The following is a 57,671-nucleotide window of genomic DNA, read 5'->3' on the forward strand; positions in this document are numbered from 1 at the left end:
GTCCAGAGCGGAGGGGTGAGTAGCAGCGTGGGCTCCCACACGTGCTTTAAGCACTCGGGGCATTCAGCTTGCTACTCACCGCTCTCACCCTCAGTCTAATCCTGGCTCAAGACACAAGGGGGCTTGCCCGCGAAGACGTCAGCCCAGCAAACATTGATGTTGGCTGACCCACCGCTATCGGGAGCAAGCTCCCTCCCACATTTGGGTCACCATTGGGTTAAAGTCAGCGCAAGGCTCGGCGTAGTACCTTTCCGACAGTGGTCTTGGGCAATTCCGTCGTGCGGAACTCCACATACTTGGGCAGTTTGTACCCCGTCAGGTATTCCCGGCAATGTGCAAGAATCTGCTCCTGCGTCAGGTTCGGGTCCTTGCGCACCACGATGATCTTGACCTTCTCTCCCGTCACCGCATCTTCCACGCCAATGGCCGCCACTTCACCGACACCCGGGTGCATCGCCACCACATCCTCGATTTCATTGGGGTACACGTTGAAACCCGAGACCAGAATCATGTCCTTCTTGCGGTCCACCAGGCGGATATAGCCGCGGGCGTCCATCACCCCGATATCACCGGTGGACAGCCAGCCCTCGGCGTCCAGCACCTCGGCGGTTTCCTTCGGGCGCTGCCAGTAGCCCTGCATCACTTGCGGGCCGCGTACTTGCAGTTCGCCTTGCTCGCCGATATCCGCCAGCTCGCCATCTTCGCGAACAAAGCGCACCCAGGTCGATGGCAACGGTACGCCGATGCTGCCGGTGAATTCCATCTCGCGCATGCGTGAAATATCGATGGGGCTGATGCTCACCACCGGCGAACATTCGGTCAGCCCGTAACCTTCGACGATCGGCAGCCCAGTGACTTCTTTCCAGCGCTTGGCCACAGCGGTGTGGGTGGCCATGCCACCGGCGATCACCAGGCGCAGGTCAGAAAAGTCCCTAGCGCAGAAGCCCTTGTTCTCCAGCAAGCCGTTGAACAACGTGTTGACCCCGGCAATCCCGTTGAAGCGCTCTTTGCGCAGGATCATCTGCACACGCTTCACGTCCCGCGGGTTGGCGATCAGGATATTGCGCCCGCCCAGGCACATGAACATCAGGCAGTTCACCGTCAGGGAAAAGATGTGATACAGCGGCAGCAGGGTCACGTTGGTTTCCTGCTTGTGCTGGTCCAGTTGGTCGCCGACCCAGGCCTTGGCTTGCAATAGATTGGCGATGATATTGCGATGGCTGAGCATCACCCCCTTGGCATCGCCGGTGGTGCCGCCGGTGTACTGCAGGAAGGCCAGTTCATCGCGGTCCAGGCTGACCGGTAGATGGGTCAGCGCCCTGCCCTGTTTCATCACCTGATTGAAACGCAGCGCGCCGGGCAACTTGAAGGCTGGCACCTGTTTCTGCACACGGCGCAGGATGAAGTTCATCGCCGCGCCCTTCAAGGCGCCCAGCAAGTCGCCAATAGCCGCCACCACCACCCGCTTGACGCTGCTGCCTGCCATGGCTTTTTCCAGGGTATGGGCGAAATTTTCGAAGATCACCACGGTCTCTGCGCCGCTGTCCTTGAGCAGATGCTTGAGTTCATGGGCGGTGTACAACGGGTTGACGTTGACCACCACTGCCCCGGCCAGGATCGTACCCAACAGGCAGATCGGATACTGCAAGCAGTTAGGCATCATCAGCGCCACGCGGTCGCCCTTCTTCACACCCTGGCCCTGCAGCCAGGCCGCAAATGCAATGCCCTGAACCTGCCAGTCGGCGTAAGTCATTTCGGTGCCGATGCTGACGTAGGCGACTCGCTCGCGGAATTTTTCCAGATGCTCCAGGAACACTTCGCGCAATGACGGGTAGTCCTCGATCCCGGTATCGATGTCGGCCGGAACGCCGGGCAGGTAAGCGTTCAACCAGATACGTTCGCTGTGTTCCAGGCTGATAGCGTTCATGGCAGTGTCCTTATTGTTGTTTTTGACAGCATTATTTTTCGACGATGGCGGTGATGCCCAACCCGCCCGCTGCACAGATCGAGATCAGGCCGCGACCACCACCGCGCTCATGGATCGCCTTGGCCAGTGCCGCCAGTTGCCGGCCACCGGTGGCGGCAAAGGGGTGGCCGCAGCCCAGTGAGCCGCCGTTGACGTTCATCTTGCTGCGGTCGATGGCGCCCAGGGGAGCGTCCAAGCCCAGGCGCTCGCGGCAATACTCGGGGTCTTCCCAGGCCTTGAGCGTACACAGCACCTGGGCGGCAAAGGCTTCGTGGATCTCGAATAAATCAAAGTCGGCAAAACTCAAGCCCTCGCGCTCAAGCATGCGCGGTACGGCGTACGCGGGCGCCATCAGCAGGCCCTCGGTGCCGTCGACAAAATTCACCGCCGCCGTCTCACCCGTGCGCAAATAAGCCAGCACCGGCCAGCCGTTGGCGCTGGCCCATTCTTCATTGGCGAGCAGCACCACCGAAGCGCCGTCGGTCAGCGGCGTGGAGTTGCCGGCGGTGAGCGTGCCGTTGTGCCGGTCGAATGCCGGCGACAGGCCCGCGAGTTTTTCCAGGCTGATATCGGCGCGCAGGTTGTTGTCCCGGGCCAGGCCACGATGGGGGCTGATCAGGTCGTCGAAGAAGCCGCGTTTATAGGCCGCATTCAGGCGCTGGTGGCTGGTAAGGGTCAGCTCGTCCTGGGCCAGGCGTTTGATTTGCCAGCGCTTGGCCATTTCCTCGCAGTGCTCGCCCATGGACAAGCCGGTGCGCGGCTCGCCGTTACGCGGCAATAATGGTTTGAAGAACATCGATGGACGCACTTTCAGCAAGGTCTTGAGCTTGTCGCCCATGCCCTTGGCCCGATTGGCAGCAAGCAAGGTATGGCGCAAGGTTTCGTTGATACCGATAGGCGCATCGGAGGTGGTGTCGGCGCCACCGGCAATGCCGACTTCGATCTGGCCGAGGGCGATTTTATTCGCCACCAACAGCGCGGCTTCAAGCCCGGTGCCGCAGGCTTGTTGCACATCATAGGCCGGGGTTTGCGGCGACAGCGTGGTGGACAATAAAGACTCACGGGCCAGGTTGAAATCCCGCGAATGCTTGATCACCGCCCCGGCGGCAAACTCGCCCAGGCGCTGGCCGTGCAGGTTGTAGCGGTCCACCAGGCCTTGCAGGGCGGCAACCAATAAATCCTGGTTGCTGTCATGGGCGTACACCGTGTTGGAGCGGGCAAACGGGATGCGGTTGCCGCCGATGATCGCCACGCGGCGGGTCGGGGCCGGGTTGAAGCTGTAGTCACTCATGCCTGGCTCTCTTTCCAAATGAATAGCCCGCGCATATGGGGTTTGTCCCCAGCAAAATTGCGCACTTCGAACTCACGCCGCGGGCCGGTCACCGGGTGGTTCCACAGGGCGACCTGGCCGGGCAGGAAGATCGGCAACTTGAAGTCGCAATGGGCCTGGGCCTGGTCCAGGCCACCGGGCGGTTGTTGCGCCGCCAATGCGCGGCCCAGGGTCCACATGCCATGGGCGATGGCACGCCGAAAACCGAAGAGCCTGGCGCCGATGACCGAGGTGTGAATCGGATTGAAGTCCCCCGAGACCTTGGCAAAACGTCGCCCCAGGTCGGCCGGCAAGACCCAGCGTTGGGTGCGCAACAAACCGTCTTCCTGCAGCGGCAAAGGATCACTCCAGGGCTCACCCACGGGGTTGTCGACGTCCCGACGCAGGTACAGGCTGTCGCTTTCCCACACCAGGGCGTCAGCACCGTAGGCGCGGGTGGCGATACTCAGCGCCTGCCCCTTTGGATGGGCGACCCAGCGCTCGCAATACACCTCCAGGCGCAGCGCCTGGCCCTCGTGCAGGCGCTGGTGCTGGCGAATGCGATTGGCCAGGTGCACCATGCCGCTGGCCGGGTACGGGAAGCTTGGCCGGGTCAGCAGCATCAAATGCAGTGGGAATGCCAACACATGGGGGTAGGACAGTGGCACGCCCTGTTCACGCCGAAAGCCACAGGCCCGGGCGTAAGCGGCGATGCCCGCGGGCGAAAGCTCTACTGCGCAACGTACCAGCCGCGCCGCGGGCAACGACGGCGCGCCGTCGAGCTTGGGCTTGCGCAAGGCGCGCATGCCATCGAGCAACAGCTGCGCGCGTGATGGCGCTGGGTCGATAATCTGCGTTATGTACTCCATCGGCTCAGGCTCCCAACAGGCTTTGGCCACACACCCGCACCACCTGGCCATTGACCCCGCCGGACGCGGGATGGGCCAGCCAGGCGATGGTCTCGGCCACGTCAATCGGCTGCCCACCCTGGGACAACGAGTTCATGCGTCGCCCCGCTTCGCGGATCATCAGCGGGATTTTTGCGGTCATCTGGGTTTCGATAAACCCGGGGGCCACCGCATTTACCGTGACCTGGCGAGCCGCTGCACGCGGCGCCAGGCCCTGCACCAGGCCGATCACCCCGGCCTTGGAGGTGGCGTAGTTGCTTTGCCCGAGGTTGCCGGCGATACCGGAAATCGACGACACACACACGATGCGCCCACCCGGGTTCAAGCCCTGGCTGTCGAGCAAGGCCTCACTGAGCTGCAACGGTGCCTCGAGGTTGACTGCCAATACACTGCGCCAGGCGGCTTCGGTCATCTTGGCGATGGTCTTGTCACGGGTGATACCGGCATTGTGTACCACCACATCGAAGGCACCGTATTGGCTGACGTGGGCTTGCAACAGCGCGGCGGTGTCGGCGGCAGTGATGTCCAGGGGCAAGGCCGAACCTGCGACACCGGCGGCGGCCTGCTGCAACGCGTCCCGGGCCTGGGGCACATCCACGCACACCACATGGGCGCCGTCCCGCGCCAGCACCTGGGCGATGGCCAGGCCGATGCCCCGGGAGGCGCCGGTGACCAAGGCACGTCGACCGGCGAAGGGTTTGTCCCAATTGACGCCAGTGTTGCCATCGACCGGTGTTTGCAGGCGCACCACCTGCCCCGATACATAGGCCGAACGGCGCGACAGGAAGAAGCGCAGGCTACTGTCCAATGCCTCCTCGGCACCCGGCGCCACATAGAGCAACTGCACGGTGATCGCCCGGCGCAGTTCCTTGGCCAGCGAACGCACCAAGCCTTCAAGAGCGCGCTGGGCGACGGCCTGGGGCAGGTCCTTGCAATGTTCCGGCGCGGTGCCGAGTACCACTACCCGGCCATGTTGGCCGAGGCGCTTGGCGTTGGCATGGAAGAACACGTAGAGCTTATCCAGCTGTTGCAGATCGGCGATGTCACTGGCATCGAACACCGCGCCTTGCACCTTGACGGTGGACGGTGCCTTGAGGGTCGCCGGGGTGGCGGCAACGGTGTCGGTGGCGCTGAAGATGCGCTGCACCGATGCCACCAGGCGCCCTGCCCCGGCGATGATCACCGGGTTGGCCAGCCCGGCCTGGCCGCTGCGATGGCGTTGCAGCGCCAAAGGCTGTGGCAGGCCGACAGCCTGGGCCAGGCGACGGCCCCAGGAGGAATTGACGAATGAAAGGTAGTTGTCACTCATAGAGGGTTCCACTCACAACACGAATCCTGCCTTGTAAACCCGGTCAAACATGTGGGAGGGGGCTTGCCCCCGATGGCGGTCTATCAGGTAAATCTGCTTGGGCTGACACACCGCTATCGGGGGCAAGCCCCCTCCCACATTTGCACCGCGTTTTTCTTAGTTGACCGGGGCGTTTTCGCTTTGATTGCTGCGACGCTTGGCGGTCGGCTCCAACGCCTGCTTGCGCTGCTGCAAGGCCTCCAACAAGCCAAAATCCTGGGGAAAGTCGTCCACCTGGATGCCGTGGTCGGCATATTCCACATAGCGCGCCAGCAAGGTGTCTTCGTCATCGCTGATCAAGTCCAGCGCCCGCGCCTTGACGCGCCAGACGGTGAAAGCCATGGCCGAGATCGGCAGCGGCTCGAGCAGGCCTTGCTTGATGGCGGGCTTGAGCCGGGCCTCGATCAATTCCACTTGGGGCAACAGACGGAAACCCAGTTCGCCATAGGCCAGCTTGTCGATTTCCGGGCGCGGGATGTAGGAATTGGCCAGCAAACGATCGCGGGTTTCCCCTGGGGTCTGCACCACATCCGCCACCTGGGCCAACAGCCGATCCGAGGGTTTGCGCAGTGGAATGCCCAACGGGAAACTCAAGCCCCGCATCACCGCCGCAGCGGGTTTCGAGGGGTAGTTGTCGAGCACTTCGGCCAAGGCTTCATGGGCACGCAGCAATGCATCCTGGGCCGCCCAATGCACCAGCGGCAAGTCGGCCTGGGGCTGGCTATCGTCCTCGAAACGCTTGAGCACGCAGGACAGGATGTACAGCTGCGAGAGGATATCTCCCAGGCGCCCGGTGATACTTTCCTTACGCTTGAGGGCACCGCCCAACACGCCCATGGAAATGTCCGAGATCAATGCCAGCACCACCGACAGCCGATTGGCCTGACGGTAGTAGGACGCCAGCGCCGGGTCGGTCTTGGCCGGTGCCGAAATCAGCCGCCCGCCGGTCAGGGCATGCACCACTGCGCGCACGGTGTTGGCCAGTACAAAACTCACATGGCCAAACATCGCACTGTCGAAGTCTTCCAGCGCCTTGCGCCGGTCCGGGTTGCGCGCCGCTTCCATCTCACGAAACACGTAAGGATGGCAACGGATCAGGCCCTGGCCAAAGATGATCAGGCAGCGGGTCATGATGTTGGCGCCTTCCACCGTAATGGCGATGGGGCTTTGCTGGTAGGCACGGGCAAGGAAGTTATTGGGCCCCATGCAGATGCCTTTGCCGGCGACGATGTCCATGCCGTCGTTGACGATGATCCGCGCACGCTCAGTGACGTGGTACTTGGCGATGGCCGAGATCACCGACGGTTTCTCACCGGCATCCAGGGACGCCACCGACACCTTGCGCACCGCATCGCAGGCATACAAATGCCCGGCCATGCGCGCCAACGGTGCCTGCACCCCTTCGAACTTACCGATGGGCAGGCCGAACTGCTTGCGCATCGCCGCGTAGGCGGTGGTACCACGCACCGCGACTTTACCCAGGCCGACGTTCGCCGATGGCAGGGAAATCGCCCGTCCCGCCGCCAGGCATTCCATCAACATGCGCCAGCCGTTGCCAATTTGCTCGCGGCCGCCGATCACCCATTCCAACGGAATGAAAACGTCCTTACCGGTGGTAGGACCGTTCTGGAACACCGCGTTCAACGGCCAGTGACGACGACCGCTGTTCACACCCGGGTGGGACGTGGGGATCAGCGCGCAGGTAATGCCCAAGGAACCTGGCGCACCGAGCAAGCCGTCCGGGTCTTCGGCGCGGAACGCCAGGCCCAGCACCGTGGCAATCGGGCCGAGAGTGATGTAGCGCTTGTCCCAGGTCACTTTGAAACCCAGCACTTGCTCGCCTTCGTGCAGGCCTTTGCAAACGATGCCAAGGTCTGGGATCGCACCCGCATCGGAGCCGGCATAAGGGCTGGTCAGGGCAAAACACGGAATGTCTTCGCCCCGGGCCAGGCGCGGCAGGTAGTAATTGCGCTGGGCGTCGGTGCCGTAATGCAGCAACAGCTCGGCCGGGCCCAGGGAGTTGGGCACCATCACCGAAATCGCCGCCGCCGAGCAGCGGGTCGACAGCTTCATCACCACCTGGGAGTGGGCGTAGTGGGAGAAACCTTTACCGCCGTACTGCTTGGGAATGATCATGCCGAGGAACCCGGCATCCTTGGTGTACTGCCAGCATTCGGGGGACATGTCTTGCCAGACCTGGGTGGTTTCCCAGTCATTGGCGATGTCGCACAGGTTTTCCACCTCGTTGTCGAGGAAGGCTTGCTCCTCGGCACTCAGGCTGGCCGGCGCAGCTTGCAGCAGGCGCTGCCAGTTGGGTTTGCCGCTGAACAGCTCGGCATCCCACCACACAGTGCCGGACTCGATGGCCGCACGCTCGGTATCAGACATTGCCGGCATGATCGTACGAAACAGGCCCAGAGCCCTGCTGGTCAGCAGGGCGCGGCGCAGGGGCTTGATCGACAGCACCAAGGCCGGCAACACCACCAGCACGGCGGCGACGGTAAGGCCCAGGCCACCCACCGCGTTGAACAGATAACCCAGTGCCAGCCAGATGATGCCGGTGCCCAACCACAGGGCAGCTGCGGCTTGTCGATACGCCAGGGCAATCGCTGCTGCGAAACCCACCAATAACCAGATAAGCATGGGGAGTACCTCTACTTGATTCAGGGCGTAAAGCCACACTACAAACTTCAAATCACAAATTCAAATTTTGTTTTGAAATTTTTATTTAACGCTTTGCCGAAAAAAATCAGGCTGATCGTGTCAGCCTGATAGAAGAGCAAACAACGCAGGTCGCAGAACCGTCTCGGTAGGGCCTTCAGTAGCGCTGAGTGCCTTAAAACTTATAAGTCGCCGACAGGCTGACCACGTCACCTGAAGATTCAGCCTTGCCGTCCAGTTGAGCCGCGCCGAGACGATCGACGTTCTTGGTCTTCAGGTTGACCTTCTGGACGAACTGATGCGAATACGCGGCATCCACTGACAAACCAGGCACAGCTTTGATGTCATAACCAGCACCAAACGCCAGGAAGTAGCGGTCACCGTCGGGGATCCGAGGGTCACGGGTGGAGTTACGCGTAGGGGTCTGGTCATACGCTACACCCGCGCGCAGGGTCAGCTCGTCGGTGGCTTTATAGTCGCCACCGATTGAGGTCATCCAGGCGTTCTTGTAGTTGTAGGGAATGGCAACAATGGTTGAACCTTGCGACTTGAGCGTCAGGTCTTTGAACGAAGACCATTCAGTCCATTGGGCGCTTACACCCAATGTCCAGCGATCATTGAACTGGTGGACCCAGTCAATCGCCGCAGTAGCCGGAATATCCAATTGCGTACTGGCGTGCGCGCCGTCCGGGAAAAGCTTAAGACCTGGATAAGCCATTTCAACCAGCGTTTCGCCGTTCGGACCGATAGGATTGGTCATCGCGTTACGGCCGATAGCATCCGTGTAGACGTCGTATTTACCGGTCATCTTGTTTTTGATTTTGGCGTGATAGTTCAAGCCCAACGTGTCTTGCGCCGTCGGCTTCCATACCACACCGCCAAACCAGCCGACAGAGATGTTGTCGACTTTTACGCGCATCAAAGAATGCCCTACGCCTGTAGGAAAACCGGTGCCTCCTAAGCCTGGAGAGACATCCGCTGCAGCCAACAAGTCAATGTTCTGGCTGACGAAGCCCTGGCTGCGCTGGACGATAGCACCGCCACCGACCGAAAATTCATCATTGACCTTGAACGACAACGAACCTGTCAGGCCAACGGTCTCGATTTTGGTGTCGACCGCAAAATCGCGCAGCTTTGAGTCTTCGTTCCAAGTCGTTTTCATGCCTTGGGGCACGACCTGGCTCAAGCCAAAAGCAAAACGGTCGCCGATTGGAATCACCAGGAAACCGGTTGGCAGCCATGCGGTGAAACCGCCTTGCCCGCCATTATTGGTGTTGAGGGTGGGATCGCCCATACTGCCCTGGTCGTCCAATACCGGCGTATTGGTCACTGGATTACCATTGTGGTCATACGCCTGACCCGAGTATTTGATCTTGACCCGGGCATAATCGACAGTCTGTTGCGCGATGGTCGAGTCAATAAATGCCATGGCTGCCGGATTGTTGTAAGCAGCACTGGGGTCGTTCTTAAACAGTGAGCCGCCACCAAACGCACGACCCCAACCGGGCGCGCCGTAGGTCGGCGTCGAGAAGCCACCTGCCTGTACCGGGCCAGTGCTTATCAGTCCGCCTACCAATGCCAAACCGAGTAAAGTGCGGGTGTGTTGTTTTTTATTATTCATGTATTACCCCTATTATTATCGCAGCGACTTATCCCAGCGAGCCCTGTCATTTCAATTCGCTATCGAGCGCGTCGGAAAAGTGAGTTCCATTCGTTCCAGCGTGCAATTACCTGATAAGGCTTGATTAAACACAGTTAATTGATGGGTCACGTAATTCCAACTTGCGTAAATCTGATTTGGGCCACAACGGGTTACAGGCAGAGCAGCAAGGTACTTGCCACCCGCCGCAACAAACTACCCATAGTCAGTTCCCTCGACCTTCCGCTCCGTCAGCAGGAGCCTCCTTGGAGACCCCTGCCTTTACGGGCGATCAACCCTTACGAAGTGGCGCGACTATTGGACAGTCAACGTTGGCGCGGTCACATCCAGGGAAACAACGGTGCAGTTGCCACTCAGCGACTGATTAGCAGCGGTCAGTTTCTTGGAACCCGCATTCCAGGCCACGGCAATCGTGGTAGGGCCGCAGTTGGTAGCCGGAATCGAAGAGATCTTGTAACCGACATTGGTCACGGTACCGACAGTTGGCGAGCTTGCAGTCAGAACCCACGGGATATTAGTCAGCGTCGGCAGCGCACACAGGCCGCCACCTGTCAGCGTTGCGCCATTGATCGACGCTACACCGCCACTGACATTACCCGTGAAGGTAATGCCGCAGGTCACAGCGGCCCCGAAGGACGACGGCGACTTCACCACGATCGTGCCAGCACTGGTAGAGAACGGACCATCTGGAGTGATGGTGGCCGCACTGGCCATCGAAGCGGCACCCATGCAAACAGCCAGAGCAGTCAACGACACGAGAGTTTTCAAGCTTTTCATTGTTTTTCCTCACATGTTATGGCGATTCATTTCGCCAGGGGTAATGGCCATGATCGAGAGGTCACGGTGAAACTGCAGAACTTCCCTTTCCAGCCAAATTTCAATGCATCTACCGCTGTAACAGTCGAAACGCTTTATTCGACAACTTTGAAGTTGGCCGGCATCTTGATCGACACCGTCTTGATCTTGCAGTCTTCGCCAATAGGAACATCGGCAGCTTCCAACTTGCCGGTGGCGTTATCCCACGTACCGTCGGCCGTCGAAGGCCCACACTTGCCGCCCAGGCCAAAGGCATGCACGTCCACACTGATCTTCGACATCGAGCCACTTTTGGTATCTTTGGCGACCAGCACCCAGGGCAGGTTGATTGCTTCAACGCGGCTGCACTTGAGACCACCGTCGAATTCGACTTGGTCGACATTTACCGATGAACCATCGGCCGCGACCTTGCCTGCCACCTTGATGGTGCAGTCGGCGCTGATCAGCTTGCCTTTGGAAAAACTGATAGGCCCCTGGGCAGTGAAGGCACTGCCGGCGGGTTCGATCCGGGCTGCCTGGGCCTGGTGATAGACAATCAGGCCTATCGCAGCCAACAGGATATGTGTGGTGAACTTGGCAGGGCTTTGCATGGTGTACGTCCTTCCCTTTAAATTATTGTTGTAGGGTCAAACCAGGTTCTTTCGCTAAATATCTGGGCGATAAGAACCTGCGCGATTCACAGATCCCGAGTTCGCCCATACTGTTTAATTCACATCAAAACGGCTTGGCATTGCCGCTGTATTTTTCCAAGTACTTCAAGCGTTGTGACGGTTGAAGATTGGTCAAGGTGATATCCCCGGCATAGTGATTGAGTACACGATGATCCATGCGCCGCCGCCACAAGTACGGCACATAGGCCCAGACAATCATGCTCGCGTAACCATAGGGAAGTTGCGGTGATTCATCGAAGTGGCGCAACGACTGATAACTGCGCGTCGGGTTGGCATGATGATCGGAGTGCCGCTGAAGTTGGAACAGAAAGATATTGGTGACAATCCGATTACTGTTCCACGAGTGGCGCGGCGAGCAGCGTTCATAACGACCGTTGGGCAACTTCTGGCGCTTGAGGCCGTAGTGTTCGACGTAGTTCACCACTTCCAGCAACGAGAATCCGTAGATACCCTGGATGATCAGGAACGGAATCACCGCCGCGCCCAGCCAGGCAATCATCGCGCCCCACAACACCACGCTGTACATCCAGGCGCTGAGTACGGCGTTTTTCCAGTGCAGGGCCGGCAGGCCGAGTTTGCGCAGGCGTTCGCGTTCCAGGTTCCAGGCCGACATGGCGCTGAACCACACCGAGCGCGGCAGGAATGCCCAGAAACTCTCGCCCAACCGCGAGCTGGCCGGGTCTTCCGGGGTGGCCACACGGACGTGATGGCCGCGGTTGTGTTCGGTGTAGAAGTGCCCGTAGAACGTCGGCGCCAGGGTAACCTTGGCCAGGAACACTTCCAGGGGCTTGGGCTTGTGCCCCAGTTCATGGGCGGTGTTGATTGCGATGCCGGTGGCGGCTCCGGTGGACATCGCCATGCCCAGGTAGGTGAACACACTGATGTCACCGTGCAGCTCGGTACGGGCGGTGATGAATGCTGCGGTCCTTGAAAGCCAGCTTGAGGGTTCCAGCGCGGCAGTGGCGTGCAGCAGTCCGCCGTTGATGATCCAGTCGATGCCGCCAGCGGCCAGCCAGCCGGTGATGACCACCGAGGCGATCACAAACAGCACGCCGGTGTAGACGATCCAGCGGTAGTAGCTTTGGGATTCGAGGTTGCTGACGGCCGATTCAGGTGGGTTGCTGACGTCTTCGCCGAGCAGGCCATCGATCAAGGGGATCAAGCCGAAGATCACCAGCACGCCGACCCACCAGAGTTGCTGCACGCCGGTGCCGATCGCCAGGGCGCCGGACAGTAACGGAGTTGCGAGAGGCATGATGCCCAGCCACCACAGGTGGCGCTTGCCGTCGGTCCAGACTTGCGAGGTTGCCAGGGCCTGATTCATGGCAACCACCACACACATGCACTGAACGCTTGGGCAGCTGAGAGGTTCACGGAGCGCTGACAGCTCCGAGACATTGACCATGCGATAAAAGGCGTTTTTTTCATTATTTTATTCGCTCTTAGGCATTTCAAAAATAATTTCAAATTACACATTGAAATAATTTTTTTAAATAAATAGCGCGGAATCGTTAGGTCGTCAACTAGTTTCTCCAGCCCTTTTTTCCGTGACCGTACAGTCTCTTTTCAGCCGCCTGGTCAGGTGTCTAGGGCAGGCATCAACGCCGTCGAACCGCGAGTCGGGTCGCACACTTATTTGCTCGCCAGGGCTACGGGTGGGTGCAGCTGCCTGACGTTTTCGCCGGGCCGAGCACGCTTGGCAACCTGCTCTACCAGCGCCGCCACTCGCTGCGTCGCGGTGATCGGCAACATGTGTCCACGGCCTTCCACCACCTGCATTTTCAACCCTGGCACCTTGCTCGCAAGGGCCTGGCCGTGTTTCTGGAAGTCGAGCACCTTGTCTTGCGCGCCATAGATCAGCCCGATAGGCAGGGTCAGCTGCGGGTAGCGCTTGACCATGTCCGGCAGGTGATCGTTGACGCGGTTGATCTCGGTGGAGGCGGCGTAGAAGTTGTCGGGGCGCATGCCCAGCAACCCGCCGCCACGGGTGGCGAAGTCCGGCGGCGCAGCATCGGGGGCGAATACACCCTTGACCACCGCGTCCTTGGTCAGCAGCCCAACGGGCATGGTCAGGGTGTGAGCCATCCAGCGGCGCAACCAGGCCGGACGGACCGCCAAAGACAGGAACACCAGCGGCAGCATGCGTTGGGGATGGGTCAAGGGCGCCACCAGCACCAACCCGGACACCGCGTGGGGATGGTCAAGGGCCAGCGCCAAGGCAATCGCGCCGCCCAGGGAATGCCCCAGGACCAGCGGCTTACCCAAGTCGAGTGTGTTGATAAAGGCGGCAATTTGTCGGGCCTGGGCCGGCAGGTCTGCCGCCGTGCCACGGTGCCGGGTGGAATAGCCCGACCCTGGGCGGTCGAGAGTAATCACGCGAAAATGTTCACGCAGTTGGCCGGACAAGGCATACGTCAGGTTGCGACTGCTGCCCATCAGCCCGTGGATCATTACCAGCGGCGGGCCCTTGCCCTCTTCGACATAATGAAAGCGCTCGCCCTGTACCTCGACGAAGCGCCCGTTGATCGGAACGGTCGCTTCAATGCGCCGCGTCATCCAGGCACTCAAGCCCCATAACGCCGCGCTGGCGCCCACCAGCACACCCGCAGCCACTACCCATTCGACAGCCATAGCTCGGTCCTCTGCTTCCCTGCGGCTGGCGACCCGACCGGAATTGATCAGGGCCTCAGCCATCGTCCACACCCTGGACCTAAACTTCATGCATGGCGTGCTCGCCCGTCGGACAAATCGCACATGCGGCCTAGCGTAGGCGAATTTTTCAGGTAGATTATTTAAAATCTTTTTTAAAATAAATAATTCAATTTTCCTTTGCAATGGTGTTCTATCTAAAAGACAAAACAAAAACAGGAGCAGATTCGATGCCCAAGTGCGTTCTACGGATGAGGCAGCCTTTATGAATGCCCGCAGTGATTCAATCGACATCGCCATTATCGGCTCGGGTTTCGCGGGCCTGTGCATGGCGATCAAACTTAAGGAAGCCGGGCTCACCGACTTCTTTATCGCTGAGCAGGCCGAGACCCTCGGCGGTACGTGGCGCGATAACCATTACCCAGGGTGCGCCTGTGATGTGCAGTCCCATGTGTATTCGTTTTCCTTTGCGCCCAACCCGGACTGGACGCGGCAGTTCGCGGCGCAGCCTGAGATCCGCGCCTACCTGGAACAATGCGCCACGCGCTTCGAGCTGGCGCCCTACCTGCGTTTCGGCATGGGCCTGCAACGTGCGGTGTTCGATGAGCAGCAGCAACGCTGGCATCTGACGTTCAGCAATGGCCGCCAGGTCAGTGCACGGGTGCTGGTATCGGGAATGGGCGGCTTGTCGCGCCCGGCAATGCCGGACATCCCGGGCCTGGAAAGCTTCAAGGGCAAGCGCTTCCACTCCCAGCACTGGGACCACGACTACGCCTTGAAAGGCAAACGCGTGGCGGTGATCGGCACCGGCGCCAGCGCCATTCAGTTCGTGCCGCAGATCGCGCCGCAAGTGGCGCACCTGGACCTGTTCCAGCGCACACCGCCGTGGATCATGCCCAAGCCCGACCGACCGATTTCAACCTTCGAGCGCTGGCTGTTCAAGCACCTGCCGTTCACCCAAAAGCTGGTGCGCGGCGCTCTCTACTGGGCGCTGGAAGGCCGGGTGGTGGGTTTTGCCTTGCACCCACGGCTGATGAAGATGGTGCAGAAAATCGCCCTGCGTCACCTGCGCAGACAAGTGGCGCGCCCTTCCCTGCGCAAGACGCTGACGCCGGACTACACCATTGGCTGCAAGCGCGTGTTGATCTCCAACGACTACTACCCGGCCCTTTCGCGCAGCAATGTCGAGGTGGTCACCGATAGCGTGCTGCGCATCGAAGCCGACGGCGTGATCACCGCCGACGGCATCAAGCATCCCGCTGACTGCCTGATCTTCGGCACAGGTTTCCAGGCCAGCGACCCCTTGCCCCGCGGCTGCATCATCGGCCGCGACGGCATCGACCTGATGGACGCCTGGGGCGACGGCGCCCATGCCTACAAAGGCACCACCGTGCCGGGCTATCCCAACCTGTTCCTGATCGTCGGGCCCAACACCGGCCTGGGGCACAACTCGATGATCCTGATGATCGAGGCCCAGGTCAGCTACATCCTCGATGCATTGCGACAAATGCAGCGCCAGCGCATCGCCACGCTAGAGGTCAAGCCCGCCGTGGAGCAGGCCTACAACCGTCAGTTGCAGGACAAGCTCAAGCGCACGATCTGGAACACCGGCGGCTGCCAGAGCTGGTACCTGGACCCACGCACCGGCAAGAACACCACGCTGTGGCCCGGCTCGACCTGGCGCTTCAAGCAGGTCACCCGGCATTTTGCGCTCAAGGACTACCTCGCCAGCCCGCTGCCGACGCCCGCCGCACCGCGCCAGCTACCCGCGTCCCACTCCGCCACAGAAGGCAGCCTGTCATGAAGTCATTCAATGGCCGCGTCGCGGCGATCACCGGTGCGGCCTCCGGCATGGGCCGCGCACTGGCCTTGGCCCTGGCACGGGAAGGTTGCCACTTGGCCTTGGCAGACAAGAACAGCCAGGGGCTGGAGCAGACCCTGGCACTGGTCCGGACTTCGACCTTGGCGCCCGTGGCCGTCACCACCGAGGTGCTGGACGTCTCCGACCGCCAAGCCATGCAAGATTGGGCGGCCCGTTGTGCCGCCGAACATGGCCAGGTCAACCTGGTTTTCAATAATGCCGGGGTGGCACTGTCGAGCACCGTGGAAGGCGTGGATTACGCCGACCTGGAATGGATCGTCGGCATCAATTTCTGGGGCGTAGTGCATGGCACCAAGGCATTCCTGCCCTACCTCAAGGCCAGCGGAGACGGGCATGTGGTTAACACCTCCAGCGTGTTCGGCCTGTTTGCCCAGCCCGGCATGAGCGGCTACAACGCCACCAAGTTTGCCGTGCGCGGCTTTACCGAAGCCCTGCGCCAGGAACTCGACCTGCAACGCTGCGGCGTCTCGGCCACCTGTGTGCACCCCGGCGGCATTCGCACCGATATCTGCCGCAGCAGCCGCATCGACGCGAACATGACCGGGTTCCTCATCCACAGCGAGCAACAAGCCCGCGCCGATTTTGAAAAGCTGTTCATTACCGATGCCGACCAGGCCGCCAAGGTGATCCTGCAAGGCGTGCGCAAAAACAAGCGCCGCGTGCTGATCGGCCGCGACGCCTATTTTCTCGACTTGCTCGCCCGGTGCCTGCCGTCGGCCTATCAAGCGCTGGTGGTGCTGGCCAGCAAGCGCATGGCGCCCAAGCCACGCAGGCCGGTATTTGAAACCAACGACGAGCCTCGTCTCTGAACAGGAGGACGCACCATGTTGCCGATCCGTCGCGATATTCGTTTTGCCTTGCCTGCCGAGCGCATCAAGGACTGGCATGAACAAGGTCCGGTCATCAGCCATTTCTTCAATGCCCTGTCGCTGTTGTTTCCCCAGGGCGAGCTGTTTTTCATGGACAGCGTGCGCCACTACCGTGGGCAGATCGACGATCCAGAACTGAAAAAGGAAATCCAGGGTTTTATCGGCCAAGAGGCCATGCACAGCCGCGAACATGTGGCCTACAACGACCTGCTGCAAGCGGCCGGTCTGCCGGCGCACACCCTCGACCGGCGCCTGAAATTCTTCCTCGACCTGCAGAAAAAGCACCTGCCGCCAGCGTTCAACCTGGCAGTGACCATTGCCCTTGAGCATTACACCGCGATGCTCGCGGAAATCCTGCTGAGCGACCCGTCGCGCTTTGGCGACTCGCTCAAGGGCTACCAGCAGATGTGGTACTGGCATGCCCTGGAAGAAACCGAACATAAAGCCGTGGCGTTCGATGTCTGGAACCGCGTCATCACGCCCGGCCCTGCACGCTATCTGCTGCGCACCGGGACCATGCTGACCACCACCCTGATGTTCTGGCTGGTGGTACTGGATTTCCACGTACGCCTGCTGATTGCCGACCGCACCTCGGGTGGCAAGCTCAAGGGGCTGTGGCGCATGGTCAAGTATTTGTATGGGCCCAAGGGCGTGTTCCCGCGGATGCTGCGGCCGTGGCTGCATTATTTCAAACCGGGGTTTCATCCTTGGGATCATGACAACCGGGCACGCCTGGCAGGGATAGACGGGTTGGTGGAAGAGATTGAGCGGACGCGGCGCGGGTATGAGTCGGCGTAGGAGCCGAACGTAACCACGATGGTAACCACGATGCGCAGCGAGCCGCTCTTGATCTTGATCTGCTTTTGATCTTGATCTTAGGCGCCCCGTCAAACCACGCTGGCCGGAATTCGACAGGGATTTGGGGGGTAAACCGGCAGGGATGCCGGTTTAGCCGCCCCGCGCCATGGATGGCGCGTGGCGGCGGCCCCCCAAATCCCTGTCGGATTACGGGCACACCGAGCCTGAGCGAGGTGCCGAGTGGTGGGGCAAGAGCCCTTTGGTTACTTTGGGGCTCTTTTCCAAAGTGACCCGCTGTAAAAGCGGAACCCTAAGTGGCCGTTGCCCAAATAACGGATATGTACTTAATCCAACACTCTGGTCGGCTGTCAGGCCGCCATTGGGGGCAAGCCCATCCCACATATGGATCAAGCCAACGCCGCCCGCTCACGCACAAACCCCGGCAATTGATCCCCCGGCAGAGCCTTGCTGAAATACCACCCTTGGATAAACATCTCGGGCCCCGTACTCAGAAAGCCCAACTGCTCGGCAGTTTCCACCCCCTCCACCACCACCCCCAGCTTCAAGGCCTCGCAAAAACGCAACATGCCGGTCAGCACCTGGGCGCCCTTGGGGTCGCGCTGGGCAATCACAAAACTGCGGTCAATCTTGATGAAGTCCACGGGAAACTGGTGCAGGTAACTCAATGCAGAAAATCCAGTGCCAAAATCATCGAGGTACACCTTGGCACCCATGGCCTGCAATTTCTCGATGGTCTGGCGCGTAGCCGGGATATCACTGACCAGCGCGTCCTCAGTGATCTCCACCGAGACCCAGCCATGGGCCTGGGCAAGAATATCCACCAGCCGATCGCCATAGGCTGCGTCCTTCAGGGTGGCGCTGGAAATATTAATGGTCATCGGCAAGTGAAAACCGCCCTTCTGCCACTTCTGATACTGGCGCACAGCCTGGGACGCCACCCACACGTCCACATCCGGCATCAGCCTGGCCTGCGCCAGCCATTGCAGGAACTCCCAGGGAGAATGCACCGTGCCTTGGCTGTCCCGGGCACGCATCAACGCCTCGCACCCGGTGCACAGGCCAGTAAGGGTGGATACCTGGGGTTGGAACTCAAGGTAGAACTCGTAATCGCTGATTTGCTGAATGCGGCTCAACTCAACGGCCTGTCGTGCCGAAGTCCTGTGGGAGGCCAGCACCGGGTCGAACTCCAACAGGCGGCCTTTTTCTTCGAGACCGCGAAAGGTCATGTCCAGGGACTTCAAGTAAACCGTGCCACCCTCGGCGGTTTGGCGATGAATTGCCCGCACGTAGGGCGCATACACCAGCGTGCCCACACCTAGCAGCGCCAGCTGCAGCAGCACCGCCGCCAGATCACCATGGGTGCTGAGGTAGGCATTGAGCAGTACCGGCGCGGTAAATGGCACGCTGGCCACCGCCGGTGAGACCCAGCCCAACTGCACTGCCGCCAGCGCCACCACCGTATTGAACGCCGGCACCAGCAAAAAGGGGATGAACAAACGCGGGTTGAGAATGATCGGCAAACCGAACAACAGCACCTCGCTGACGTTGAATAACGACAGCGGCAAACTGGCAATAGCCAGCAACCGCATGGACTGGCTCCTGGAAAACAACAGGATCGCCAGCAGCAGGCACAATGTGGCGCCGGAACCGCCGATAAACGCAAAACTACCCAGCAGGCCGCTGTTGAGCAGGTACAGGACTGGCTCCCCCGCGGCCTGCGCCGCGCCGTTGAGCACCACGGCCTTGTCCAGCACGTCGAACAGCGGCTGCATGGCATACACGCCGTGGATGCCGAAGAACCACAGCAGCGAATTCATCAGCGTTACAAACAGCCCACTGCCGTAGGGCGCTTGCAATGCATCGAGCACCTGGGGCCCCTGCAATTGCGCCACATAAGGGATCAGCAGCAACAACGACAGCAGCACCACCAACGACAGCGCCGTGATCGCACCGGGGAGCACCATATTGATGGTGCCCTTGAGGTTATGCCCGACCAGGTCTTCGTTGACCAATCGCGTCCAACGAAAGCGGTGCAGCCAGGCGATGGCGGGCACATTGATCAAGGGTGAGGCGATAGCTATAAACAGTAAGAAAGTGGCCGAAGCCCTGGGGTATTCGCGCAGCACAAAGGTGGCGACCACCACATGGGCGAGGCACAGGAACGCGACCGGTAGCTGTGGCAGGCGATGCTGGATCGCCAACATGTAACCGATGGAGGCCGCGACCAGCAGGGGAATCACCGAATTGATCTGGTTATGCAGCCCTGCCAGGAACCCTACCACCTGCTGGCTGAATCCCAGCACCCGGGCGCATTCGGACAGGATCAGGAAACCGGCGGATACCAGCAGGCAAGGCAGGATCCATAGCAGTCCTTCACGAATCGCACGCAACGATTCGGCGCTGGCCAAGACTGCCAGGCGCTGGGTAAGGAAAAGTCTGAACAGCGTTTGTGCCATGAGCCATCCTCTGCCCGTCACCTTACTGCCGCTGAAAACCAGGGCCGGAAACCCTCGCTAACGCTACACGTCCTGACGGTGGGAGTGAAAGCCTTTTGCCCACGGCTCTCAGGCTTTTTCGGCACTATCTGCTGGGTTACTACACGAATTCTCTGATGAATTATCGAACTTTCTGACTTAAGTCATCCCCTAAGGCTGTCTGAGTCGGTATCATCCGCGCCTTTCTGCGTGTCAAAGGATGTTACAACCTGCGTAACAGCGGAGTGCGCTCAGGGAATCTAGCCTGGAACGACAACAGGCACAAAGGAGCCTTACTATGCAAGACAAGCGACCAAGCACCATGCGTCCCTTATTTGTCACCATCCTGCTGTGGTTGTGCAGCGTGGTGCTGCTGTTCGTGATCAAAAACGTCATCGAATTGTTTACCGGACCCGTTGCCGAGACCTGGGTAGACTTGGCATTGGTGCTGGTCGCCTACCTGACGTTCTTTCTGCTCACGCCGTTGCAGAACTGGATGCAGCGCAGGGCGCGCAAACGTGCTCGGCGCCAGATCAGCAGCCATACGTCCGATGCCGAGACCCGGCCTTCCAATCAAGGTGCATAGCGTTGTCAACACCCAGTGATACTTACCAGCTTGCACTGGACAGATTCCTGCGCGAACACCCCCACATCGCCAGTGAGCTGGACAACCTCAATCCCCTGGCGGCCCAGGCCAGGGGCGAGACCCTGGCGCAATATCGCGCCGAACGCCTGCACGCAGCCTTCGAAGCACACGCTGAACAACAGCATCTGTTCGCCTGGGAACTGACGCTCAAGCTGACGGCCGAGTCCAGCGAAGCCTTCGAGGCGCAACGCCGCGAGGTGCATAAAGAAGTCGCACAAATGGCTGGCATGGACTGGGTCGAATACTGCCAGTTGCATGACTTGATGGTTTGACCCCCGCCCTACAGATACCAACGCGGCTGTTTGCAACCCATCACCTTGCCTAATTCGGCGACCGTGATAGTTCGCTGTTGCGGGTCTGTTGCCAGCGCCACACGCAACGCCGACCAGCAGCGCCTGGGCAGTTGCCTCGGGCAGGTCAACCTATCCATCGGCGCGTGCTTGCCAAGACGCTTGCCATGGGCCAATTCGTAGATGATGCAGGCCACGCCATACACGTCGGCGGCAGCGCTCAACGCACCGCCCTCGCGCAACTCCGGCGCTGCATAAGCGGGCGTCCAGGCATTGAACCGGCTGCGGCTCAGGCTCGACAGGCTCGCCACCTGCGCTTGTGCGTACCCCAGGCCAAAATCGAACAAGCACACCCCCTCCTGTCCCACCATGACATTGGCCGGCTTCACATCGCCGTGCAGCACATTCTGTTGATGGGTGTAGGCCAGGGCATCCAGCAACTGCAGGGCCATGGGTTGCAGCTCCCGCCAGGGCAAGCCATCGGGGCACTCCAGGAGCAGCCGGTCCAGGGTCACGCCTTGCAGCCACTCCATGGTGAAAAACGCGATCTGGCTCTGGGTATCGACCTCGAACGAAAACATCCGCACCACACGCGGGTGCCGCAGGCTGCGCGCCAATGCGAATTCACTGAACAACAATACATGTGCATCCGGGCACTGGGCAAAAGGCTCGCCCAATAGCTTGAGTGCCACAGGCGAACACGCCTCGCCTAATTGTTCGTGCAACAGGTCACGAGCACGATACACCACACCCATCCCCCCTTTGCCCAGTACGTACTCAAGGTGATAGCGCCCGCCCAGCAAACGAGGCGGCTCGCCCGCCGGGTTCAAGGCTGCACCACTACAGCGGTCAGGTCATCCCGTGCCGCCCCACGCAACGCCCCGGCAAACAGCCGTTCCACCGCCTGTTGCGGCGCGCCCAGGCGCAACGCTCGGCCCAGGTCTGCATGGCTGAGCGCCTGGTAGAGGCCATCACTGCACAGCAAAAACACATCGCCTGGACGGGTACTGAGCTCCAGTACCTCCAGATGCAGTGGCGAACGTGCACCAATGGCCCGGGTCAGGGCCCGGGCGCCAGGGTAAGCCCGGGCTTGGGTCGCACTGACTTGCCCCTCGTTCATGAGGCCTTGCAGCAGCGAATGGTCCCTCGACAACTGGTAAAGGCGCTGGCCACGCCATAGATAGCAGCGACTATCCCCCGCCCAGAGACAGGCCGCACGCCCGTTCTCAAGCAACAAGGCCACCACCGTACTGCCCATGGTGACATCAGCGCTTGCGTCAGGCCCGGCTCGGCAACTTCTCAAGCGCTGATTGACGCTTTGCAAGCTCTTGCGGACCGCGTCGATGCGTTGATCGAGGTTGCCCCGGGCCGACACTGAAGCGAGGCTGCTGACTACCCAGCGGCTGGCGACATCTCCATGTCGATGCCCGCCCATCCCGTCGGCCACTGCCCAGCAGCCATGTTGCGGGCAGTCCAGGAACGCGTCCTCGTTGCGCAACCGCGCCTGCCCGCGCTGGGTGCGCCCGGCACTGCGCCACCGACCAGGCCCCTGGCTCACAGTTGCTGCGCCAGTCGGAAAGTGCGCCAGGTGCCGATGTCAAACGGGCCAGGTGTACGCTGGCTTGCCAGCAGGTAATTGGCACGCAGGCCGGCGAGGTCCGCCTTGAAAATCTGTGTGTTTCGCCCGTTGGCGGGCTCTTTTTGCAGCAGATCCAAAAAGCGGAACAACGACCATGCGCCTGCGTTCTTCTCGATTCCCAGTGGCCGCTGGTCCACCCCTCTCTCCAGGACAAGGCTGCTGCGCCCATTGTCTGCATCGGTTGGCCAATGGAACGCCATGGGTACGATCGGGCCGTGGCGATACTCCAACTGCTGGTCGCCAAACCGCAGGATCGCCCGGCTGACTGACTGATCCAGGCTGTAGGGCGCCAAGGTAAACCGAACCGACAGTTCACCTTGGTCCGGGGTGAAGAAGCTACGGCGGATAACCTGGGCCTTCATCAGTTGATCCAGCAGCGAGTGCGACACCGGCAAGCTCTGACCATCCAGGCCACGCAACCGATAGCGGGCACCGTCGACACTGACGAATGGCCGCAGATACCCGTCGTAAAAGCGTGCCATGACCCCATTCGGTTTGAAAAACTCCTGAAAGTCTTCAAGGGCAACTTCGCTGGCCGCATGGGCATTGAATGGGTATCGCTGGCGAATCGCCTTGGCGTACAGGCTATAAACCTCGCTCTGGTAACGCTGGTTGACGTGCATATAAGCCTGCTCCAACAAATGCCGCCAACTGACATCGGCCACCCCTTCAAACCATCCCGCAAGTGGCAACGGCAAGCGCGCGGCAGCATCACGCAGGTTCCCTATCACATCCTGCTGCCCCTCCATACGCCCCTTCACCCTCAGGAACGCTGCCTGCTCCGGTGCGCTATCGCGGTTCAATGCCGTCAGTTGCAGGTGTAGCTCATCCAGCAGCCGCAACGCCTGGGACAGCGCCGCACCGGGGTCCTGCTGCTCGTCCAGCAACTGGTGCAAGGGTTCAAAACGCCGTTGCAACGCTCGTCGCCCGGCGTCGGGAAGACCCGCCTGCCCCAGCGCCGCCTTGGCTATCACCCCAAGCTCACCCGAGCGCTGGGCCACCTGATCCAACAGTTCGTGACCCGGCAGCAGACGAGTGTTTTCACGCAGTTGCTGCAATAGCAGGATCAGGGGTGATTGGGCCGATGTCAGGGCCGTGAGTTGTTCGGCATCTTCGCGCAGGTTGTCGGTTTGCCGCAGCCTGACGCGGCCGAGCGCTGCACTCCAGGCATCGGCATATTCACCGAAGTAACGCTGCTGCAATTGGATCATCAGCCGGCGCAAATCCTCGGAGCCCAAATCGGTGGCCTCCCCCAGCACCCAGTTGTCCTGGGCAATGGCATTCACCAGCCTCGGACCTTGAGCATCAAGGAACTGCACATAGCGCCTGGTATAGAACCCGGGAATCGGTGGGTCGAGCGCAGCAAATACCTTGCCTTCGGCCAGGCGCAAGGGCTCCAGGTCGCGTGCCTGCTCGCGCAGCACCCGATACACCACATCGGCCAATGACTCCCCCCTCAGGGCTTCCCGCGCCTGGGCAACAAGGTTGTCATCAAGGGGGGTTACGAATGGCCGTTCAAGCAATCGCGCCAAGTGTTGGCCCAGGCGTTTGCGGGTCGACATGTCTGCGGCAAAACGTACTGCCCAATGGTTCGTCAGGTGTTGCGCCAACCAACCGTTATCGCGACGCTCACGCGCATTGAGCATCAGGTATGCGCGCAGGTGATCCAACAACTGCTCGCGGTCTCCAAGGCTGGCATGCACCTGCTCTTCGAGCTGGGCCGTTATCCACGCCAGCATGTGCTGTCGCAGCGCCTGATCATAAGCCTGGGCGACCCATGGGCGGCTCGGTTCACCTTGGTACAAGCCGGCGCGATCAATCAGGCGTACCTCTGCCGACGCAGGAAAAACCTGGGTTGCCGCCAGGCGCGCATCCAACAGTTGCAATAGCGACGACGCATCATCATGACCCTGCGGGACGGGCAAGACGGCGGTTGTCAGCGCCGCCATTTGCGCCAGTCGTTGATGATTGCTGGAATAACTGTGCATCCACAGCGCTGCGGCACTGCCGAGTACCAGCGCCACAGCCATTGCCAGCAGCCCCTGGCGTCGCCGGACACGCTGCTGCTCCGGGGCCTGCAAACCTGCAAGGTCGGCCTCGGCAAAGATCACCCGGCTGAACAGGCCTTGGACGAAACGAGCGTGCTTGTCGCCGGCGCAGGTCAGGTAGAAACCGCGCAGACCGTTGATGCGCTGGTAGCGATGTGCCGAAAAAGCCGACTCAATGAACAGGCAAATACGCTCGCCTATCTGCGCAGCCTGTTGCGGGAATTCAAGCATCAAGCCGCGGCGCTCGACATTGCGCTCCTGGTGCAGGCGACTGATCAGTTCAGCGTTCAAACGCCGCAAAAATTGCTCGACGGCTTGGCGAACCTGCGTGACGTCAGTCGCGCAGCTGCCATCGAGGGGTTGGCCCAGCACATCGTCGGGTGCTTCCCTGAGCGGCACGTCGAAAAACTCGGTGAAGCCCGGCAGTCGGTCAGCCTGAGTCAGCACCAGGTAGATCGGTACGTCCACATGCAATGACTGCTGGATATCCTGCATGCGCGACTGTACATGCCGCGCATGCTGATCCAAGTCGTACTCGGTGGTGGCCAGCAAGGCGTCCACCGAAAGCGTCACGACCACGCCACTGAGCGGGCGCACGCTGCGCCGCCACCGGAGCCTGTCCAGCAACGTCGCCCACCCTGCTGCATCCACGGCACTGTCGGGTTGGCTCAGGTAGCGTCCAGGGGCATCGATCAGCACGCCGGCATCGGCGAAGTACCAGTCACAGTGGTTGCCCTGTGCCCGCGTGTCGGCGTGATCGAGCGGCCACTGCAAGCCGCCTGCTGCCAGCAGCTGCGTCTTGCCACTGCCCTGGTGGCCGATCATCAGGTACCAGGGCAGATCATGGCGCCAGCGCGCGTTATGCATCCCGTAACGGGGAGAAGTCTTGAGCACCTGGAGCGCGTCCTTGAACCGACTGCGCAGGTGTTTCTGCTCGTTCTCCACCCATTTCAAGGCTTGAGGGGGCGCCAGGCGTTCAGGTCGTTCGCGCCCACCGGCCCGTCGTCCGCCGACCACCACCATCGCCAACCCCCACAGCAGGAATAACGCGCTGATGCTGGCCAGGCGGGCAGTCGGTCCTTGCCAGAAGCGGTGGTCGGCCACCGCCAGCAGCGGCCCGAAACACCACACCGATACAGCGCTGCAAAGCACCAACAGAAGGCTCCAGACCCAAACCCGACCCAGCGCGGCGCCAACGCCCTTGAAAAATGCGCTCATTGATTGCTCCAGCGTTTACAAGGGCGTGCGGATCAGGTCCGACGCCAGAAATTGAAGGGGTTGCAACGCATCAGCGCGCTCCTGGCTCAGCAGCCAGGCGAACCCCGTATACATCGCCAGCAGACAGGCCAAAGTGGAGGCCACCCACCAGGCGGTCGGAATCACCCACAACCGCCTGCGCCTCGCCTGCCCAAGGGGGGTCGGTAATACGGGCCCTGTCGGCGCATCCCCACGCACATGTCTGATCTGCCGATACAATGCATCGCGAACGGCTTCGACTTGCAACACACCTCTCTCCATGACCCGGTATTTCCCTTCGAAACCCAAGGACAGGCACAGGTACATCAGCTCGAGCATGGCCAGGTGCTTGAGCGGATCACGGGACAGTCGCTCCAGCAGTTGGAAAACCTTCTCGCCCCCGAAGGTCTCGTTATGGAAGCGGCTCAACAAGCTCATCTTCGACCAGTCGCTCTGCGCGCCCCACGGGGTGGTGACGACCGCCTCATCAAGCACGCTGCACAACACATAGCGCGCGGACATGAGCTGGTTGTTTTCAACACCACCCTGCAAGGCACGGGTTTCGAATTGAGTCACAGCCAATGACAACCGATCGTTGAGCATGCCCAGGTCTTCACGCTCGGCGCTGACTTTGAGCCGCACAATTTCTGACAATAACTCTCCGGCTGCGGCGACCACCGGGTTGAGCCCCGCGTCGAAACTCTGCGCGTCAAGCAGATGGCCCGCGTAGATCATGCGGTCCTCAAGTTGCTCGTAGCGTGGCGGCGACGGGAAGTCCGTCAGCGGACCCTGTACAGGCCCATGGCTCTCGCGGTCGAGCAGGACGGTTTTTTCATCTTGTGAGTAGTCGCTGTCCATGGCATTCAGTTCCTGATGGCCCAAAAATCGAGTTCAAGCCCGACGAACTCACCTCCCACATGGAAAGCGAAACCACCGGACTGCTCCAGCTGCGCGATATCGCGGGCACTCATGTCGAGCATGAAATAGGTCTTGGCGGCATGAAACGGAATCTGCCGCGGCGCCACCGGCAGCGGTTTGACCTTGATCCCGGCAAGGTGCAGGTTGACCAACTCCCGTATGCGCTCTACCGGCCCAATCTTCAGATGAGCCGGCAGGCGCTGGCGCAGTTCCTCTGCGTCACACTGCGCCGTGGCGGCCAGGATGAATGTGGCCGCACCGAGCAATTTCAAATCGCTCACCGGGCACACCAGCACGCCGTACTGGCGTTGCTGCAGGGTCAATTCGACAGCATGCTGTTCCAGCACCATCGACAACACCGCTCGCACGGGCTCCATCAGCCCGCGAAAACTCGCGCCCTGGTCACCATGCCGGTATTGCACATCCAGTTGCGCACGCTTGCTGTCGTTGGCGAAGGTTGATAACTCGCCAAGCATCGACACCAACGCGCGGAACACCGCCTCAGGACGCACCTGGGGCTGGCTCAGGCGGTGACGCAGTTCCAGCTCTGTGCGATTGATCACTTGCAGCATCAACAAGTCACCGATTTGCGCGCCAGCGCCGGTGCCTCCGGCGCGGATCCGCGCCGCAATGGCGTCGCCTCGGCTGGCAAGCAGGCCGATCACTTCCTTGAGACACGACGCCACATAGCCATGTGCCTGCACAAAAATGAACGACGGGAGGAAGTCCGTATCCAGGCTCAGGCCTCCCTCAGCGCTGGAATTGAGCACCTGCGCAATCTTGAGTTTGACAAAGCGCTGGTCGCTCTGGCGCTCGCCCAGCAGCAGACGCAAATCGGGGCGTGCGCAGTGCACCTGGCAACGCGAATCCACCCCCACGTTGCTATCCCCCACTTCCACTTCACAGCTCAGGTAACGCGCCAGGACATCGCTGTGCTGCGGTTGGCGCACTTCGACCTGATTGCCGGTCGCCAGGGGCAGCGCCAAGTAAATCCCTTGCTGTTCCGTATTCGGCGGCACCTGCAATACCAAGGGTTCCATGGCTGCGCTCAACTCAAACAGGCTGCCGTCCGGCAAGACGCCGCTGGCCTGGTTGACCACCAGCTTGCCCAGGTTCAGGTACTGCACGTTGAGGTCCAGCGTCAGGAAACCCCAGGCGTCACTGCCCAGCAGGCGCGTCTGGTCAAGTTGCTGGTGGTAATAACGGTCGTTGTGCTGCAAGTGCTGTGGGCGCAACAACATGCCTTCCTGCCAGACGATTTTATGAATAGGCATATCAGCGCATCTCCAGGTCAGGCAAATGGCCGGCCACCCGAATGCCGGCCTGGTCCAGCACCAGCTCGGCCCGTGTCACTTTCTGGGCGGTGACAGGCACCAGCATCCGCCAGCGTACATGGGGCAAGTCTCGATAAGCCGCGAGCACCCCCACGAAGCGACTGTCAGGCCCGACCCTGAGTTTGAGCGCCAGGCGGTCACCGGGGCGCAGTTCAACTTCCTCACTGCTCACCCAGTCTTTCGCCAGCACCTGCTCAGCATGGCCATACAGGCTGAAGAAGTCGGCATTCTCGAAGGCCACGCCATGGCGCAATTCAATCAGGTGGACCACCACTGGAGACGGTCGACCGTGCAAGTCAGGGTTGACCTGTTCGCTGGCGGTCAGCACCAGGTCCAACTTGGTCAACGTCGAAAAAGGCGAAATCGCGCTGCAGCCAGCCAACAGACCGGGCAGGAGCAGCAGGGCTGCAAGGGTAATTCGATACATGACTCTCATCCTGGGAAATCCATGTGCAAGGCGCCGATCAAGCGAACCTGCTCTTCGTAGGCCTTGGCAAAATCACCTTCCAGCGCACGCCGACTCAACTGCTCATCCGCCGCCAACCACTGGTAGTAACGCTGGTAAGCCCGCCAGTGCCACGCATCCGCGAAAAACCTGGGCGGCCTGCCCTGGGACTCAAAGCGCCCCAGCAGGTAGCTGGGCTCGAAGGCGGCCCTGGCGTTACGCAGCGCGCTTCGGCATGCGGCCAGCAGCGCGGCTTGACGCACTTGCAGGTCCCGATGGGCCTGGATGACCGCCCGTTCAGCGGACAGCTGGCCCAGTACCTGCGAACCCAGCATTGCGGCTATCGCAGCCCCCGTATCGGGACACATCTTCAAAGGGTTCCGGGCCAGGTCCAGGCTGGCACCTGGTGCCGAGGCCAACTCGCTGTTCAGGTCGTCAAAGGTGCGCAGCGTTTGTTGCAGGCCGTTCACCCCCAGGTGGAACAGGCGCGCCACCTTGACTGCCAGGGCTTCGCGGCCGGACCTCTCGAGGGTATTCAGGTCGATGCCCAACGCTGTTGCAAACTGCCCCCAGAACAGCTCGTCGGAGGGCGCCGCCACCGCTATCGGCTCCACCGCGCCAGGCGCCACCACGGGATCGACCGGGCCAGGCATTATCAGGTGTTCCCGCTCGGCACCCTGGCTGTCAACCCACGTACCGGGCTCATCGACGAACTCGCTCAATGCCTCCAGGTCCGCCGAGCGGGCCTGTCGCGGGTGATCATGGTCCAGCGCATGCAGAGGATCCGAAGACAGGAATGCGTCATCTGGAATCGGCACCCCCGTGATAACCCGCTGCTCGCTGCCGTGGCGCGGCGCTTCCAGCAATTGTGCCCGTATCGTCACTGGCCCAAGGTCAAATACATCGCCATCACTGATCAAGCGCGCCTGCCCTTTGCGCAGGCGTTCGGCACTGCCCGATACCCCGGTCCCATTGCGGCTGATATCCGTCAGGAAATAGCGGCCTTCACGATAGCCCACCAAGCCGTGATGGCTGGAGAGCACGCGGCTCGGATCGGGTATTACCCAGTCACACCCGGAACCGCGGCCGATCACACCGCCTGTGCCGTCAAATACTTTGCGGGCCAAGGGTATGTTTTTCGCGCGTTCGACCTCACAGACCTCAAACACCAGTTGCATCCTCTGGCCCCCTCCACTCATTGGCCACGGGTGATCGCCTGAGGGTCGCCCAACGGACGGTACTCGGCATCATCAAAGACGGTGTTGGCGCTACAGCCGCCCAACAAACACAGCACCAGCAAAACGGCTTGCAACGGACGATCAGGCATCCGGTTTCTCCCTCAGTGAAAATCAAGTACGCCATTCAGCGCTCTTCCCTGGCCTTGCCAACGGGAATGTTCAAGCGCGCCAGCCGGTAAAGCAGCGTGCGTCGCGCGACCCCCAACTCCCGTGCGGTACGGGTGCGGTTACCCTGGTTCTTGTGCAGGCAATCAAGCAGGAATACCCGCTCTACCCGTTCCATACGCTGGCGTAGCGTCACGTCGTCAGCAGTCGGTGCCGGCGCCAGTGGCATCGACAGGTGCACCGGTAGAATCAGATTGTCGTCACACAGCAGCACGGCGCGTTCGACCAGGCATTTGAGCTCGCGCACATTGCCGGGAAAGCTGTGGCTCGACAGCTGATCGAGGGCCGTGTTCGACCACTCAACCGGCGCCCTGCCCAACTGCGCGCAGGCCTGATCGGTGAAATGCCGGGCCAGTTGCAGCACATCGCCGTCGCGCTCACGCAGGGCGGGCAATTGGAGGGGAAACTGCGCAAGCCGGTAATACAGGTCTTCGCGAAAACGCCCCTCGGCGACCATGGCCGCCAGGTCGCGATGAGTCGCGGCGATGATGCGCACATCGACCTTGTGCGCCGCACTGGCGCCCAGCGGACGAATCTCGCCTTCCTGCAGAACCCGCAACAACTTGGCTTGCAATAGCAGCGGCATGTCACCGATTTCATCGAGCAACAACGTACCGCCGTCGGCAGCGTCAAACAGCCCCGCATGATTGCGGTCTGCACCGGTAAACGCACCTTTGCGATAGCCGAACAGCTCGCTCTCCAGCAACCCTTCGGCAAATGCCGCACAGTTCTGCACGACAAAGGCCTTGGCACTGCGCGGGCCCGCTGCGTGAATGGCCCGGGCCACCACCTCCTTGCCAGTGCCGGTCTCGCCGAACAGCAGGACGGTGTAAGGGGTATGCAGGACTTTGCTGATCAACTGGCGCGTCTGTGCCATGGCTGCACTGTTGCCGATCAAGCCGCATGCCCCGGCCAACGGCGCAGCCTGCCTCGGCGGCGCGCCAACCCTGGTGCGCCCGCCGCGCAGCACGTGCAGCCGGTGCACGGCAAAACTGCCCAGTTGGCCAAGGGATACTGCATAGCTGTACAACTGGATCGGACGTTGACTGGCACACAACAACACGCCGGTAAGCCGTTCAGATCCACTGAACAGCGGCACGCTCAGCAGTGCACGCCACGGTGCCGGCGACACAGGCAGGAAGCGGGTGTCATAGCAACTGCCTTGTACCTCATCGAGACTGAGGGCGGCGCGTTGGTTCAAGGTGTAGTGCAGCAGTTGTTGATTGCGCAGGTCGGCGCACGAGCCTGCCAAGTCCAGTGAAGGCCCGTCGGGAAAATGTTGGGCGACAAGCTCCAGTCGGTCCGTGGTTTCATCGAACAGATACAACTGGCTGAGCTCGCACTGAGCCAGTTGCGCGACGTGCGCAACGCATTTCCCAGGCAGCACGTGTTCATCATGTTCAAACCCCAGGCGGGTGAAGCAGGCGGACAGCGCATCGACAGTGAATGCACATGTGCCGGTCAGCGCTTGCGCGTCCTCATTAAGCATGGTCATCAGCTCCTAATAAAGATTGCCGGCGAGCGTCACCACGCCATCGGCGCGCTCATGTTCCAGCCAACTGGTCCAACCCAGGCGGCAAGCGTTGTCCTGGCCAATGTGCAGCGCCTTGATTTCGCTGCGTGCCATCACCAGGCGCAGGTCATAGTCCAAAGGACTGCCAGTAGCCAGGCGCACCAGTGCACACAGCGGCTGATGGGCCTTTCCAGTCGGCAGGAAGTCGTGAAACCGTTGCCAGCCCAGCGCCTGCAACTGCACCCTGAACTTGCCGCAGCGGTCCGCAACCTGCTGCCCCAGGACCAGGTCCTCACCGAGTGCACAATTGGCGCGCCCCAGGCCGTTGCGCTGCACAGGGTTGATATCAACCCGGCGCTCGACCCATGGCTCGATGAACAACGCGTCGTGCTTGAAGTAGTGGCGCAGCACGGACTCGATCACGGCAGCCGAGCGCGCCCGCAGGCTCAACAGCCCCAGGTAAGGCAGAAGGTGTTTGCAGTCCAACTGGGATGCCCGTCGTATCGCGTCGCCGCCCAGGCCGATCAGCGCAAACATCTGTGCGGAGAACGCATCGTTGGCACCCGTCTGGAAACACGCCCGATAGCGATACTTACGCCAGATCGGCAGCATCAGACGGTGCAGGCGGTGGTGAAACATATCCAGGAAGTCGCGGGTAGGATTACCTCCTGGCTGTTCGGCAAGCGCCTGCTCGGCATAAAACGCCGGCAGTGGCGACCCTGCACCAAATAGCCCCAGCACGTTGAGGCGCAGGCGGGCACGCAAACCCCCGTGGTCCATGAAGAACTCCACCCGGTCAATATCATGTGCCGCAAACCCCAGGCTCGGGTTGGCCTGGAATTCCAGTTGGTCGTACAACGCATCTTCGTCCAGCAGTGGATGCGCTTCGCGCAACCGTTCGGTCACCTGCAAGACCGCCTGGAACAGCGTGTACTCGCGGATAACACGGCAAAGCCGGGTCAGAGCAGGGGTTGCTGGCCCGTCCGGGATGGCCATAGATACACATCTCCTTGTGTGCTGAGGACCCGCAACTCGTGATACGAATTGAGGTTGGCATAGAGTGCAAAGAACTGGTTGATGACAGAGGCGAACAGAAACAGATCGCCCTGGCCGACGAAGCCTTGGGGATCGACGGTCAGGTCGATGCGCAGCCCCCGGATGGGCAGCCCACGGTGCAGCCGGTCCACCGCCTCGTGGCGTATGGAACGCAACGCGCCCAGCCTTTTCTGGCTGACCTTGAGTGCCTGTCGATCGTGATAGCGCGGCAGGTCGTAGGTTTCGAGAACCACTTTCAAGGCATTGATATCGGTCAACGACAGGTAGTTGAGCGACATGTTGCTGATCAGCCTCCACAGGAAATCCTGTTCCAGGGGCGGCGTGAAGCTCGCGGTAGGCGTCGTGATGTTGTGAAACGTCAACGACTCCGGTGCCTGCTCGCCCGGCTGGTTGATTTCGCCTGGACGGACCTGTTGCGCCAGGTTGCTATTGGTACAGGTCAGTTCGACCGACAACGTTTCCTGGCCCTGTGCGCGCCGAGTGCCAAAGCCCATCCAGGTGTCCAGCCCGCCATGCTGCACCGACGAGCGTTGGCGAATGCTGTAGCTGGGAGGCGCAGCCAGCGATTCGTGGCGTGCATCATGTTCAAAGGACTCGAACGGCACGTAGGTTTGGTGACCCAACCCACCAGGGCGCCACCCGGTGACCCGGTCCACGGAGAACACACTGGCGTGCCCCGGCGCATATCCACCGGGCATCAGGAGGTACTCATCCTGCTTGGCGTCCAGGCGAATGGGAATCGCGTCTTGATTGAACAGGTTGACGATAGGCGTGCAGTACAGCTTCACGTTATCCAGGCTCGGGCGCAGGTCATCGCGCCCCTGCGTGTGCAATTGAAAGCGCACGACCATCCCCTGCGCCTGCTTGAGCAGCTCGCAAGGCAGTGTGTGCAGTACATTAAGTCCTTCAACATCGACAAACAGGTACTTCTCGGGAAAGGCAAAGTACTCCTGCAGGTGGCGGTAACCACCGAACGTATTTTGCGGGTAAGGCATCAGCGCCTGTTCCGGGGCAAAACCCACGGGCTGAACCTGGTCGGCACTGAGGCGTAGCGTCACGGGATGTCCATCGGCGGTGTTGAGCGGCAAGCCGTCGTGGCCCGACAGCAACACCTGGATACCATCAAGATGGCGCAGCAGGCCAAGGTACAAGCCCTGGCTGACGTAGTGGTCGCCGGCCAGGTGCAACCGCAACGAATCAAACGCCAGGTCATTGAAGCTGCCTTCGGCGCTCATGGTCAGGCACAGGTCCAGCCACGCGCCTTCGCCTTGGCACCGGTACTCCAGGCCGCTCAGTTGCAGGGGCATTACGTCGGTGTCATAGCAGGTGCGAAAGCGGCAACGCTCACCCTCGATCGGCGTACTTTCCACCGCAGTGTCCCGCGCCACTCGGACGCTGGGGCCTGCACGCTTCAAGGGGTCAAACTGCAGGATGCTGAAGGCCGGGATTGGCCGCATATAATTGGGCCACAGCAAGTGCATCAACGAATGCGTCAACTCCGGCAGTTCGTCATCGAGCTTCTGGCGCAGGCGCCCGGTCAGAAACGCAAAGCCCTCCAGCAATCGCTCGACGTCCGGGTCCTGGCCGGCCTCTGCGAGAAACGGCGCCAGGGCAGGATTGCGCTCGGCAAATCGCCGCCCGAGTTGGCGCAGGGCACTGAGCTCGTGTTGAAAATAACGGTTAATGGTCATCGACACAGACCTTGATGCGTCCGGCATCCGTCAGGCGCGCCTGGAACACGACGGGCTGGGTGGTACCGTCGATGACCATCCCGGCATCGATGGCAAATGCCAAGGCCAAAGGCTCGCTGGCGACGGGCAACAGCCTCACACGTACATTCGCCAGCCGCGGCTCGTAGGCCTGGATGAACCGTTCGATCAGCAGGCGTGACTGGGTCAAGGACTCATGCAGGCTCAGCTGCATATCATTGAAGTCAGGCAAACCATAATCTGGCAGCGCCTGGACGCTGCCTGCGCGTGTGCTGAGCATCCTGCCCAAATGTGCGGCGACGGACGCAACGGGGCACGCGTGGGTCGACGCATCGCCGTCAAGGCGTTCGAACAGGCTGTTGTGGTGGGGCATCCCCTGGCCTCTGCTCATGCTTTATCGAGCTTACCGACCAGGGACAAGGTGAAGTCCGCCCCCATGTACTTGAAATGCGGGCGCACGCTCAGGTTGACCCGATACCAGCCAGGCTCGCCCTCGACATCGCTGACGACGATACGCGCTGCACGCAATGGGCGCCGCCCGCGCACTTCGGCACTGGGGTTTTCCTGGTCCGCCACGTACTGGCGAATCCATTTATTGAGCTCCAGTTCCAGGTCCGTGCGCTCCTTCCACGCACCCAATTGCTCGCGTTGCAGCACCTTGAGGTAATGGGTCAGGCGATTGACCACCATCATGTAGGGCAACTGGGTACCCAGCCGATAATTCAACTCTGCAGCCCTGCCCTCTTCACTGGTACCAAAGAACTTGGGTTTCTGCACCGAGCTGGCGGAGAAGAACGCGGCGTTATCGCTACCCTTGCGCATGGTCAGGGCGATGAAGCCTTCTTGTGCCAACTCATACTCGCGCCGGTCCGACACCAGTACCTCGGTAGGAATCTTGGTTTCTATCTCTCCCATGCTCTGGAAATGGTGCAGCGGAAGATCCTCGACGGCGCCTCCGCTTTGCGGACCGATGACATTCGGGCACCAGCGAAAACGCGCAAAGCTGTCGGTCAGGCGCGTAGCAAAGGCATAGGCGGTATTGCCCCACAGATAGTGCTCGTGGCTGTTGACCACGTTCTCCTGATAGGTAAAGGTCTTGACCGGACACTCAAGGGGGTCGTACGGGGTGCGTAGCAGAAAGCGCGGTACGGTGAGACCGATGTAGCGGGCGTCTTCGCTCTGGCGAAAACTTTGCCACTTGGCAAACTGCGGCCCTTCGAAATGATCCCGCAGGTCTTTCAGGTCCGGCAGCCCAGTAAAGCTTTCAAGGCCAAAGAAACTCGGCCCCGCGGCAGCGATAAAGGGCGCGTGGGCCATGCTGGCGACACTGGATGCGTATCGCATCAGCTTCACATCAGGAGCACCGGGAGAAAGAAAGTAGTCGGCAATGATCGCGCCCACCGGCTGGCCGCCGAACTGTCCGTATTCGGCACTGTACACATGCTTGTAGAGCCCGGATTGAGTGACTTCCGAGGAGTCCTCGAAATCGTCCAGCAGGTCCTGGCGCGAGACATTCAGCAGCTCGATCTTGATGTTTTCGCGAAAGTTCGTGCGCTCGACCAGCAACTGCAGCCCTCGCCAGGAAGCCTCCAGCGCCTGGAAGTCGGGGTGGTGCAGGATCTCATCCATTTGCTGGCTAAGCTTGGTATCGATCTCGGCAATCATCCGGTCAACCAGGCGTTTCTTCACCGGTTCTTCGCGGTTATGCGGCTTGAGCAGCTCTGCGATAAACGCTGACACGCCGCGCTTGGCAATGCCATAGGCCTCGTCGTCAGCGCTCAGCAATGTCTGGGCAATGATGTTATCGAGGATGCTGCCGGCTTCTGGGGTCTGTACCGTTTGCAGTTCGTGTTGGATCGTGGTCATGCTCTCAGTGTCCTTTTACTGAATATGTTCGGCGTGAGGACTGGGTAACCCCAGCTCGGCCAGGACCCGGGCGCGGCAATCGCCGTTGGCCAAGGCCTGTTCAATGGCTTTGCGAAAGTTCGGCGTGTTGCCCAGCGGGCCCTTGAGGGCCACCAGTGCTTCACGCAACGCCATCAGTTTTTGCAACTCGGGGATCTGCTCGACCAGGTTCGCGGGATTGAAGTCCTTCATCGCGTTGATCCGAACCTGGATCGCCAACTCCTCCACGCTGGCTTGCTCCTGGAGGCGATTGGGCACGCTCAGCGTCAAGCCGAGCGCTTGTTTGGCCAGCACGTCGTCGAAGGTGTGCTTGTCGATGCCAATGGGCTTGCGATCCTCGAGCTTGCGCAGGTCTTCGCGCCGAGTGAAATCACCCAGCACCAGCAACTTCAACGGCAGTTCAACATCCTCTTGTGCGCCGCCGATGGCCGGTTTGAAGGTGATATTGATCCGTTCCTTGGGGGCTACCGAACCGTCTTTGGCCATGGTGCTACTCCTTTTGATAGGGCTTTATTCAAGTACTGCTTCGAGATCGAGTTGGCATAACCGTCGATGGAGAGACTCCTTGCACTCGCGTATGCCGTGGCCTTGTGGCAACAGGTCATAACATCGGTACAGGCGCTGGCCCACTTGCACGGCCAGTTCCGGCTCCCAGCGCTCCAGGCCGTTACGCTGCAATTGCTCCTGCAGTTGCTCCAGCTGGACCCTGGCCAGGTCGTGCTTGCCCGCTTTCGCACACAACCTGGCCAGTGCCAGGCGCCAGTGAAAACGCGCCCGCTCGCCGGGCGCGGCGTGCAAGCCCTGCTTGAGCACTGCGACCGCAGCCTTGAGCCCCTTCTTTCGCAGGCAAGGCAGCACCGCTTCCAACGCGACCTCCCAGGGTTCGCAGGGGGTGTCTGCCACGACGACCAAAGACTCGCTCCGTTGCAAATGAGGCCTGACATGGAGCGCAATCCACTCACAGGTGGCAGGGTCGGCAAAGGGTGCGCCATCGTCGAACCGGTACTCCGGCAGGTCCGGCAGGCGTTGCAGCAGCAGCGCGAAATGCATTTGCAGCTCGGTCATGGCCAGGTCTGCGTGCAAGGCCTCAAGGCATTCCCAGGCCATGCGTAAACCGTCGAACCAGAACATTGCGCCCGTCAGGCTGGCTTCAAGCTCAAGCAACAGCTCGGCATATTGGCCTTGGCCCAGGCGTTCCTGGTAGCGTTTGAGCTTGTCGGCGGCCAGTGGACGCAGCGCCGTGACCCGTTCACCGTCGGCATCGGGGTAATGGATAAGCGTCATCCACGCCAAGGTCCGGCCCAGGCGCAAGGCACGCGGATCCCTGGTGTCCTGGCGCAACCACCAGGCACACAAAGGGCGGGCCTGCTCCTGCAATGAACGCAGCAGCCTGTGCGCGTCCTTTTCGTTGTCAATGGGTTGCCCGGGTTGGGGCAATTGGGTGGTTGCCGGCTTGACGGGAGCGATGCCCACGACGACCTCAGGTTTGGCACCCTCTTGTTCGGTGCGGGCCAGGCGTTCCGACAGTTGCCTGCGGACCGGCAACAACTGGGGCGCCTCATTGCCAAGCTTTTGACCCCACAGCTGATCAAGCCGCACGAGGTGCTCAAGCAGGGCCTGGAACACAGGCAACTGCCCGGCAACACAGAGGTTCTGCGCGAACAGTGGCTCAATGCGCAACACCAGCCAACCCAATGCGGCCACGCGTGTACGCAACTTGCTGGGGTAGACCTGTGCCCAATGACGCTCACAAAGATCGCGCAGCAACCCGAGACCGGCCAGTAACCCAGTGAATGAATGACATTGATACAGAGCCCAGGCCAACCAGACAGCAACCCGCAGATCCTTGGAATGCCCGCGCAATAGAGACTCGCTTAGCTGGCAGACCTTCTGCCAGTCCGGTGGCCCTTCCGTATGAATCGACCGGGTCTTGCCCAGCTCGTCCTCGAGGGCTTCAAACTCCCCGGAGAAACGCATGTCGCTGCCGGCAAAACTTTCAGGACGACAAGGTACTGTTGCAACTTCCTGATAATAATCGAACAGCCTTTCTGAATATTCCATTTTGTCGAACACATCACCTTCCAGGGCAAGACAAGTAATTTTTAACATTATTAAAAATATATAAGGGCGACTTTAACCTTCATCGAAGTCACCGAAGCGTGTGAACTTTAGTCATGAAAAAAGCGATCAGCAAGCGACTGAATGCTACTTAAGAATAGTCCTACGCCCGCTATAAAACAGCGGACTGCGCAGTTAGTTGCGCAGTGCAGCCGAGGAAAACCTGCTCGCCCCCTGGACTTACTGGTCCATTGGCGCGAGCAAATAACTGCGCACTCCTGCGCAACTACCTTCACAAATAAACCTATCACTTGCGGATAACTTCCCGAGCGGGTCACTTATTATTATTGCAGCCTGCGGTTTCATTGAGCCTCACACTTTCAGGCACGCTTCTTGTACTTGTAATAGGGCAGCTGCCGATTCGGCAACTTGACCGTTCGGCAGTACCTACTCAACCAGGCAAGGAAACCAATCATGCCAACACCCGCGTACCTCTCCATTACCGGCGTCAAACAAGGTTTGATCACGGCAGGTACATTCACCCAGGACTCGGTAGGCAACATTTATCAGGAAGGTCACGAGGACCAGATACTGGTACAGGCATTCGCCCACCAAGTGATCATTCCACGCGACCCGCAATCGGGCCAGCCAACCGGCCAACGCGTGCATAAACCCATGATGATCAGCAAGGTCTTCGACAAATCATCACCGTTGCTGTTCAGCGCGCTGACCACCGGTGAAGAAGTGTCATGCCGCCTGGAATGGCTGCGCACCTCTTCGGCCGGTACCCAGGAGCACTACTTCACCATTGAACTGGAAGGCGCGACCATCGTGGACATCCAGTCGCGTATGCCCAGTTGCCAGGACCCGGACAACGCCCATTTCACCCATCTGGAGGAGGTGTATTTCACCTATCGCAAGATCACCTGGACCCACGAAGTGGCTGGTACGTCGGGCTCGGACGACTGGCGTAGCCCGGTAGCCGGCTAACGGCGCTTGAAACAGGAACGCTGCCAGGGACGGCGCCGTTCCTGCTGACGACCTAGACCATCGCCAGCGGGTGCTTACGCTTGGGCGCGCCAAACACACGATCAATCGCGTCAAGGTCATGCTCATCCAGCACCAGGGCGGCCGCCCTGGCATTGAGTCGTATGTGTTCGGGGTTGACCGCCTTGGGGATAGCGATCACGCCGTCCTGGCGCAGGACCCAGGCCAGGCACACCTGGGCCGGTGTCACCTCATGGCGAAGGGCGATCTGCTTGAGGGTCGGGCTCGACAGCAGTTCACCGCCCTGGGCGATCGGACAGTAAGCCATCAGTGGCAGATGGTGCTGTTGCCACCATGGCAGCAGGTCGAATTCGATCCCGCGTTCTTCGATGTTATAGAGCACCTGGTTGGTCGCACACGCCGGGGATGCGAGCTCCTGCAGGTCCGCTACATCGAAGTTGGATACCCCCCACCGGCCGATCTTGCCCGCCTCGCGCAAACGTTCGAAGGCTTCGACGGTTTCTTCCAGTGGGTACTGGCCGCGCCAGTGCAGCAGGTACAGGTCAATGTAATCGGTGCCCAGGCGCTGAAGGCTGGCTTCACAGGCGCGAGGCACGCCGTTGCGGCTGGCGTTATGGGGGTAGACCTTGCTGACCAGGAACACCTGGTCGCGCTTGCCGCGAATGGCCTCGCCGACCACCTCTTCGGCGCCGCCTTCGCCATACATCTCGGCGGTATCGATGAGGGTCAGGCCCTCGTCCATACCCAGTTGCAGCGCGGCGACTTCGGCGCGGCGCCGGCTCGGGTCTTCGCCCATGCGCCAGGTCCCCTGGCCGATGACAGGGACGGGAACGCCGGCCAGATCAATGGTACGCATGACAACCTCCTGGTGAATTCGCGGATTAACAGTGTGGCACTGAGCGGACAAAAGGGTTCAATCCCAGTATGGTTGCCCTCTCGCCAGTCGCCAGGAATCACCCGCAATGCTGTTTGTCGTCATGCTCGGGGGCAAGCACCCACGGGCCAAAATCGAGGTGCACGATGTGGTGTTTGCAGTGGCAGACACCTTGCAGGCCATCTACCCGCAACTGCGCGATGCCTGGTTCGGCAGCCCCAAGGGCGTGCACATCGATTCATGGATGGCGGTGGATGGCGTCGACGGCTGGAAGGTCGAACTCAGCCCACTGGCGCCCCACGGCGATGCCCATCACCTGTACTTCATCAACCTCGGCGGCTACGAGGCCAGGCGCTTCGGAGAAGATCATCATTACTTGCTGGTGGTCGCCCGTAACAAACGCGAAGCGATAAGCATGGGCAAACGGCAGATGTTGCGCCAATGGTCCCAGGCCCACACCGACGCGGTCATGGATATCGACGATTGCCTGCCGATCGACCTGGTGGACGGGCGTTATGTCCATCTCGTACAAGGCCCGCACGCCCCCATCGTCCAGCGCAACGACTACATCGTGTTGCCCTGAACCCTGGAACGTGTTCGGAGCCACTCAAGCAAGTGATGGGAACTTTGCCAGGAAATAACCGACTGAATCCGGTAGGCTCACCGTTTTTTACTCTAGGAGTTATTCCCCATGGCCAAAGCCACCGCCCGCCACATTCTCGTTGCCACTGAAGACAAGTGCAATGAACTCAAGACCCAGATCGAAGGCGGCGCTGATTTCGCAGAAATCGCCAAAGCCAATTCCAGCTGCCCATCCAGCCGCCAAGGTGGTGACCTGGGTTCCTTCGGCCCGGGCCAAATGGTCAAGGAATTCGACACCGTAGTCTTCAGCGCGCCGGTCAACACCGTGCAAGGTCCAGTGAAAACCCAGTTCGGTTATCACCTGCTGGAAGTTACCAGCCGCCAGGATTGATTCAATCCGCGCTGATGCTATAAACAACGGCCCACCCTTTGGTGGGCCGTTGTGCATCTGATGACTGGCGATGCCCAGGCCGTTAGCGTACAAATCCTTATTCTTCTTCACCCGGCGTTCAAGGCTGTTATGCGATTGGCTTTTTCATCTCTGCTCTCTTCTACTTTGGCCCTGCTGTTGGCCAGCACTGCGGTGATCGCGGCCCCGCAAACCTACCTGACGGTCTACGGCGAGCCGGCGAAATACGCTGCCGGTTTCAACCATTTCGACTATGCCAACCCCGATGCGCCCAAGGGCGGCAGCCTGCGGCGTTCGGCGCTGGAGGTCGGGCGGTTCGACCATGTGTTGCCGTATATCGACAAAGGCATCGGCGTGTCCCAGGTCGACGGCTGGGTGTATGCGCCCCTGGCCCTGCGCTCGCTGGATGAGCCCTACACCGTCTACGGCCTGGTGGCAGAAAAAATGGAGCGTGCCGACGACGGCCTGTCGTTGCGCTTTTACCTGAACCCCAAGGCACGTTTTGCCGATGGCACGCCGATTACCGCCGAAGACGTGCGCTACAGCTTTGATCTGCTGATGACCCAGGGCAGCCTGCGCTTTCGCACGTTGTTCGCCGACGTCAAGCAGGTTGAAGTCGAAGGCGAGCGCCAGGTGCGCTTCGATTTTTCCAGCAGTGAAAACCGCACCCTGCCCCTGGATATCGCCACGTTGCCGGTGTTTCCCATGCACTGGTGGAAGACCCGCGATTTTGCCAACGGTGGCGGCTACGAAGCCCCACTGGGCAGCGGCCCGTACAAGGTGAGCAAGATCGATTCCGGCAGCACCATCACCTTTACTCGTGATCCCGACTGGTGGGGCAAGGACTTGCCGGTCAGCCGTGGCCTGTACAATTTCGATCACCTGAGCCTGGAATACTTCGGCGACACCGAGGTGGCGCGCCAGGTGCTGCGCGGCGGCGCCTACGATTTCAACCGTGAGTTTTCCGCCACCGGTTACTCCATCGGCTACAACGGTCCGGCGCTGGACGATGGCCGCCTGCAACGTGCGCACCTGGCCAAGGACATGCCGCAACCGGCCCAGGGCTATGTGTTCAACGTGCAAAAACCGATATTCAAGGATCGCCGTGTGCGCCAGGCCCTGGCGATGCTGTGGGATTTCGAATGGGCCAACCGGCAGATGATGCGCAACCTGTACATCCGTCAGCAGAGCTACTTTTCCAACAGCCCCTTGGCGGCCACCCAATTGCCGACCCAGGAAGAACTGGCGATCCTCGAGCCATTGCGCGGGCAGATCCCCGACGAGGTGTTCACCCAGGTGTTCAAGGCCCCGGTCACCGACGGCAGCGGCATGATCCGCGATAAACAATTGCAAGCCCTGGCCCTGCTGGAAGAGGCCGGCTGGAAACCGCTTGGCGATAAGCTCGTCAATGCCGAGGGCGAACCGCTGGAGTTCACTTTCCTCAATGTCCAGAACGGCCTTGAGCGCCTGTTGCTGCCTTACAAGCGCAACCTGGCGCAGATCGGCATCACCCTCAATATCCGCCGCATCGACTCCTCGCAATACGTCAACCGCCTGATGGCCCGGGACTACGACATGATCGTCACCGGTTTTCCGGTCACCACTTCGCCGGGCATGGAGCTGTACAACTACTTCGGTTCCGCCGCCGCATTCGATTCGGGCGCCAACAACTACATCGTGCTCAAGGACCCCGCCGTCGATACGCTGATCAATGGTCTGGTCAAGGCCAATACCCAGGCGCAGATGCTCACCTACGCCCATGCCCTGGACCGCGTGCTGCAATGGAATTACCTATGGATCCCCAACTACTACCCGCCTGGCACCTCCGCCGCGTGGTGGAACCGTTTCGGCCGCCCGGCCATCGAGGCGAAGAACGACGAAGCCCTGGAAACCTGGTGGGAGGTCAGCCCCACCCCGCTGACCAATGAGCAAATGCAAGCCGAGTTGAAAAAACGTGGAGGGGCCCGCTGATGCTTGCCTATATCCTAAGGCGCCTGCTGCTGATCATCCCGACGCTGGTGATCATCCTGCTGGTGAACTTCGTGATCGTGCAAGCGGCACCCGGCGGGCCGGTGGAACAGGCCATCGCCCATCTGCAAGGCATTGGCGGCGGCGGTGTCGCCGGCGCATCCGGCGAAGGCATCAGCGGCTCGCGGGCCAGCCGTGGCCTGGACCCGAAGCTGATCAAGGACATCGAAAAACAATACGGCTTCGACAAATCTGCGCCGGAACGCCTGTGGTTGATGCTCAAGAACTATGCCCAACTGGATTTCGGCAACAGCTTCTTTCGCGGCGCGACGGTGACGGACCTGATCCTGGAAAAGATGCCGGTCACGATTTCCCTTGGCCTGTGGGCCACCTTGATCACCTACCTGGTGTCGATCCCCCTGGGCATACGCAAGGCCGTGCGCCATGGCAGCAGCTTTGACATGTGGAGCAGCACCGCCATCGTGATCGGTTACGCGATGCCTGCGTTCCTGTTCGCGATGTTCCTGATCGTGGTGTTCGCCGGCGGCACCTCGCTGAACTGGTTCCCGGTGCGCGGGCTGGTCTCGGAAAACTTTGCCGAACTGAGTACGGTGGGCAAGATTGCCGACTATTTCTGGCACCTGGTGCTGCCGGTGACGGCGCTGGTGATCGGTGGGTTCGCCACCTTGACCATCCTCACCAAGAACTCTTTCCTCAATGAAATCACGCGCCAGTACGTGGTCACCGCCCGCGCCAAGGGCTTGAGCGAACGCCGGGTGCTGTACGGGCACGTGTTCCGCAACGCCATGTTGCTGGTGATCTCGGGGATTCCCCAGGCGTTTATCAGTGTGTTCTTTGCCGGCTCGCTGCTGATCGAGGTGATTTTCTCCCTCGATGGCCTGGGTCGCATGAGCTATGAAGCCGCTGTATCCCGGGACTACCCGGTGGTGTTCGGTTCGCTGTTTATCTTTACGTTGTTCGGGCTCTTGATAAAGCTCATCGGCGACCTCTGCTACACACTGGTGGATCCGCGTATCGACTTCGCCGCGAGGAACGCCTGATGCTTAACCTGTCTCCCGTAGCCCGTCGGCGTTTCGAGCGGTTCAAAAAAAACCGTCGCGGCTGGTGGTCGCTGTGGTTGTTTATCGGCCTGTTTATCCTGACCCTGGGTGGCGAGTTGATCGCCAATGACAAGCCCCTGGTGCTCAGTTTCAAGAACGAGCTGTATTTCCCGGTGTTCAAGCGCTACACCGAGCAACAGTTCGGCGGGCAACTACCCTTCCAGGCCGACTACCGCAGTGACTACGTGCAAAAGCTGATCAAGCAGGACGGCGGCTGGATGCTGTTCCCGCCGATTCCATTCAGCGACGACACGCCCAACTACGAATTGACCCGCCCGGCCCCGAGCCCACCGTCGGCGGTGAACTGGCTGGGCACCGATGACCAATCGCGCGATGTGTTGGCGCGGGTGATCTTTGGCGCGCGGGTGTCGATCCTGTTTGCCCTGGCCTTGACCGCCATCAGCGCCGCCATCGGCATCGCCGCCGGAGCCTTGCAGGGTTACTACGGCGGCTGGGTGGACTTGCTCGGACAGCGCATCCTCGAGGTGTGGTCCGGCCTGCCGGTGCTGTACCTGCTGATTATCCTGTCCGGGTTTGTGGAGCCGAATTTCTGGTGGCTGCTGGGGATCATGGCGCTGTTTTCCTGGCTGGCCCTGGTCGACGTAGTGCGTGCCGAGTTCCTGCGCGGGCGCAACCTGGAATACGTCAAGGCCGCCCGCGCTCTTGGCCTGGGCGACGGCAAGATCATTCGCCGACATATCCTGCCCAATGCCATGACCGCCACCTTGAGCTATTTGCCGTTCATCCTGACCGGGGCGATATCCACCTTGAGCGCCTTGGACTTCCTCGGCTTCGGTATGCCTGCCGGCAGTGCTTCGCTGGGTGAGCTGATCGCCCAGGGCAAGCAGAACCTGCAAGCCCCGTGGCTGGGCCTCACGGCATTTTTTACCCTGGCGCTGATCCTGTCGCTGCTGGTGTTTATCGGCGAGGCGTTGCGTGACGCCTTCGACCCTCGCTCATGAGTAATTGCCTATGAACCTGATCGAAATCCGCGACCTGTGCGTCGCGTTCAGCGGCCAGACCGTGGTGCGCGACCTGAGCCTGGACGTGCGCCCCGGCGAGTGCCTGGCGCTGGTGGGGGAATCGGGCTCGGGCAAGTCGGTGACGGCCCATTCGATCCTGCAACTGCTGCCCGAAGCCGGCACATTGAGCACCGGCTCGGTGAAGTATCGTGGCCAGGAGCTGATGGGCGCGTCGCCGGCCGCCCTGCAAAAGCTGCGCGGCAACCGCATTGCGATGATCTTCCAGGAGCCGATGACCTCCTTGAATCCGCTGCACAGCATCGAAAAACAGATCGGCGAAACCCTGCTGCTGCACAAGGGCATGGGCGGCAAGGCGGCGCAGGCGCGCATCCTCGAACTGCTGGAACTGGTGGGCATCCAGAAGCCCCAGGAACGGCTCAAGGCCTACCCGCACCAGCTGTCCGGTGGCCAGCGCCAGCGGGTGATGATCGCCATGGCCCTGGCCTGCGAGCCGGAGCTGCTGATTGCCGACGAACCCACCACGGCGCTGGATGTGACCGTGCAGCGCAAGATCCTGCTGCTGCTCAAGTCCTTGCAGCAACGCCTGGGCATGTCGCTGCTGCTGATCAGCCATGACCTCAACCTGGTGCGCAGCATTGCCCAGCGTGTCTGCGTGATGCAGGCTGGGGAAATCGTCGAGCAGGCCGACTGCCAGACCCTGTTCACAGCCCCGCAGCACCCCTACAGCCGCCTGCTGCTGGACGCCGAGCCCACGGGCGATGCGCTGTGCGGTGACGAGCGCGAGACGGTGTTGCAGGTGGATGACCTGAGCGTGAAATTCCCCCTCGGCGGTGGATTGTTTCGGCGCAAGACCTACCTGCATGCGGTGGACGGCATCAGCCTCAGTGTGCAGCGCGGCAAGACCCTGGGGATTGTTGGCGAGTCCGGCTCCGGAAAGTCCACCCTGGGCCAGGCGATCCTGCGCTTGCTCGACTCCAGCGGCAGCATCCGCTTCCAGGGTGAGGCACTCGACCCACTTAACCATCAGCAGATGCGCCCATGGCGCAAGCAGATGCAGGTGGTGTTCCAGGACCCCTATGGCAGCCTAAGCCCACGCATGTCGGTGCAGCAGATCATCAGCGAGGGCCTGCAAGTGCATGCACCCTGCAGCCTGGCCGAGCGCGATGCGCAGGTGATCCAGGTGCTCAAGGACGTAGGCCTCGACCCCGCCAGCCGGCATCGCTACCCCCATGAATTCTCCGGCGGCCAGCGCCAGCGCATCGCCATCGCCCGCGCCCTGGTGCTCAAGCCAGCGCTGATGCTGCTCGACGAACCCACCTCGGCCCTGGACCGTACGGTGCAGAAACAAGTGGTGGCGCTGCTGCGTGAACTACAGCACAAATACGGCCTGACCTACCTGTTTATCAGCCATGACCTGGCCGTGGTCCGCGCCATGGCCCATGACCTGATCGTGGTCAAGGATGGCAAGGTGGTGGAATGCGGTGCCAGTCATGCTGTGTTTGAATCGCCCCAGCACCCCTACACCAAAGAACTGCTGGCTGCAGCGCACATCCCTTTGTAATGATCAACAGGATTCTGCCTCCATGAGCACCAGCCTCAAGGACTACCAACACGTTCGCGGCCTGGCCATCCAGTCGCTGTTCGAGATCATCGAGCAGTCCAGCGAAGGCACGGTCATTGTCGACCGCGATGCGAACATCGTGTGGATGAACGAGCGCTACGCCAGGCGTTTCGGCCTGCACAGCGCCGATGAAGCCATCGGCCAACCCTGCGAGCAGGTGATTTCCAACAGCCTGTTGCGCCAGGTGGTGCGCAACGACCGGCCGATCCTGCTGGATATCCAGGACACCCCCAAGGGCCCGTTGGTGGTGATGCGCCTGCCGATCCACGACGATGCCGGGGCGGTCATCGGCGCGATTGGGTTCGCGCTGTTCGATGAGCTGCGCAACCTGTCGCCGCTGATCGAGCGCTACCTGAGCATGCAGCAGGAGCTGGCCTCGACGCGCTCGCTGCTGCGGTCGCGGCAAAGCAAATACAACTTCGCGCACTTTATCGGCACCAGCGCCGCCAGCCTCGAGGTCAAGCGCCGGGCGCGGCGCAGTGCGAGCGCTGAGTCACCGGTGCTGCTGCTGGGGGAAACCGGCACCGGCAAGGAACTGCTCGCCCAGGCCATCCACGGCGCGTCACCACGGGCGCACAAAGCTTTCGTGAGTATCAACAGCGCGGCGATTCCCCATGACCTGCTCGAGGCCGAGTTCTTTGGCACCGCCCCCGGCGCGTTTACCGGCGCCGACCGCAAGGGCCGCCCCGGCAAGTTCCAGATCGCCCAGGGCGGCACACTGTTCCTCGACGAAATCGGCGACATGCCGCTGCCGCTGCAAAGCAAACTGCTGCGGGTACTGCAGGAAAAGGAATTCGAGCCGGTGGGCTCCAACGAGATGCTGCACAGCGATGTGCGGGTGATTGCTGCCACGTCCATGGACCTGGAAGCCGCGATCAAGCGCGGCGAGTTTCGTGCGGATTTGTACTACCGCCTCAATGTACTGCCTATTCAAGTGCCGCCGTTGCGCGAGCGCCTGGAAGATATACCGGCCCTGAGCGAGGCGATCCTCGAAGAGCTGCGCAGCCAGCATGAGCTTGATCGTGAGGCCTTGGCGTTGCTGGCCCAGCATGCGTGGCCCGGGAATATCCGCGAACTGCGCAATGTGTTGGAGCGTGCAGCGTTGTTGAGTGACGACCTGGTATTGAACGCCAGTGAGATTCGCGCAGCGATTGGCACGTTCAGCCCGGTGGCCCGTGGCGCGGTGGCGGCGGTCGAGGGTGAAACTTTCACGGTGGCGCGAGAGCGGTTTGATCGCCAGGTGATTGCGGGGGCGCTCAAGGCCTGTGACGGGAATGTGGTGGAGGCGGCCAAGCGGTTGGGGCTTGGGCGGTCGACGTTGTATAAAAAAATGCTGGCGCTTGGACTAACCTAGTCTCAAAAAAGAGACGCCATTCCCAATATCAAGACATTCTTATGTGGGAGCTGGCTTGCCTGCGATAGCGGTCTAACAGTGCCCTACAAGCCAGCTGAACCACCGCTATCGCAGGCAAGCCAGCTCCCACAAGGATCTCCACTCGTCTCTGGATTGAGACTGCCGTCTCGAAAATCACTCTAAATCCACAATAAATCAATACATATCAACAAGTTATAAATCTGGCACGCATCTCGCTATAGCTCCCTCCCACAGCCTCACCCCACAACAATAACAATCCGATGGAGACACACCATGAGTGTGATCATTGCCCTGGCCGCGCTCGCGCTGCTGATGCTGGCGGCCTACCGCGGCTATAGCGTCATCCTGTTTGCCCCCATTGCCGCCCTTGGGGCGGTGTTGCTCACCGACCCCTCCGCCGTCGCCCCTGCTTTCACCGGGGTGTTCATGGAAAAGATGGTGGGCTTTATCAAGCTGTATTTCCCGGTGTTCCTGCTTGGCGCGGTGTTCGGCAAGCTGATCGAGTTGTCGGGTTTCTCACGTTCCATCGTCGCCGCTGCGATCCGCTTGCTTGGCACGCGCCAAGCGATGCTGGTCATCGTGTTGGTCTGCGCCCTGCTCACCTACGGCGGCGTATCGCTGTTTGTGGTGGTGTTTGCGGTGTACCCGTTCGCGGCGGAGATGTTCCGCCAGAGCAATATCCCCAAGCGCCTGATCCCGGCGACCATCGCCCTTGGCGCGTTCTCGTTCACCATGGACGCCCTGCCCGGCACGCCGCAGATCCAGAACATCATCCCCAGCACCTTCTTCAACACCACCGCCTGGGCCGCACCGTGGCTGGGGTTGATCGGCACGATCTTCGTATTCTGCGCCGGCATGCTCTACCTGGCGCGCCAGCGCAACAAGGCCCAGCGAGCCGGCGAAGGCTATGGCACCGAGCTGCGTAATGAGCCAGAAACTGCTGAGAACCTCACCTTGCCCAACCCATGGGTCGCGCTGTCACCGCTGATCCTGGTCGGGGTTATGAACCTGTTGTTTACCCACTGGATCCCGCAATGGTACGGCAAGACCCACAGCCTCAGCCTGCCGGGCATGAGCACGCCGGTAACCACCGAAATTGCCAAGCTCACCGCCATCTGGGCGGTACAGGCGGCATTGCTGGTGGGGATTATCGTGGTGCTGGTGTTCGGCTTCTCCGCAATCAAAAGCAAGCTGGCCGAAGGCAGCAAGAGCGCGGTGAGCGGTGCGTTGCTCGCCGCCATGAACACCGCATCGGAATACGGCTTTGGTGCGGTGATCGCTTCGCTGCCGGGCTTTCTGGTACTGGCGGACTGGCTCAAGGGCATCCCCAACCCGCTGGTCAACGAAGCGATTACCGTGACCCTGCTGGCCGGCATCACCGGTTCCGCCTCCGGCGGCATGAGCATCGCCCTGGCGGCAATGTCCGAGAGCTTTATTTCGGCGGCCTACGCGGCCAATATCCCCCTTGAAGTGCTGCACCGGGTCGCGGCCATGGCCAGCGGCGGCATGGACACCCTGCCCCACAACGGCGCGGTGATTACCCTGCTGGCGGTCACCGGGTTGACCCACCGCGAGGCCTACAAGGACATTTTCGGCATCACCATCATCAAGACCCTCGCGGTGTTCGTGGTGATCGGTACTTTCTACGCCACTGGCATTGTGTGAGGTTTTCATGACGACTTTGAATGGCAAGACCGCCCTGGTCACCGGCTCCACCAGCGGCATCGGCTTAGGCATAGCCCTGAGCCTGGCCAAGGCCGGTGCCAACCTGATCCTCAATGGCTTCGGCGACGCCAGCGCGGTGATCGCCCAGGTGCAGGCGTTTGGCGGCAAGGTCGGGCACCACCCGGCAGACGTCAGCGACCCGGCGCAGATTGCCGACATGTTCGCCTACGCCGAGCGCGAATTCGGCGGCGTCGACATTCTGGTCAACAACGCCGGCATCCAGCATGTGGCGGCGGTGGAAGACTTTCCGGTGGAACGCTGGGATTCGATCATCGCCATCAACCTGTCCTCGGTGTTCCACAGCACACGCCTGGGCTTGCCGGGCATGAAGGCCAAGGGCTGGGGGCGCATCGTCAACATCGCCTCGGTGCACGGCCAGGTCGGCTCAGTGGGCAAGGCCGCGTATGTGGCGGCCAAGCATGGGGTGATTGGCCTGACCAAGGTGGTGGGTTTGGAGACCGCCACCAGCAATGTGACCTGCAACGCCATCTGCCCGGGCTGGGTGCTGACGCCGTTGGTGCAGAAGCAGATTGACGATCGGGTGGCCACGGGGGTCGACCCGCAACAGGCGCAGCAGGACTTACTGGCTGAAAAACAGCCGTCGCTGGAGTTCGTCACGCCGTCGCAACTGGGCGAGCTGGTGTTGTTCCTGTGCAGCGAGGCCGGCAGCCAGGTACGTGGCGCCGCGTGGAATATCGACGGCGGCTGGCTGGCCCAGTAACCCCCTCTCACATTGGGACCCTATTGTTTGGAAGACCGATACTAGAACAAGAGATTTCGCTATGTCCGACATCCTCTGGCAACCCTCCCCCGAACGCATCGCCAACACGCGAATGGACCAGTTCCGGCGCTTTATCAACGATCGCCACGACCTGCAGCTGGGTGACTACCCCGCCCTGCACCAATGGAGCATCGACCAGCGCCCGGACTTCTGGCAGGCGATTGTCGCGTTCTTCGACGTGCAATTTCGCAGCCCACCCACCACGGCCCTGGTCGAGGGCGCTGAAATGCCCAGTGCCCAGTGGTTCCCCGGCGCCACCCTGAACTTTGCCGAACACCTGTTACGCCGCCGCGACGATCACCCCGCCGTGGTGGCGATCAGCGAGGACGGCCAGCGCGAACAACTGAGCTATGCCGAACTGGCCGCCCACGTCGCTGGCCTGCAACGCAGCCTGCGGGCGGCAGGTGTGGGCATCGGCGACCGGGTGGCGGCGTGCATGCCCAACACCTGGCAAACCCTGGCGGGCATGCTGGCTACCACCAGCCTTGGTGCAATTTGGTCATGCTCCTCGCCGGACTTCGGCACCCAGGGCGTGATCGACCGATTCGGCCAGATCGAACCCAAGGTGCTGATCACCTGCGCCGGCTACCGCTATGCCGGCAAGGCCATCGACCAGAGCGCCAAGCTCAATGAAATCCTCGAACGCCTGCCGTCCCTGCAACAGTTGATCATCGTGCCCTACGCCCAACCCCAGGCGCAGGTCGGGGACTACCGCACTCGAGCCCGGGTCGCGCTGTGGAACGACTTCTACCAAGCCGGTGGCGAGCCTGATTTTGTCGCGGTGCCGTTCGATCACCCGCTGTATATCCTTTACTCCAGCGGCACCACCGGCGTGCCCAAGTGCATCATCCATGGTACCGGCGGCGTGCTGCTCACCCACCTCAAGGAACACGGCCTGCATGCCGACCTCGGCCGCGAGGACTGCCTGTTCTACTACACCACCTGCGGCTGGATGATGTGGAACTGGCTGGTGTCGGTGCTGGCGCTCGGTGCCACCGCGGTGCTGTACGACGGCTCACCGTTTCATCCCGGCCCTGAGCGCTTGATCGACCTGATCGATGCGGAAAAAATCAGTGTGTTCGGCACCAGCCCCAAGTTCCTTGCCACGTTGGAGAAAGCCGGGTTGCAACCGCGCCTGAGCCACGACCTGGGCAGCCTCAAGGGCCTGATTTCCACCGGCTCGCCGCTGTCGCCCCAGAGCTACGACTATGTGTATCGCGAGATCAAGGCCCAGTTGTGCCTGTCGTCGATGTCCGGCGGCACCGATATCGTCTCCTGCTTTGTGATCGGCAACCCGGTGTTGCCGGTACGGCGCGGTGAGATGCAGTGCAAGAGCCTGGCGATGGCCATTGAAGTGTGGGACGACCAGGGCCGGCCCTTGGTCGCAGAGAAAGGCGAACTGGTGTGCACCCGGCACTTCCCCGCCATGCCCATCGGGTTGTGGAACGACCCGCAACAGACCAAGCTGGGCGCCTCGTATTTCAGCCAGTTCCCCGGTGTATGGGCCCAGGGTGACTATGCCGAGCAACGGGCCAATGGCAGCCTATTGATTCATGGGCGTTCGGACGCTGTGCTCAACCCCGGTGGCGTGCGCATCGGCACCGCCGAGATTTATCGCCAGGTGGAAAAACTCCCCCAGGTGCTGGAAAGCCTCGCCATCGGCCAGCGGTGGCAGCACGATGTGCGCGTGGTGCTGTTTGTGCGTCTCGATGACGGAGTGGAACTGGATGAAGCGCTGCAGCAGCAGATTCGCCAGGTGATCCGCGCCAATACCACGCCGCGCCACGTACCGGCCAAGATCCTTGCTGTCACGGATATCCCCCGCACCATCAGCGGCAAGATCGTTGAATTGGCCGTGCGCAATGTGGTGCACGGTGAGCCGGTGAAGAACACCGATGCCTTGGCCAACCCCCAGGCGCTGGAGCAATTTCGTAATCGAGCTGAACTGGATTATTAGATGAAAGGTTTCAGCGCTGACGCAGCGTTTTGAAGAAAAACCCTCACCGCATGCTATTTTTCGGGGGTAGTCACCTGCTGTTATCCCTTGGGACAATGGGTGTTGTCATATTTCAAAGCGTCATGCTCAGGGCTTTTTCATGAATGGAACATCCACCGGTAGCGAAGCCGCTGCATTGATCAAGCGGCTGGACTGGGCACAAAGCCCTCTCGGTGAGGTCACTGATTGGCCGCAGAGCCTGCGCACCGCCGTCGATATCGTCGTGCATTCGCCGATGCCGATGGTGCTGCTGTGGGGCCCGCAACTCACTCAACTCTACAACGACGCCTTTGCCCTGCTGGTGGGCAACAAGCACCCCGGCGCCCTTGGCCAGCCGGCGCACCATACCTGGCCGGAGCTGGAAAGCTTCGCCGGGCCGGTCTACGACGCGGTCCTCAGCGGCCAGGTGCGCACCTTCAGCGAGCAGCGCTTCGTGGTGCAACGCCAGGGCCGCGACACCGACATCTGGCTCGACTTGACCTACAGCCCGGTGCGCGATGAAAGCGGCCTGGTGGCCGGTATCCTGGTCACCGCCATCGAAACCAACGAGCGGCGCAGCAAAGCCCTCGAACTGCAGCAGCGCTCCGAAGAGAGCCTCAAGGCCCAGCACAGTACCGAGCAGCGCCTGCAACTGGCCCTGGCGGCAACCGATGCGGTAGGCACCTGGGATTGGGATATCGGTGAAGACCGCTTTATCGCCGACGCCCATTTCGCCCACCTGCATGGCGTCGACCCCAATGACGCGGGCCTGTTGCCCATCAGCGCCTACCTGCAAGGCGTGCACCCCGAAGACCGTGGCATGGTGGCGCGCAGCATCAAGCATTGCATCACCTTCGGCACTGAATACGCCGAGGAATACCGCCTGCTGCAAGCCGACGGCCAAGTGCGCTGGGTGTTCGCTCGTGGCCGCTGCTACAAGGATCAGCAGGGCCGCCCAGCGCGGTTCCTCGGCGCCGCGCTGGACCTCACCGAGCGCAAGCACACCGAACAGGCCCTGCGTCAAAGCCAGACCGAGCTGCAACTGATCATCAACGCCATGCCGGTGCTGATCGGTTATGTCGACCATGAGCAGCGCTTTCGCTTGAACAACAGCGCCTACCTCGACTGGTACGGCATGACCCCCCAGGAGCTGTACGGCAAGTCCATCCGCGAAGTCCTCGGCGACGAGGTGTATGCCGGGCGCGCGGACAAGATCGAAGCCGCCCTCAACGGCAAGGCGTGCAGCTTCATGACCATCACGCCGCATCGCGACGGTCGCCCGCGCCACGCGCTGATGAAGTACCTGCCGCGCTTCAGCAACGACGGCTCGGTCAATGGCTTCTACATCTTTGTGATCGACGAGACCGAACGCAAACTCACCGAAGAAGCCCTGCGCCATCTCAACGAGAACCTCGAAGAACGCGTGGCCCAGCGCACCCAGGCCCTGGCCGAAGCCAACCAGCGCCTGCAAAACGAGATGTTCGAGCGCGAGCGCGCCGAAGATGCCTTGCGTCACGCGCAAAAGATGGAAGCGGTGGGCCAGCTCACTGGCGGCATCGCCCATGACTTCAACAATATGCTCACCGGCATCATCGGCAGTCTCGACCTGATGCAACGCTATATCGCTGCCGGACGCAGCGACGATATCGGCCGCTTTGCCGATGCCGCCGTCGCCTCCGCCCACCGTGCCGCGGCCCTCACCCACCGCCTGCTGGCGTTCTCGCGGCGCCAGTCGCTGGACCGGCGCCCCACCGATCCCAACCAGTTGGTGGCGTCCCTGGAAGACCTGTTCCAGCGCACCAAGGGCGCGCATATCACGCTTAATGTGCAATTGGGCAAGGACATCTGGCCAGTGAACACCGACGCCAGCCAACTGGAAAACGCCCTGCTCAACCTGGTGATCAACGCCCGCGATGCCATGCCCGATGGCGGTGAGTTGCTGATCGAAACCGCCAACAGCTATTTGGACGGCACCGACATCACCACCCTGGAACCTGTCAAGGCCGGCGACTATGTGATGCTCGGCGTGAGCGACAATGGCAGCGGCATGGCGCCGAAAATTCTCGCCAAGGCCTTCGATCCATTCTTCACCACCAAGCCCATCGGCCAAGGCACTGGCCTCGGGTTGTCGATGATTTATGGCTTTGCCCAGCAGTCCGGAGGCCATGTGACCATCCAGAGCGAACCGGGCCAGGGCACCTGTGTGCGCCTGTACCTGCCACGCCTGTATGGCACCGCGCTGGAAAACAACCTGCCCGCCAGCCTGGCCGAAGCCCCCGTGGCCCAAGCCGGTGAAGCAGTGGTGGTGGTCGAGGACGACCCGGCGGTGCGCATGCTGGTGGTCAACGTGCTCAACGAGCTGGGCTATACCGCCCACCAGGCGGCGGATGCCCGCGCGGCGCTGCCGCTGCTGGAGTCGGATCTGCGCGTCGACCTGCTGGTGACCGACGTCGGTCTGCCTGGCATGAACGGTCGGCAACTGGCAGAAATCGCCCGCCAGCATCGCCCGGGCCTGCGGGTGTTGTTCATGACCGGTTATGCCGAGAAAGCCGCCGAACGCCAAGGCTTCCTGGAAGACGGCATGGGCATGGTGGCCAAGCCGTTTTCCATCGACCTGCTGGCCACCAAAATCCGCGGCATGCTCGGCGTCGAGGCATGAGTTCAGGCATAATCGCGCGCCGTCGCACTGCTGGTAGAGACCAATGAAAGCCCAAGCCCGTCATATCCTGGTGAAAACCAGCGAAGAAGCCGAACAACTCAAGCAGCGCATTGCCAAGGGCGAAGCCTTTGATGTGCTGGCCAAGAAGTACTCCACCTGCCCGTCGGGCAAGCGCGGCGGCGACCTCGGTGAAGTGCGGCCCGGGCAGATGGTGGGGGCGATTGATGCGGTGATCTTCAAGAAGCCGGTGAAGGTGGTGCACGGGCCGATCAAGAGCAAGTTCGGGTATCACCTGGTGCAGGTGTTTTACCGCGACTGATGGGTTGCCTTTTAGCCCTCATCGGGGCATAGGTATCTACACAACTCTGTAGCGCTCAACGGTAACCACGATGCGAAGCGAGCCGCTCTTGATCTTGATCTCAGGCGCCCCGTTAAACCACGCTGGCCGGAATTCGACAGGGATGGATATGTACCCGGTATAGCTGTGTCGCCTGTCAGGCCGCCTTCGCGAGCAAGCCCGCTCCCACAGTTTGATTGCGGGGTGTCAGGTAGATTGGCATCGGCTGGCAGGCCGTCATCGCAGGCAAGCCAGCTCCCACATTTGGATCGCGGTGCGTCAGCTAGATCAGCGTCGGCTGTCAGCCCGTCACGGGAGCAAGCTCCCTCGCCACAGATTTAGCCTCGTGCCGAAGTTGTGTAGATACCTATGCTCATCGGGGGCAAGCCCCCTCCCACACTTGATGTGTGAATACATCAAAATGTGGGAGGGGGCTTGCCCCCGATCCGCCACAGGCGGCCATTCACCTCGGTATCAAAGCCCCCGACACCTGAATCACCCGACTCGCCAGCCGATGCCCTGCCATGGCAGCCTCTTGCGGCGACTCACCTCTAAGTCGACCGGCCAGATACGCCGCACTGAACGAATCCCCCGCCGCCGTGGTATCCACCACCTTCTCCACCTTCAACGCTGGCACTGCAAAGCGCACCCCCGCACAACGAATCAGACAGGCATCCGCCCCACGCTTGAGCACCACCTCTGCAATCGATGGATACGCCGCAAACACCTGCTCGCTGTCTTGATAGCCAAACAAGGCGCGCTCGTCGTCCTCGGTCAACAAGGCGATATCCACCTCAGCCAACACCGTGCGATAAGCCTCACGGGCCGCTGCCAGATCGGCCCACAACCGTGGTCGGTAATTGTTATCGAACACCACCCTGCCGCCACGACGGCGGATTTGCACCAGGGTTTGCAGCAGGCGCTCGCGCCCCACTGCTCCCAGCACCGCCAGGGTAATGCCGCTGAAATACACCACGTCATAACCCGATAACGCCGCCAGTATCGGCTCGGCCGCCGGCGTGGTGAAGCAGTCACGCACCGCCGCTTCGTTGCGCCAATAGAGAAATTTGCGCTCGCCATTGGCGTCAGTCTGAATGCAGTACAAACCCGGCAGGCGTCCGGGCAGGCGCTGGACCATGCCCAGGCCGAGGCCCTCTTCGTGCCATTGCTGGCACATGGCATCGCTGAAACTGTCATCGCCCAAGGCGGTGACGTAGTCGACGCTGCCGACCTCGCCCAGTTCGCGGCGCAGGTACACCGCCGTGTTCAGGGTGTCGCCGCCGAAGCTCTGATGCAGGCTGCCGTCGGCGCGGTGTTGCAGTTCGATCATGCATTCGCCGATGAGGGCGATGCGGAGGTGGGTGTTCATGGCAGAGTTCTCAGGTGTGCTGGAGGGGCCCATCGCGGGCAAGCCCGGCTCCCACATTCGACTGCATTTCTTCAGTTAAAACGCGGTCAACTGTGGGAGCTGGCTTGCCTGCGATAGCCGCGACGCGGTCTAGAAGCAGGTACGCAGAGACTCAACCACCTGCAACTGCTCATCCACCAGGCACCCCACCTGCCATTTATCAAAGGTCAGGCAAGGATGGGACGTACCAAACGAAATGATGTCGCCAATACGCAATTCAACCCCCGGTGCCACGGCCATGAACGCATGCTGATCCATCACCGCCGTGACCTTGCAGGCACTCACATCATCGCCTTGTGCCGGCACAATCCCGGCCTTGTAGCGCTTGAGCGGCACCGGCAGACCGGCGTCATAGGCCACGTCGCGCTTGCCCAGGGCAACCACCGCAAAGCCCGGCTCCGGCAGCGACTGCACATGGGCCCAGACTTCCAGCGCCGGGCGCAGGCCTTCGTCGAGGTCGCTGCGGCGCTCGAGCACACAACACTGGGCTTCTTTGTAGATGCCATGGTCGTGGGCTACATAGCTGCCGGGGCGCAACACACTGAGGAAACGCCCGGCGGCATTCTGCGCTTCGAACGACTCGGCGATCAGGTCGTACCAGGCCGAGCCCGAG

The 57,671-nt window shown here is 61.1% G+C and carries 47 protein-coding genes (1 of these 47 running past the window's edge); 18 read left to right on the forward strand and 29 right to left on the reverse strand.

What is annotated here, in order from left to right:
- Positions 1-223: 223 nt before the first annotated feature.
- The 10 genes from TU73_RS24190 to TU73_RS24235 form a co-directional block, all read right to left on the reverse strand.
- A complete protein-coding gene (locus TU73_RS24190; protein WP_057014310.1) occupies positions 224-1,927 on the reverse strand; it encodes an AMP-binding protein in 1,704 nt (567 codons plus the stop codon).
- 31 nt (positions 1,928-1,958) lie between these two features.
- On the reverse strand, positions 1,959-3,257 hold the full coding sequence (locus TU73_RS24195) for an acetyl-CoA C-acetyltransferase (RefSeq protein WP_057014311.1): 1,299 nt from the start codon (positions 3,255-3,257) through the stop codon (positions 1,959-1,961).
- Positions 3,254-4,144 (reverse strand): MaoC/PaaZ C-terminal domain-containing protein, encoded by an 891-nt coding sequence (locus tag TU73_RS24200; protein WP_057014312.1) that lies wholly within the window; start codon positions 4,142-4,144, stop codon positions 3,254-3,256. Before TU73_RS24200 ends, TU73_RS24195 begins: the two co-directional genes overlap by 4 nt.
- Positions 4,145-4,148: 4 nt before the next feature.
- Positions 4,149-5,492 (reverse strand): 3-oxoacyl-ACP reductase, encoded by a 1,344-nt coding sequence (locus tag TU73_RS24205; RefSeq protein WP_057014313.1) that lies wholly within the window; start codon positions 5,490-5,492, stop codon positions 4,149-4,151.
- A 156-nt stretch (positions 5,493-5,648) separates the two neighbouring features.
- The gene (locus TU73_RS24210; RefSeq protein WP_057014314.1) at positions 5,649-8,174 is read right to left on the reverse strand and encodes an acyl-CoA dehydrogenase; all 2,526 of its coding nucleotides are present in this window, start codon (positions 8,172-8,174) and stop codon (positions 5,649-5,651) included.
- Between the two features lie 193 nt (positions 8,175-8,367).
- Complete coding sequence (locus tag TU73_RS24215) at positions 8,368-9,813, reverse strand: outer membrane protein transport protein (RefSeq protein WP_057014315.1); 1,446 nt, start codon at positions 9,811-9,813, stop codon at positions 8,368-8,370.
- A 333-nt stretch (positions 9,814-10,146) separates the two neighbouring features.
- Positions 10,147-10,629, reverse strand: coding sequence for an alkane oxidation protein activator PraB (praB, locus tag TU73_RS24220; RefSeq protein WP_057014316.1), 483 nt, complete (start codon positions 10,627-10,629; stop codon positions 10,147-10,149).
- 134 nt (positions 10,630-10,763) lie between these two features.
- Positions 10,764-11,258 carry an alkane oxidation protein activator PraA gene (gene praA / locus TU73_RS24225; RefSeq protein ID WP_057014317.1) on the reverse strand — a complete coding sequence of 165 codons (495 nt, stop codon included), beginning with the start codon at positions 11,256-11,258 and terminating at the stop codon, positions 10,764-10,766.
- Between the two features lie 124 nt (positions 11,259-11,382).
- The gene (locus TU73_RS24230) at positions 11,383-12,663 is read right to left on the reverse strand and encodes an alkane 1-monooxygenase (protein WP_057014369.1); all 1,281 of its coding nucleotides are present in this window, start codon (positions 12,661-12,663) and stop codon (positions 11,383-11,385) included.
- Between the two features lie 308 nt (positions 12,664-12,971).
- A complete protein-coding gene (locus TU73_RS24235; RefSeq protein ID WP_057014318.1) occupies positions 12,972-13,970 on the reverse strand; it encodes an alpha/beta fold hydrolase in 999 nt (332 codons plus the stop codon).
- Positions 13,971-14,253: 283 nt separating this feature from the next.
- On the opposite strand from TU73_RS24235, the gene TU73_RS24240 reads away from it, so the two are divergent.
- From TU73_RS24240 to TU73_RS24250, 3 genes are read left to right on the forward strand one after another with little or no spacing between them, the layout of a single operon-like run.
- A complete protein-coding gene (locus TU73_RS24240) occupies positions 14,254-15,792 on the forward strand; it encodes a flavin-containing monooxygenase (RefSeq protein ID WP_057014319.1) in 1,539 nt (512 codons plus the stop codon).
- Positions 15,789-16,679: an SDR family NAD(P)-dependent oxidoreductase gene (locus TU73_RS24245; protein WP_057014320.1), complete on the forward strand. Its 891-nt coding sequence runs from the start codon at positions 15,789-15,791 to the stop codon at positions 16,677-16,679. The genes TU73_RS24240 and TU73_RS24245 overlap by 4 nt, the downstream gene beginning before the upstream one ends.
- Positions 16,680-16,694: 15 nt before the next feature.
- Positions 16,695-17,537 (forward strand): metal-dependent hydrolase, encoded by an 843-nt coding sequence (locus TU73_RS24250; RefSeq protein WP_057014321.1) that lies wholly within the window; start codon positions 16,695-16,697, stop codon positions 17,535-17,537.
- 407 nt (positions 17,538-17,944) lie between these two features.
- Here TU73_RS24250 and TU73_RS24255 read toward each other — a convergent pair whose 3' ends face one another.
- A complete protein-coding gene (locus tag TU73_RS24255; protein ID WP_057014322.1) occupies positions 17,945-20,014 on the reverse strand; it encodes an EAL domain-containing protein in 2,070 nt (689 codons plus the stop codon).
- A gap of 316 nt (positions 20,015-20,330) precedes the next feature.
- Here TU73_RS24255 and TU73_RS24260 point away from each other — a divergent pair, with 316 nt between their 5' ends.
- Both TU73_RS24260 and TU73_RS24265 read left to right on the forward strand, forming a co-directional pair.
- On the forward strand, positions 20,331-20,618 hold the full coding sequence (locus TU73_RS24260) for a hypothetical protein (RefSeq protein ID WP_057014323.1): 288 nt from the start codon (positions 20,331-20,333) through the stop codon (positions 20,616-20,618).
- 2 nt (positions 20,619-20,620) lie between these two features.
- Positions 20,621-20,950 carry a DUF6388 family protein gene (locus TU73_RS24265; RefSeq protein WP_057014324.1) on the forward strand — a complete coding sequence of 110 codons (330 nt, stop codon included), beginning with the start codon at positions 20,621-20,623 and terminating at the stop codon, positions 20,948-20,950.
- Positions 20,951-20,958: 8 nt separating this feature from the next.
- Here TU73_RS24265 and TU73_RS24270 read toward each other — a convergent pair whose 3' ends face one another.
- From TU73_RS24270 to tssA, 15 genes are read right to left on the reverse strand one after another with little or no spacing between them, the layout of a single operon-like run.
- Positions 20,959-21,798, reverse strand: coding sequence for a serine/threonine-protein kinase (locus TU73_RS24270; protein WP_057014325.1), 840 nt, complete (start codon positions 21,796-21,798; stop codon positions 20,959-20,961).
- Positions 21,795-22,526 (reverse strand): PP2C family protein-serine/threonine phosphatase, encoded by a 732-nt coding sequence (locus tag TU73_RS24275; RefSeq protein ID WP_057014326.1) that lies wholly within the window; start codon positions 22,524-22,526, stop codon positions 21,795-21,797. The genes TU73_RS24270 and TU73_RS24275 overlap by 4 nt, the downstream gene beginning before the upstream one ends.
- Positions 22,523-25,873, reverse strand: a complete 3,351-nt coding sequence (gene tssM / locus TU73_RS24280; RefSeq protein WP_057014327.1) for a type VI secretion system membrane subunit TssM — start codon at positions 25,871-25,873, stop codon at positions 22,523-22,525. The genes TU73_RS24275 and tssM overlap by 4 nt, the downstream gene beginning before the upstream one ends.
- A 15-nt stretch (positions 25,874-25,888) precedes the next feature.
- Positions 25,889-26,749, reverse strand: coding sequence for a type IVB secretion system protein IcmH/DotU (gene icmH, locus TU73_RS24285; protein ID WP_057014328.1), 861 nt, complete (start codon positions 26,747-26,749; stop codon positions 25,889-25,891).
- Between the two features lie 5 nt (positions 26,750-26,754).
- Complete coding sequence (tssK, locus tag TU73_RS24290) at positions 26,755-28,083, reverse strand: type VI secretion system baseplate subunit TssK (RefSeq protein ID WP_057014329.1); 1,329 nt, start codon at positions 28,081-28,083, stop codon at positions 26,755-26,757.
- A gap of 1 nt (position 28,084) precedes the next feature.
- Positions 28,085-28,570, reverse strand: a complete 486-nt coding sequence (tssJ, locus tag TU73_RS24295) for a type VI secretion system lipoprotein TssJ (RefSeq protein ID WP_057014330.1) — start codon at positions 28,568-28,570, stop codon at positions 28,085-28,087.
- A 5-nt stretch (positions 28,571-28,575) separates the two neighbouring features.
- On the reverse strand, positions 28,576-29,766 hold the full coding sequence (tagH, locus tag TU73_RS24300; protein WP_057014331.1) for a type VI secretion system-associated FHA domain protein TagH: 1,191 nt from the start codon (positions 29,764-29,766) through the stop codon (positions 28,576-28,578).
- 17 nt (positions 29,767-29,783) lie between these two features.
- Entirely contained in the window at positions 29,784-29,915 is a 132-nt protein-coding gene (locus tag TU73_RS24305; RefSeq protein ID WP_057014332.1) for a hypothetical protein, read from the reverse strand.
- A gap of 35 nt (positions 29,916-29,950) precedes the next feature.
- A complete protein-coding gene (locus TU73_RS24310) occupies positions 29,951-31,480 on the reverse strand; it encodes a sigma-54 interaction domain-containing protein (RefSeq protein WP_057014333.1) in 1,530 nt (509 codons plus the stop codon).
- Between the two features lie 12 nt (positions 31,481-31,492).
- Positions 31,493-32,500: a type VI secretion system baseplate subunit TssG gene (gene tssG / locus TU73_RS24315; protein WP_057014334.1), complete on the reverse strand. Its 1,008-nt coding sequence runs from the start codon at positions 32,498-32,500 to the stop codon at positions 31,493-31,495.
- On the reverse strand, positions 32,464-34,251 hold the full coding sequence (gene tssF / locus TU73_RS24320) for a type VI secretion system baseplate subunit TssF (RefSeq protein ID WP_057014335.1): 1,788 nt from the start codon (positions 34,249-34,251) through the stop codon (positions 32,464-32,466). Before tssF ends, tssG begins: the two co-directional genes overlap by 37 nt.
- Positions 34,241-34,642 (reverse strand): type VI secretion system baseplate subunit TssE, encoded by a 402-nt coding sequence (gene tssE, locus TU73_RS24325; protein ID WP_057014336.1) that lies wholly within the window; start codon positions 34,640-34,642, stop codon positions 34,241-34,243. Before tssE ends, tssF begins: the two co-directional genes overlap by 11 nt.
- Positions 34,643-34,656: 14 nt before the next feature.
- Entirely contained in the window at positions 34,657-36,135 is a 1,479-nt protein-coding gene (tssC, locus tag TU73_RS24330; protein ID WP_057014337.1) for a type VI secretion system contractile sheath large subunit, read from the reverse strand.
- Between the two features lie 15 nt (positions 36,136-36,150).
- Complete coding sequence (gene tssB / locus TU73_RS24335; RefSeq protein WP_057014338.1) at positions 36,151-36,660, reverse strand: type VI secretion system contractile sheath small subunit; 510 nt, start codon at positions 36,658-36,660, stop codon at positions 36,151-36,153.
- A gap of 24 nt (positions 36,661-36,684) precedes the next feature.
- Positions 36,685-38,235: a type VI secretion system protein TssA gene (gene tssA / locus TU73_RS24340; RefSeq protein ID WP_057014370.1), complete on the reverse strand. Its 1,551-nt coding sequence runs from the start codon at positions 38,233-38,235 to the stop codon at positions 36,685-36,687.
- 471 nt (positions 38,236-38,706) lie between these two features.
- Here tssA and TU73_RS24345 point away from each other — a divergent pair, with 471 nt between their 5' ends.
- A complete protein-coding gene (locus TU73_RS24345) occupies positions 38,707-39,222 on the forward strand; it encodes an Hcp family type VI secretion system effector (protein WP_043050510.1) in 516 nt (171 codons plus the stop codon).
- Between the two features lie 52 nt (positions 39,223-39,274).
- Here the strand turns inward: TU73_RS24345 and TU73_RS24350 are convergent, their stop codons facing one another.
- Complete coding sequence (locus TU73_RS24350) at positions 39,275-40,096, reverse strand: aldo/keto reductase (RefSeq protein WP_057014339.1); 822 nt, start codon at positions 40,094-40,096, stop codon at positions 39,275-39,277.
- A 106-nt stretch (positions 40,097-40,202) separates the two neighbouring features.
- On the opposite strand from TU73_RS24350, the gene TU73_RS24355 reads away from it, so the two are divergent.
- The 12 genes from TU73_RS24355 to TU73_RS24410 all read left to right on the forward strand — a co-directional run bounded on the left by TU73_RS24355 (position 40,203) and on the right by TU73_RS24410 (position 55,632).
- On the forward strand, positions 40,203-40,697 hold the full coding sequence (locus TU73_RS24355; protein WP_057014340.1) for a DUF1543 domain-containing protein: 495 nt from the start codon (positions 40,203-40,205) through the stop codon (positions 40,695-40,697).
- Positions 40,698-40,805: 108 nt separating this feature from the next.
- Positions 40,806-41,087 carry a peptidylprolyl isomerase gene (locus TU73_RS24360; RefSeq protein WP_043050507.1) on the forward strand — a complete coding sequence of 94 codons (282 nt, stop codon included), beginning with the start codon at positions 40,806-40,808 and terminating at the stop codon, positions 41,085-41,087.
- Between the two features lie 129 nt (positions 41,088-41,216).
- Positions 41,217-43,076, forward strand: a complete 1,860-nt coding sequence (locus TU73_RS24365) for an extracellular solute-binding protein (RefSeq protein WP_057014341.1) — start codon at positions 41,217-41,219, stop codon at positions 43,074-43,076.
- Entirely contained in the window at positions 43,076-44,134 is a 1,059-nt protein-coding gene (locus TU73_RS24370; protein ID WP_056846212.1) for a microcin C ABC transporter permease YejB, read from the forward strand. Before TU73_RS24365 ends, TU73_RS24370 begins: the two co-directional genes overlap by 1 nt.
- Positions 44,134-45,156 carry an ABC transporter permease gene (locus tag TU73_RS24375; RefSeq protein WP_043050504.1) on the forward strand — a complete coding sequence of 341 codons (1,023 nt, stop codon included), beginning with the start codon at positions 44,134-44,136 and terminating at the stop codon, positions 45,154-45,156. Before TU73_RS24370 ends, TU73_RS24375 begins: the two co-directional genes overlap by 1 nt.
- A gap of 10 nt (positions 45,157-45,166) precedes the next feature.
- Positions 45,167-46,738 (forward strand): ABC transporter ATP-binding protein, encoded by a 1,572-nt coding sequence (locus TU73_RS24380; RefSeq protein ID WP_057014342.1) that lies wholly within the window; start codon positions 45,167-45,169, stop codon positions 46,736-46,738.
- Positions 46,739-46,760: 22 nt separating this feature from the next.
- Positions 46,761-48,152, forward strand: a complete 1,392-nt coding sequence (locus TU73_RS24385; RefSeq protein WP_057014343.1) for a sigma-54 interaction domain-containing protein — start codon at positions 46,761-46,763, stop codon at positions 48,150-48,152.
- A gap of 294 nt (positions 48,153-48,446) precedes the next feature.
- Positions 48,447-49,838, forward strand: a complete 1,392-nt coding sequence (locus tag TU73_RS24390; RefSeq protein ID WP_057014344.1) for a GntP family permease — start codon at positions 48,447-48,449, stop codon at positions 49,836-49,838.
- Positions 49,839-49,845: 7 nt separating this feature from the next.
- Positions 49,846-50,619, forward strand: coding sequence for a 3-hydroxybutyrate dehydrogenase (locus TU73_RS24395; protein WP_057014345.1), 774 nt, complete (start codon positions 49,846-49,848; stop codon positions 50,617-50,619).
- A 61-nt stretch (positions 50,620-50,680) separates the two neighbouring features.
- On the forward strand, positions 50,681-52,636 hold the full coding sequence (locus TU73_RS24400; RefSeq protein ID WP_057014346.1) for an acetoacetate--CoA ligase: 1,956 nt from the start codon (positions 50,681-50,683) through the stop codon (positions 52,634-52,636).
- A 139-nt stretch (positions 52,637-52,775) separates the two neighbouring features.
- Positions 52,776-55,313, forward strand: coding sequence for a PAS domain-containing hybrid sensor histidine kinase/response regulator (locus TU73_RS24405; RefSeq protein ID WP_057014347.1), 2,538 nt, complete (start codon positions 52,776-52,778; stop codon positions 55,311-55,313).
- 43 nt (positions 55,314-55,356) lie between these two features.
- Positions 55,357-55,632 (forward strand): peptidylprolyl isomerase, encoded by a 276-nt coding sequence (locus tag TU73_RS24410; RefSeq protein ID WP_003174397.1) that lies wholly within the window; start codon positions 55,357-55,359, stop codon positions 55,630-55,632.
- A 481-nt stretch (positions 55,633-56,113) separates the two neighbouring features.
- Here the strand turns inward: TU73_RS24410 and TU73_RS24415 are convergent, their stop codons facing one another.
- Complete coding sequence (locus TU73_RS24415; protein ID WP_057014348.1) at positions 56,114-57,019, reverse strand: sugar kinase; 906 nt, start codon at positions 57,017-57,019, stop codon at positions 56,114-56,116.
- 129 nt (positions 57,020-57,148) lie between these two features.
- Positions 57,149-57,671 carry the final stretch of an amino acid deaminase gene (locus TU73_RS24420; protein ID WP_057014349.1) on the reverse strand. 686 nt of this gene lie beyond the right edge of the window, so only the last 523 of its 1,209 coding nucleotides appear in the window; its start codon lies beyond the right edge, outside the window — the gene reads right to left on this strand; the stop codon is at positions 57,149-57,151.

The sequence above is a fragment of the Pseudomonas libanensis genome (assembly GCF_001439685.1).
In the GTDB taxonomy this organism is placed as follows: domain Bacteria; phylum Pseudomonadota; class Gammaproteobacteria; order Pseudomonadales; family Pseudomonadaceae; genus Aquipseudomonas; species Aquipseudomonas libanensis.

What these genes read in the sequence shown, in the direction of transcription:
- TU73_RS24190 (WP_057014310.1), bottom strand. Translation starts at nt 1,927, where the DNA reads ATGAACGCTATCAGCCTGGAACACAGCGAACGTATCTGGTTGAACGCT.
- TU73_RS24195 (WP_057014311.1), bottom strand. Translation starts at nt 3,257, where the DNA reads ATGAGTGACTACAGCTTCAACCCGGCCCCGACCCGCCGCGTGGCGATC.
- TU73_RS24200 (WP_057014312.1), bottom strand. Translation starts at nt 4,144, where the DNA reads ATGGAGTACATAACGCAGATTATCGACCCAGCGCCATCACGCGCGCAG.
- TU73_RS24205 (WP_057014313.1), bottom strand. Translation starts at nt 5,492, where the DNA reads ATGAGTGACAACTACCTTTCATTCGTCAATTCCTCCTGGGGCCGTCGC.
- TU73_RS24210 (WP_057014314.1), bottom strand. Translation starts at nt 8,174, where the DNA reads ATGCTTATCTGGTTATTGGTGGGTTTCGCAGCAGCGATTGCCCTGGCG.
- TU73_RS24215 (WP_057014315.1), bottom strand. Translation starts at nt 9,813, where the DNA reads ATGAATAATAAAAAACAACACACCCGCACTTTACTCGGTTTGGCATTG.
- praB (WP_057014316.1), bottom strand. Translation starts at nt 10,629, where the DNA reads ATGAAAAGCTTGAAAACTCTCGTGTCGTTGACTGCTCTGGCTGTTTGC.
- praA (WP_057014317.1), bottom strand. Translation starts at nt 11,258, where the DNA reads ATGCAAAGCCCTGCCAAGTTCACCACACATATCCTGTTGGCTGCGATA.
- TU73_RS24230 (WP_057014369.1), bottom strand. Translation starts at nt 12,663, where the DNA reads ATGAATCAGGCCCTGGCAACCTCGCAAGTCTGGACCGACGGCAAGCGC.
- TU73_RS24235 (WP_057014318.1), bottom strand. Translation starts at nt 13,970, where the DNA reads ATGGCTGTCGAATGGGTAGTGGCTGCGGGTGTGCTGGTGGGCGCCAGC.
- TU73_RS24240 (WP_057014319.1), top strand. Translation starts at nt 14,254, where the DNA reads ATGAATGCCCGCAGTGATTCAATCGACATCGCCATTATCGGCTCGGGT.
- TU73_RS24245 (WP_057014320.1), top strand. Translation starts at nt 15,789, where the DNA reads ATGAAGTCATTCAATGGCCGCGTCGCGGCGATCACCGGTGCGGCCTCC.
- TU73_RS24250 (WP_057014321.1), top strand. Translation starts at nt 16,695, where the DNA reads ATGTTGCCGATCCGTCGCGATATTCGTTTTGCCTTGCCTGCCGAGCGC.
- TU73_RS24255 (WP_057014322.1), bottom strand. Translation starts at nt 20,014, where the DNA reads ATGGCACAAACGCTGTTCAGACTTTTCCTTACCCAGCGCCTGGCAGTC.
- TU73_RS24260 (WP_057014323.1), top strand. Translation starts at nt 20,331, where the DNA reads ATGCAAGACAAGCGACCAAGCACCATGCGTCCCTTATTTGTCACCATC.
- tssM (WP_057014327.1), bottom strand. Translation starts at nt 25,873, where the DNA reads ATGAGCGCATTTTTCAAGGGCGTTGGCGCCGCGCTGGGTCGGGTTTGG.
- icmH (WP_057014328.1), bottom strand. Translation starts at nt 26,749, where the DNA reads ATGGACAGCGACTACTCACAAGATGAAAAAACCGTCCTGCTCGACCGC.
- tssK (WP_057014329.1), bottom strand. Translation starts at nt 28,083, where the DNA reads ATGCCTATTCATAAAATCGTCTGGCAGGAAGGCATGTTGTTGCGCCCA.
- tssJ (WP_057014330.1), bottom strand. Translation starts at nt 28,570, where the DNA reads ATGTATCGAATTACCCTTGCAGCCCTGCTGCTCCTGCCCGGTCTGTTG.
- tagH (WP_057014331.1), bottom strand. Translation starts at nt 29,766, where the DNA reads ATGCAACTGGTGTTTGAGGTCTGTGAGGTCGAACGCGCGAAAAACATA.
- TU73_RS24305 (WP_057014332.1), bottom strand. Translation starts at nt 29,915, where the DNA reads ATGCCTGATCGTCCGTTGCAAGCCGTTTTGCTGGTGCTGTGTTTGTTG.
- TU73_RS24310 (WP_057014333.1), bottom strand. Translation starts at nt 31,480, where the DNA reads ATGCTTAATGAGGACGCGCAAGCGCTGACCGGCACATGTGCATTCACT.
- tssG (WP_057014334.1), bottom strand. Translation starts at nt 32,500, where the DNA reads ATGGCCATCCCGGACGGGCCAGCAACCCCTGCTCTGACCCGGCTTTGC.
- tssF (WP_057014335.1), bottom strand. Translation starts at nt 34,251, where the DNA reads ATGACCATTAACCGTTATTTTCAACACGAGCTCAGTGCCCTGCGCCAA.
- tssE (WP_057014336.1), bottom strand. Translation starts at nt 34,642, where the DNA reads ATGCCCCACCACAACAGCCTGTTCGAACGCCTTGACGGCGATGCGTCG.
- tssC (WP_057014337.1), bottom strand. Translation starts at nt 36,135, where the DNA reads ATGACCACGATCCAACACGAACTGCAAACGGTACAGACCCCAGAAGCC.
- tssB (WP_057014338.1), bottom strand. Translation starts at nt 36,660, where the DNA reads ATGGCCAAAGACGGTTCGGTAGCCCCCAAGGAACGGATCAATATCACC.
- tssA (WP_057014370.1), bottom strand. Translation starts at nt 38,235, where the DNA reads ATGGAATATTCAGAAAGGCTGTTCGATTATTATCAGGAAGTTGCAACA.
- TU73_RS24345 (WP_043050510.1), top strand. Translation starts at nt 38,707, where the DNA reads ATGCCAACACCCGCGTACCTCTCCATTACCGGCGTCAAACAAGGTTTG.
- TU73_RS24350 (WP_057014339.1), bottom strand. Translation starts at nt 40,096, where the DNA reads ATGCGTACCATTGATCTGGCCGGCGTTCCCGTCCCTGTCATCGGCCAG.
- TU73_RS24355 (WP_057014340.1), top strand. Translation starts at nt 40,203, where the DNA reads ATGCTGTTTGTCGTCATGCTCGGGGGCAAGCACCCACGGGCCAAAATC.
- TU73_RS24360 (WP_043050507.1), top strand. Translation starts at nt 40,806, where the DNA reads ATGGCCAAAGCCACCGCCCGCCACATTCTCGTTGCCACTGAAGACAAG.
- TU73_RS24365 (WP_057014341.1), top strand. Translation starts at nt 41,217, where the DNA reads ATGCGATTGGCTTTTTCATCTCTGCTCTCTTCTACTTTGGCCCTGCTG.
- TU73_RS24370 (WP_056846212.1), top strand. Translation starts at nt 43,076, where the DNA reads ATGCTTGCCTATATCCTAAGGCGCCTGCTGCTGATCATCCCGACGCTG.
- TU73_RS24375 (WP_043050504.1), top strand. Translation starts at nt 44,134, where the DNA reads ATGCTTAACCTGTCTCCCGTAGCCCGTCGGCGTTTCGAGCGGTTCAAA.
- TU73_RS24380 (WP_057014342.1), top strand. Translation starts at nt 45,167, where the DNA reads ATGAACCTGATCGAAATCCGCGACCTGTGCGTCGCGTTCAGCGGCCAG.
- TU73_RS24385 (WP_057014343.1), top strand. Translation starts at nt 46,761, where the DNA reads ATGAGCACCAGCCTCAAGGACTACCAACACGTTCGCGGCCTGGCCATC.
- TU73_RS24390 (WP_057014344.1), top strand. Translation starts at nt 48,447, where the DNA reads ATGAGTGTGATCATTGCCCTGGCCGCGCTCGCGCTGCTGATGCTGGCG.
- TU73_RS24395 (WP_057014345.1), top strand. Translation starts at nt 49,846, where the DNA reads ATGACGACTTTGAATGGCAAGACCGCCCTGGTCACCGGCTCCACCAGC.
- TU73_RS24400 (WP_057014346.1), top strand. Translation starts at nt 50,681, where the DNA reads ATGTCCGACATCCTCTGGCAACCCTCCCCCGAACGCATCGCCAACACG.
- TU73_RS24405 (WP_057014347.1), top strand. Translation starts at nt 52,776, where the DNA reads ATGAATGGAACATCCACCGGTAGCGAAGCCGCTGCATTGATCAAGCGG.
- TU73_RS24410 (WP_003174397.1), top strand. Translation starts at nt 55,357, where the DNA reads ATGAAAGCCCAAGCCCGTCATATCCTGGTGAAAACCAGCGAAGAAGCC.
- TU73_RS24415 (WP_057014348.1), bottom strand. Translation starts at nt 57,019, where the DNA reads ATGAACACCCACCTCCGCATCGCCCTCATCGGCGAATGCATGATCGAA.